At 72.0% G+C, this 57671-nt stretch carries 50 protein-coding genes and 1 pseudogene (1 of these 51 cut by a window edge); 27 read left to right on the top strand and 24 right to left on the bottom strand.

Going from position 1 to position 57671, the window contains the following annotated elements; all coding sequences use genetic code 11:
• The 6 genes from ACFXG1_RS07710 to ACFXG1_RS07685 all read left to right on the top strand — a co-directional run.
• On the top strand, window positions 1-216 hold the 3' end of the coding sequence (locus tag ACFXG1_RS07710) for a phage resistance protein (RefSeq protein WP_384741576.1). The gene continues 3675 nt to the left of window position 1, outside the view; only the last 216 of its 3891 coding nucleotides appear in the window; the start codon falls outside the window, past its left edge; it ends in the stop codon at window positions 214-216.
• On the top strand, window positions 213-3125 hold the full coding sequence (pglZ, locus tag ACFXG1_RS07705; protein ID WP_384741574.1) for a BREX-2 system phosphatase PglZ: 2913 nt from the start codon (window positions 213-215) through the stop codon (window positions 3123-3125). Before ACFXG1_RS07710 ends, pglZ begins: the two co-directional genes overlap by 4 nt.
• Before the next feature lie 115 nt (window positions 3126-3240).
• On the top strand, window positions 3241-4581 hold the full coding sequence (gene brxD / locus ACFXG1_RS07700) for a BREX system ATP-binding protein BrxD (protein WP_384741572.1): 1341 nt from the start codon (window positions 3241-3243) through the stop codon (window positions 4579-4581).
• Complete coding sequence (locus ACFXG1_RS07695) at window positions 4581-6782, top strand: DEAD/DEAH box helicase (protein WP_384716543.1); 2202 nt, start codon at window positions 4581-4583, stop codon at window positions 6780-6782. The genes brxD and ACFXG1_RS07695 overlap by 1 nt, the downstream gene beginning before the upstream one ends.
• Window positions 6783-6938: 156 nt before the next feature.
• Window positions 6939-9197, top strand: a complete 2259-nt coding sequence (locus tag ACFXG1_RS07690) for a hypothetical protein (RefSeq protein WP_384716546.1) — start codon at window positions 6939-6941, stop codon at window positions 9195-9197.
• Window positions 9198-9289: 92 nt separating this feature from the next.
• Window positions 9290-10213 (top strand): hypothetical protein, encoded by a 924-nt coding sequence (locus ACFXG1_RS07685; protein WP_384716549.1) that lies wholly within the window; start codon window positions 9290-9292, stop codon window positions 10211-10213.
• 247 nt (window positions 10214-10460) lie between these two features.
• Here ACFXG1_RS07685 and ACFXG1_RS07680 read toward each other — a convergent pair whose 3' ends face one another.
• The gene (locus ACFXG1_RS07680; RefSeq protein WP_384741569.1) at window positions 10461-13373 is read right to left on the bottom strand and encodes a BTAD domain-containing putative transcriptional regulator; all 2913 of its coding nucleotides are present in this window, start codon (window positions 13371-13373) and stop codon (window positions 10461-10463) included.
• Window positions 13374-13911: 538 nt separating this feature from the next.
• Window positions 13912-15066 carry a C45 family autoproteolytic acyltransferase/hydolase gene (locus ACFXG1_RS07675; protein ID WP_384741567.1) on the bottom strand — a complete coding sequence of 385 codons (1155 nt, stop codon included), beginning with the start codon at window positions 15064-15066 and terminating at the stop codon, window positions 13912-13914.
• Window positions 15067-15411: 345 nt separating this feature from the next.
• Here ACFXG1_RS07675 and ACFXG1_RS07670 point away from each other — a divergent pair, with 345 nt between their 5' ends.
• Entirely contained in the window at window positions 15412-16023 is a 612-nt protein-coding gene (locus ACFXG1_RS07670; RefSeq protein WP_384709200.1) for a hypothetical protein, read from the top strand.
• Between the two features lie 33 nt (window positions 16024-16056).
• Here ACFXG1_RS07670 and ACFXG1_RS07665 read toward each other — a convergent pair whose 3' ends face one another.
• Together ACFXG1_RS07665 and ACFXG1_RS07660 are read right to left on the bottom strand one after the other, a co-directional pair.
• Entirely contained in the window at window positions 16057-16662 is a 606-nt protein-coding gene (locus tag ACFXG1_RS07665) for a class I SAM-dependent methyltransferase (protein WP_384709197.1), read from the bottom strand.
• A gap of 111 nt (window positions 16663-16773) precedes the next feature.
• Complete coding sequence (locus tag ACFXG1_RS07660) at window positions 16774-17109, bottom strand: MazG-like family protein (RefSeq protein WP_384709194.1); 336 nt, start codon at window positions 17107-17109, stop codon at window positions 16774-16776.
• Between the two features lie 215 nt (window positions 17110-17324).
• Between ACFXG1_RS07660 and ACFXG1_RS07655 the strand changes: the two genes are divergently transcribed.
• The 3 genes from ACFXG1_RS07655 (at window position 17325) to ACFXG1_RS07645 (ending at window position 21594) form a co-directional block, all read left to right on the top strand.
• On the top strand, window positions 17325-18965 hold the full coding sequence (locus ACFXG1_RS07655) for an alkaline phosphatase D family protein (protein ID WP_384741564.1): 1641 nt from the start codon (window positions 17325-17327) through the stop codon (window positions 18963-18965).
• A gap of 129 nt (window positions 18966-19094) precedes the next feature.
• Window positions 19095-20489: a Bcr/CflA family multidrug efflux MFS transporter gene (locus tag ACFXG1_RS07650; RefSeq protein ID WP_384709188.1), complete on the top strand. Its 1395-nt coding sequence runs from the start codon at window positions 19095-19097 to the stop codon at window positions 20487-20489.
• An 88-nt stretch (window positions 20490-20577) separates the two neighbouring features.
• A complete protein-coding gene (locus tag ACFXG1_RS07645; RefSeq protein WP_384741562.1) occupies window positions 20578-21594 on the top strand; it encodes a small ribosomal subunit Rsm22 family protein in 1017 nt (338 codons plus the stop codon).
• An 84-nt stretch (window positions 21595-21678) separates the two neighbouring features.
• On the opposite strand, the gene ddaH is transcribed toward ACFXG1_RS07645, so the two are convergent.
• Entirely contained in the window at window positions 21679-22461 is a 783-nt protein-coding gene (gene ddaH, locus ACFXG1_RS07640; RefSeq protein WP_384709234.1) for a dimethylargininase, read from the bottom strand.
• 339 nt (window positions 22462-22800) lie between these two features.
• Between ddaH and ACFXG1_RS07635 the strand changes: the two genes are divergently transcribed.
• Window positions 22801-23406, top strand: coding sequence for a TetR/AcrR family transcriptional regulator (locus ACFXG1_RS07635; RefSeq protein WP_384741560.1), 606 nt, complete (start codon window positions 22801-22803; stop codon window positions 23404-23406).
• A 256-nt stretch (window positions 23407-23662) separates the two neighbouring features.
• Window positions 23663-24418, top strand: a complete 756-nt coding sequence (locus ACFXG1_RS07630; protein WP_384741558.1) for a bifunctional DNA primase/polymerase — start codon at window positions 23663-23665, stop codon at window positions 24416-24418.
• 99 nt (window positions 24419-24517) lie between these two features.
• On the opposite strand, the gene ACFXG1_RS07625 is transcribed toward ACFXG1_RS07630, so the two are convergent.
• From ACFXG1_RS07625 to ACFXG1_RS07600, 6 genes and pseudogenes are all read right to left on the bottom strand, one after another.
• Window positions 24518-25528 (bottom strand): hypothetical protein, encoded by a 1011-nt coding sequence (locus ACFXG1_RS07625; protein WP_384707866.1) that lies wholly within the window; start codon window positions 25526-25528, stop codon window positions 24518-24520.
• Entirely contained in the window at window positions 25443-26375 is a 933-nt protein-coding gene (locus ACFXG1_RS07620; RefSeq protein WP_384707869.1) for an FTR1 family protein, read from the bottom strand. Before ACFXG1_RS07620 ends, ACFXG1_RS07625 begins: the two co-directional genes overlap by 86 nt.
• 110 nt (window positions 26376-26485) lie before the next feature.
• Window positions 26486-26887: pseudogene (locus ACFXG1_RS07615) on the bottom strand (transcriptional regulator); the annotation flags it as partial.
• Between the two features lie 121 nt (window positions 26888-27008).
• Window positions 27009-28190: a helix-turn-helix domain-containing protein gene (locus ACFXG1_RS07610; protein WP_384707872.1), complete on the bottom strand. Its 1182-nt coding sequence runs from the start codon at window positions 28188-28190 to the stop codon at window positions 27009-27011.
• 141 nt (window positions 28191-28331) lie between these two features.
• Entirely contained in the window at window positions 28332-29519 is a 1188-nt protein-coding gene (locus ACFXG1_RS07605; protein ID WP_384707875.1) for a sensor histidine kinase, read from the bottom strand.
• A gap of 98 nt (window positions 29520-29617) precedes the next feature.
• A complete protein-coding gene (locus ACFXG1_RS07600) occupies window positions 29618-30298 on the bottom strand; it encodes a response regulator transcription factor (protein ID WP_384707878.1) in 681 nt (226 codons plus the stop codon).
• 125 nt (window positions 30299-30423) lie between these two features.
• Between ACFXG1_RS07600 and ACFXG1_RS07595 the strand changes: the two genes are divergently transcribed.
• From ACFXG1_RS07595 to ACFXG1_RS07570, 6 genes are all read left to right on the top strand, one after another.
• On the top strand, window positions 30424-30951 hold the full coding sequence (locus ACFXG1_RS07595; RefSeq protein WP_384707881.1) for a hypothetical protein: 528 nt from the start codon (window positions 30424-30426) through the stop codon (window positions 30949-30951).
• The gene (locus ACFXG1_RS07590; RefSeq protein WP_384707884.1) at window positions 30948-32021 is read left to right on the top strand and encodes a peptidoglycan-binding protein; all 1074 of its coding nucleotides are present in this window, start codon (window positions 30948-30950) and stop codon (window positions 32019-32021) included. The genes ACFXG1_RS07595 and ACFXG1_RS07590 overlap by 4 nt, the downstream gene beginning before the upstream one ends.
• Complete coding sequence (locus tag ACFXG1_RS07585) at window positions 32018-32821, top strand: ABC transporter ATP-binding protein (RefSeq protein ID WP_384707887.1); 804 nt, start codon at window positions 32018-32020, stop codon at window positions 32819-32821. Before ACFXG1_RS07590 ends, ACFXG1_RS07585 begins: the two co-directional genes overlap by 4 nt.
• Window positions 32818-34035 (top strand): ABC transporter permease, encoded by a 1218-nt coding sequence (locus ACFXG1_RS07580; protein ID WP_384707890.1) that lies wholly within the window; start codon window positions 32818-32820, stop codon window positions 34033-34035. Before ACFXG1_RS07585 ends, ACFXG1_RS07580 begins: the two co-directional genes overlap by 4 nt.
• 352 nt (window positions 34036-34387) lie before the next feature.
• Window positions 34388-35098, top strand: coding sequence for a hypothetical protein (locus tag ACFXG1_RS07575; RefSeq protein ID WP_384707893.1), 711 nt, complete (start codon window positions 34388-34390; stop codon window positions 35096-35098).
• Between the two features lie 65 nt (window positions 35099-35163).
• Entirely contained in the window at window positions 35164-35421 is a 258-nt protein-coding gene (locus ACFXG1_RS07570) for a hypothetical protein (protein ID WP_384707896.1), read from the top strand.
• A gap of 193 nt (window positions 35422-35614) precedes the next feature.
• Here the strand turns inward: ACFXG1_RS07570 and ACFXG1_RS07565 are convergent, their stop codons facing one another.
• On the bottom strand, window positions 35615-36820 hold the full coding sequence (locus tag ACFXG1_RS07565; RefSeq protein WP_384707899.1) for a helix-turn-helix domain-containing protein: 1206 nt from the start codon (window positions 36818-36820) through the stop codon (window positions 35615-35617).
• Window positions 36821-36993: 173 nt separating this feature from the next.
• On the opposite strand from ACFXG1_RS07565, the gene ACFXG1_RS07560 reads away from it, so the two are divergent.
• Window positions 36994-37476, top strand: coding sequence for a hypothetical protein (locus ACFXG1_RS07560; RefSeq protein WP_384741553.1), 483 nt, complete (start codon window positions 36994-36996; stop codon window positions 37474-37476).
• Between the two features lie 84 nt (window positions 37477-37560).
• Window positions 37561-38223 carry a class I SAM-dependent methyltransferase gene (locus ACFXG1_RS07555; protein WP_384707902.1) on the top strand — a complete coding sequence of 221 codons (663 nt, stop codon included), beginning with the start codon at window positions 37561-37563 and terminating at the stop codon, window positions 38221-38223.
• A 207-nt stretch (window positions 38224-38430) separates the two neighbouring features.
• Here ACFXG1_RS07555 and ACFXG1_RS07550 read toward each other — a convergent pair whose 3' ends face one another.
• The 3 genes from ACFXG1_RS07550 to ACFXG1_RS07540 form a co-directional block, all read right to left on the bottom strand.
• Window positions 38431-38808: a response regulator transcription factor gene (locus tag ACFXG1_RS07550; RefSeq protein WP_384707905.1), complete on the bottom strand. Its 378-nt coding sequence runs from the start codon at window positions 38806-38808 to the stop codon at window positions 38431-38433.
• 821 nt (window positions 38809-39629) lie between these two features.
• Window positions 39630-39962 (bottom strand): AzlD domain-containing protein, encoded by a 333-nt coding sequence (locus tag ACFXG1_RS07545; RefSeq protein WP_384707908.1) that lies wholly within the window; start codon window positions 39960-39962, stop codon window positions 39630-39632.
• Complete coding sequence (locus ACFXG1_RS07540) at window positions 39959-40642, bottom strand: AzlC family ABC transporter permease (RefSeq protein ID WP_384707911.1); 684 nt, start codon at window positions 40640-40642, stop codon at window positions 39959-39961. Before ACFXG1_RS07540 ends, ACFXG1_RS07545 begins: the two co-directional genes overlap by 4 nt.
• Window positions 40643-40710: 68 nt before the next feature.
• On the opposite strand from ACFXG1_RS07540, the gene ACFXG1_RS07535 reads away from it, so the two are divergent.
• On the top strand, window positions 40711-41280 hold the full coding sequence (locus ACFXG1_RS07535) for a helix-turn-helix domain-containing protein (protein ID WP_384707914.1): 570 nt from the start codon (window positions 40711-40713) through the stop codon (window positions 41278-41280).
• Between the two features lie 46 nt (window positions 41281-41326).
• On the opposite strand, the gene fabG is transcribed toward ACFXG1_RS07535, so the two are convergent.
• The 9 genes from fabG to ACFXG1_RS07490 all read right to left on the bottom strand — a co-directional run bounded on the left by fabG (window position 41327) and on the right by ACFXG1_RS07490 (window position 50777).
• Complete coding sequence (gene fabG, locus ACFXG1_RS07530) at window positions 41327-42046, bottom strand: 3-oxoacyl-ACP reductase FabG (protein ID WP_384707917.1); 720 nt, start codon at window positions 42044-42046, stop codon at window positions 41327-41329.
• Window positions 42047-42099: 53 nt separating this feature from the next.
• Window positions 42100-43182: a branched-chain amino acid aminotransferase gene (locus ACFXG1_RS07525; RefSeq protein WP_384741550.1), complete on the bottom strand. Its 1083-nt coding sequence runs from the start codon at window positions 43180-43182 to the stop codon at window positions 42100-42102.
• Window positions 43183-43219: 37 nt separating this feature from the next.
• Window positions 43220-44815 carry an acyl-CoA carboxylase subunit beta gene (locus ACFXG1_RS07520; protein WP_384707923.1) on the bottom strand — a complete coding sequence of 532 codons (1596 nt, stop codon included), beginning with the start codon at window positions 44813-44815 and terminating at the stop codon, window positions 43220-43222.
• Window positions 44812-45795: a fumarylacetoacetate hydrolase family protein gene (locus ACFXG1_RS07515; RefSeq protein WP_384707926.1), complete on the bottom strand. Its 984-nt coding sequence runs from the start codon at window positions 45793-45795 to the stop codon at window positions 44812-44814. Before ACFXG1_RS07515 ends, ACFXG1_RS07520 begins: the two co-directional genes overlap by 4 nt.
• A gap of 1 nt (window position 45796) precedes the next feature.
• The gene (locus ACFXG1_RS07510) at window positions 45797-46219 is read right to left on the bottom strand and encodes an acyl-CoA thioesterase (protein ID WP_384707929.1); all 423 of its coding nucleotides are present in this window, start codon (window positions 46217-46219) and stop codon (window positions 45797-45799) included.
• A gap of 5 nt (window positions 46220-46224) precedes the next feature.
• Entirely contained in the window at window positions 46225-48132 is a 1908-nt protein-coding gene (locus ACFXG1_RS07505; protein WP_384707932.1) for an acyl-CoA dehydrogenase, read from the bottom strand.
• Between the two features lie 67 nt (window positions 48133-48199).
• Window positions 48200-49420 (bottom strand): beta-ketoacyl-[acyl-carrier-protein] synthase family protein, encoded by a 1221-nt coding sequence (locus ACFXG1_RS07500; RefSeq protein WP_384707935.1) that lies wholly within the window; start codon window positions 49418-49420, stop codon window positions 48200-48202.
• Window positions 49417-49659, bottom strand: a complete 243-nt coding sequence (locus ACFXG1_RS07495) for an acyl carrier protein (protein ID WP_384707939.1) — start codon at window positions 49657-49659, stop codon at window positions 49417-49419. Before ACFXG1_RS07495 ends, ACFXG1_RS07500 begins: the two co-directional genes overlap by 4 nt.
• 98 nt (window positions 49660-49757) lie before the next feature.
• Complete coding sequence (locus ACFXG1_RS07490) at window positions 49758-50777, bottom strand: beta-ketoacyl-ACP synthase III (RefSeq protein WP_384707942.1); 1020 nt, start codon at window positions 50775-50777, stop codon at window positions 49758-49760.
• Window positions 50778-50937: 160 nt separating this feature from the next.
• Here ACFXG1_RS07490 and ACFXG1_RS07485 point away from each other — a divergent pair, with 160 nt between their 5' ends.
• From ACFXG1_RS07485 to ACFXG1_RS07460, 6 genes are all read left to right on the top strand, one after another.
• Window positions 50938-52314 (top strand): FAD-binding oxidoreductase, encoded by a 1377-nt coding sequence (locus ACFXG1_RS07485; protein ID WP_384707946.1) that lies wholly within the window; start codon window positions 50938-50940, stop codon window positions 52312-52314.
• A 201-nt stretch (window positions 52315-52515) separates the two neighbouring features.
• Window positions 52516-53598: an ABC transporter substrate-binding protein gene (locus ACFXG1_RS07480; protein WP_384707949.1), complete on the top strand. Its 1083-nt coding sequence runs from the start codon at window positions 52516-52518 to the stop codon at window positions 53596-53598.
• A 105-nt stretch (window positions 53599-53703) separates the two neighbouring features.
• The gene (sigK, locus tag ACFXG1_RS07475; protein ID WP_384707951.1) at window positions 53704-54288 is read left to right on the top strand and encodes an ECF RNA polymerase sigma factor SigK; all 585 of its coding nucleotides are present in this window, start codon (window positions 53704-53706) and stop codon (window positions 54286-54288) included.
• Window positions 54285-55034 (top strand): anti-sigma factor domain-containing protein, encoded by a 750-nt coding sequence (locus ACFXG1_RS07470; RefSeq protein ID WP_384707954.1) that lies wholly within the window; start codon window positions 54285-54287, stop codon window positions 55032-55034. The genes sigK and ACFXG1_RS07470 overlap by 4 nt, the downstream gene beginning before the upstream one ends.
• Before the next feature lie 206 nt (window positions 55035-55240).
• A complete protein-coding gene (locus tag ACFXG1_RS07465; RefSeq protein WP_384741546.1) occupies window positions 55241-56824 on the top strand; it encodes a molybdopterin-dependent oxidoreductase in 1584 nt (527 codons plus the stop codon).
• 82 nt (window positions 56825-56906) lie between these two features.
• A complete protein-coding gene (locus ACFXG1_RS07460) occupies window positions 56907-57560 on the top strand; it encodes a fasciclin domain-containing protein (protein WP_384741544.1) in 654 nt (217 codons plus the stop codon).
• The last annotated feature ends 111 nt before the right edge of the window (window positions 57561-57671 follow it).

The following is a 57671-nucleotide window of genomic DNA, read 5'->3' as shown; positions in this document are numbered from 1 at the left end:
CTGTCGCTGGACAATCCGACGAATGATCCGCGCATCCCCTTCGACCCGGCGCCGACACCCCCACCGGCCCCCTCCGGCGGCGGCTCGGCGCCAACGGCCGGTAGCCGTCGTACGACCGTGGCACGCGCCGCCGCCGACCTCCGGGCGGAACTGTCCGAGCTGGCCGCCAGCCACCCCGACGCGACCGTCGAGATCACTTGGAAGGTCGTCGAATGACCGTCGCCGCCGCCCCGGACACCGCCGTCGTCCCGGGCGCCGTCCGGCTGAACACCGCGACCGTCACCCAGTACCTGTCCTCGCAGTCCTCCCTCGCCGCCGCCCTGACCGGAGCCGGCGGGGGCCGGCGCCGGGTGGTGCTGCTGCGGTCCGCGCCCCAGTGGGACGGGCCCGGCGAACCCGCCTGGGGCGAAGGCCGGACGGCCGGCGTCGCGGCGGCGCCCTCCCCGCTCGCCGTCCACGAACTCGTCCTCGACCACCTCGCGGGCCGCCGCCCCGGCCCCGCCGTCCTGGTGGTCCTCACCGACCGCGAGCAGAACGAACTCGACCCGGCGATCACCGCCCGCGTCCACAAGCAGCGCATCGACATGGTCGACAGCTGGGACGTCGTGCGGGAGGCGTTCGGCGCCCGGCAGATCGACCCGCGCCTGAAGGACGTCAACTGGGCGGCCGAAGCCCTGCTCGACGCCACCCCGCCCGGCGGCTGGCCGCCGGTGCCCGGCGGGTGGCTGTCGCAGCAGTACGCGCTCACCGTGCTCGCCCGGCGCCGCCTGCGCCTCGGCCGCTACGACACCGAGGACGGTACGCGACACCACGGCGAGGACCGGCTCGACGCGCAGACCCTGCTGCACTGGTCGACCCGGCCGGGAGCCCCCGAGCGGCTGCTGGGACTGCGAGGCCCCGAGCGTGCCGGACTGACCGCCTTCCTCGGCGAGGAGGACCAGGCAGGGCTCGCCGGACGCGCTCTGCTCGCTCTCGTCGACGCCGAGCGCGGCGCGGACGCCGCAGCCTTCGGCCTCGTCTGCGCGGCCCTGTGGCAGCATGCCGCACCCGCCCCCGAGACCTATCAGGCCAGGGGCCGAGCCGAACGCTACCTCGGCGACCGGCCCCCGGCCGTCGGTGAACAACTCGACACCCTCGTGGGTGTCTTCGGGCGGTCCGCCGAGGAGTATGTGAGCACGCTGCTGACGGCCGGGCACCGGGGTGGCGGTGCCGAAGCCGACCAGGCCCGCGAGGCACGCCGCACCACCGGCATCGTGCTCGACCGGGCCGCCGTGCTGGCCCGCCAGTTCGGCGCGGAGGCGGCCGTCGCGGAGAGCCCCGTTTCGCGCGGCGGGCTGAAAGCCCGGTTCACCGCCGTCGGCCAGGCACTCGCGGAGGGTGGCGCGGCCGCGGTCGCGGACGCCGTGCGACGGCTCGCGGACCACAGGCTCGCCACCGACCCGGAAGAGTCCGCCCGGGTCGAACGCGCCCGCATGGGGCAGCGACTCGCCCGCTGGCTGACCACCGACCCGTCCCCCGACGCCCCCACCGTCGCCGACGCCGTACAGCGGCACATCGCCGAGACCGGCTGGGCCGACCTCGCCCTGGAGCACATCGAGGCCGGCGGCGACCCCGACCCCGTACTCAAGACCGCCTACGACACCATCGGCACGCGCGTCCGGGACCGGCGACGGCGGATCGACGCGTCCTTCGCACGCGAACTGGCCGGCTGGACGCGGGACGGCACCCCGCCGGGCGGCATGCTCACCGTCGAGACCTTCCTCGACCGGGTGGCCGGGCCCGTCGTCCGGCGCGGGGAGGGGCGGCGGGTGCTGCTGCTCGTCATCGACGGCATGAGCGCGGCCATAGCCAACGAACTGGGCGAGGAACTACGCCGCTCCTGGGCGGAATTCGACCCGCTGGCCGAGGACACGCCGCGTCGGCGGGCGATGGCCGCCGCCCTCCCCACCGTAACCGCCGTGTCCCGGACATCCCTCTTCGCGGGCGTCCTGACGAAGGGCACCCAGGCCGATGAGAAGAGGCTCTTCCCCGCGCTGAGAGTGTGGAGCGGAGCGCCGGCCGCCGCCTTCCACAAGGACGACCTGCGCGGCGAGACCGCGGGCAACGCCTTCGGCCCGGCCCTCACGGAAGCGCTCATCGACGGCAGAACCCATGTCGCCGTCGTCCTCAACGCCATCGACGACCGTCTCGCCAAGGAACAGAAACTCGGCGACGGAACCTGGCGGGTCGACGACGTACCCGGCCTGCGCGACCTGCTCCGGGTGGCGGCGGACCAGGGCATGGCGGTCATCGTCACCAGCGACCACGGCCACGTCGTCGACCGGCACGGAACGAAGGCGGACGCGGCCACCGAGCCCGCGTCCGCGAGGCACCGCCTGCCCGGCGGCCCGCTCGGTGAACGGGAGATCGCCCTCCGCGGGCCGCGTGTGGTCTGGCCCGAGCCCGGCGCGTCGATCGTCGCGCTCTGGGACGCGGACTCCCGCTACACCGCCCTCAAGGCCGGCTACCACGGAGGGGCCTCGCTCGCCGAGTTCGCCATTCCGGTGCTCGCGTTCCTCCCGTTCGGTGCGGAACCGCCCAAGGGGTGGCGGGAGCTGGGGGACCAACGGCCGCCCTGGTGGGCGCGGGAGGAGGCGGGAGCTCCGGCCGGCGAGCGTTCTGCTCCGTCGGAGGGCGCGGCTCCGAAGAAGGGGACGGCGAAACCCCGGAGGAAGCAACCCGGACCCGGGACGCAGCCCGCCGCGCTCTTCGACGTGGAACTGGCCGCCGGAGGAGACGACGCCCTGCTCACACCCGTCGTCGTCTCCCGGACCGAGACGTTGGTGACGGCGCTGCTCGATTCGGATACGTACCAGGGGCAGCTCGACGGCCTGGCGCGCAAGCCGCAGCGGGAGCAGGTCCACAAGGCGCTCGCCGCCCTGCTCGACGCGGGCGGCACCCTGCCGGTGACCGCGCTCGCCCAGCGCGCGGGTATGCCCATCACCCGGGCCGACGGCTTCGCCGCGGTCCTGCGGCAGCTCCTCAACTACGACGGCGTACAGGTGCTGGAGACCCTTCCGGACGGCCGCACGCTCCGTCTCCACGAGGCACTGCTGCGCGAGCAGTTCCCCCTCCGGGCGGGCTGACGGGGTCCGGGGTGCCTCCGGCCTCCGCACGGTGCCGCGGGAGGAGCGGACCGACCCGCGGCCGTGTCCCGGTCCCCGTACGGGTATGCCCGCGGAAAATGGAAGACTGGCTGCCGTGAGCACCACCGGATCCCAGCGCCCCGCCCAGGTGAGCGCCGCCCGCCGCCGTACCGTCATCGACGCGCTGCGGCGCGGCGCCGTGCCCGACGGCGGACTCGATCTGCTGGCCACCGGACTCGACCGGTTCGAAGCGGCCCTGGACGCGGAGCTGGACGCCGTGGCGTCCGGCGGCTCCGTCTTCAAGGCCGTGCGGGGTGAGTACGGGTCCGGCAAGACGTTCTTCACCCGCTGGCTGGGGGAGCGGGCCAAGCGGCGCAACTTCGCCGTGGCCGAGATCCAGGTCTCGGAGAACGAGACCCCGCTGCACCGGCTGGAGACGGTCTACCGGCGGCTCACCGAACGGCTCACCACCTCCAGTTTCCCGCCCAGCGCGCTGCGGCCCGTGGCCGACGCCTGGTTCTACGCGCTGGAGGAGGACGCCCTCGCGGCGGGGACGACCGAGGAACAGCTTCCGGGCGAGGTCGAGAAGCTGCTCGTCGCACGGCTCGCCGAGGTCTCCCGGCACGCGCCGTCGTTCGCCACCGCTCTGCGCGGCTACCGGGCCGCCCTCGCGGACGGGGACGAGGCGACCGCCGCCGCCGTGCTGGCGTGGCTCGGCGGGCAGCCGCACGTCGCGGCCTCCGCCCGCCGGACCGCCGGGGTCCGCGGCGACCTCGACCACTTCGGCGCGCTCGGGTTTCTGCAGGGGCTCCTCACTGTGCTGCGTGACTCGGGGCACACCGGTCTGTTCGTCGTCCTCGACGAGGTGGAGACGCTGCAACGGGTCAGGTCGGACGCCCGCGACAAGGCGCTCAACGCCCTGCGGCAACTCCTCGACGAGGTCCACTCCGGCCGCTTCCCCGGCCTCTACCTGGTCATCACCGGCACCCCGGCCTTCTTCGACGGCCGGCAGGGGGTACAGCGGCTGCCCCCGCTCGCTCAGCGGCTGGCCACCGACTTCACCACCGACCCGCGCTTCGACAACCCTCGCGCCGTGCAGATCAGGCTTCCCGGCTTCGACCAGAGGTCCCTGGTCGGACTCGGCCTCACCATCCGTGACCTGTACGCCGACGCCGCCCGGGTGCCCGAGCGGGTGCGCGAGGTCGTCGACGACGCGTACGTCGCCGACCTCGCGGTGGCCGTCGGCGGAGCGTTGGGCGGGAAGGCCGGGGTGGCCCCACGGCTGTTCCTGAAGAAGCTCGTCGGGGACGTACTGGACCGGGTGGACCAGTTCGACGATTTCGACCCCCGGCGGCACTACCGGCTCACCGTCGTCGGCAGTGAACTCACCGACGTCGAACGGAATCTGGCCGCCACGGTCTCCGCGTCGGCCGACGACGTCGATCTGGAGCTGTGATGGACGCCCCGGGGAGCACGGCCGGGAAGGGCCCGGGGAGTGCGGACGCCGATGTGCTGGACCGGCTCGACCCCGTCGTCCTGCACCACATCGTCAACACTCTCGGCTGGCCCGATCTGCGCCCCCTGCAGCGGGCGGCGATCACGCCGCTCATGGGAGGGCAGGACGCGGTCCTGCTGGCCCCGACAGCGGGGGGCAAGACCGAGGCGGCCTGCTTCCCGCTGCTGTCGGCGATGACCGAGCAGCGGTGGGCCGGTACGTCCGTGCTGTACCTGTGCCCGCTCAAGGCACTCCTCAACAACCTGGTCGGCCGCGTCGACGCGTACGCCCAGTGGCTCGGGCGACGGGCCGCGCTCTGGCACGGCGACACCAAGGAGCCGCAGCGGCAGCGCATCCGGGCCGAGGCGCCGGACATCCTGCTGACCACGCCCGAGTCGCTCGAAGCGATGCTGATCGGCGTCAAGACCGACCACGCCCGCCTGCTGGGAGGCGTACGGGCCGTCGTCATCGACGAAGTCCACGCGTTCGCGGGGGACGACCGGGGATGGCACCTGCTCGCCGTGCTCGAACGGCTGGAGCGGGTGATCGGACGGCCCATCCAGCGGATCGGGCTCTCGGCGACCGTCGGCAACCCGGCCGAGTTGTTGCACTGGCTCCAGGGCGCGGCCGCCGGCAGCCGCACGGGCCGGGTGATCGCTCCCGGAGTCCGGATGCCGGCCGCCCACCGTGGCGGACATCCTGACGCCAAGGCGAGCACCGGACCTTCCGGCAGGCCGGCGGGCGAAGTGGCACTCGACTACGTCGGCTCCCTCGACAACGCGGCCAAACTCGTCGCGGCGCTGCACCGGGGCGAGAAACGGCTCGTCTTCTGCGACTCGCGCCGCCAGGTCGAGGAGCTGGGGGCGGCGCTGCGCGCGCGCGAGGTGACCGTCTTCCTGTCCCACGCCTCGCTCTCCGTCGACGAACGCACACGTTCCGAACGGGCATTCGCCGAAGCGCGTGACTGCGTCATCGTCTCCACGTCGACCCTGGAGCTCGGCATCGACGTCGGCGATCTGGACCGTGTGATCCAGATCGACTCACCGGCCTCCGTCGCCTCGTTCCTCCAGCGCATCGGACGCACCGGGCGGCGTCCCGGGACCGTGCGGAACTGTCTGTTCCTCGCCACCCGCAAGGAGACCCTGCTACAGGCGGCGGGCCTGTTGCTGCTGTGGTCATGGGGATGGGTGGAGCCGGTCGTCCCGCCGCCCGAGCCGCGCCACCTGGTGGCCCAGCAACTCCTCGCCGTCACCCTGCAACAGCACAGACTCGGCGACCAGTTGTGGGACCGGCAGTGGAACGGCCTCGCCCCCTTCGACAGGTCGGCCGCCCCCATCCTGCGCTTCCTCACCGAGGAGGGTTTCCTCGACAGCGACGGCGGGATGCTGTTCGTCGGCCCCGAGGCGGAACGCCGCTTCGGCAACAGGCACTTCATCGAACTCACCGCGTCATTCACCGCACCCCCGCAGTTCACCGTCCTGTCCGGGCGCACGGAGATCGGCCACACGGACCCGAGCGTGCTCACGGAGGAACGCCCCGGCCCCAGGCGGTTGCTGCTCGGCGGACGCAGTTGGCAGGTCACGTACATCGACTGGTCGCGCAAACGGGTCTTCGTCGAGCCCGTCGACGGCGGTGGAGTGGCCAAGTGGATGAACGGTGGCGTCACCGGGCTGTCGTATCCCCTGACCCGCGCCATGCGGCAGGTGCTGCTGGGCACGGACCCACCCGTCTCCCTCACCCGGCGGGCAGCGGCCTGCCTGGCCGAACAGCGCGAGACCGACGCACCCGACACCGTCCACCCGGGCGGCACGCTGATCACGCGCGTCGGCTCCGACGTCCGGTGGTGGACCTGGGCCGGCTACCGCGCCAACGCCACCCTGGCAGCCACCCTCCCGTCGATTGCCGACCCCCTGCAACGGCCCACCGACTGCTGGCTGCGCCTGCGGGAGAACCTCTCCCGGGCCGACTGGCACGCGGCTCGTGGCGAGGTCGGCGAGAACCTCGTCCTGCCCGATGTGGACCGCCGGGCCGTACGTGGGCTGAAGTTCTCCGCCGCCCTCCCGGAACGGATCGCCGTGGCCACGGTGGCGGCTCGCCTGGCCGACTTCGAGGGCGCCCGCTCGGTGCTGGGCGAGTCGGTGCGGTTCCAGCACGACGGCTGACCCGAAGCCGCCGCCGAGACCACTTGGCCGGCCGGAACGCTGGCGGCACAAGATCTGTGGGGGCAGTAGGAAAATCTTAACGCGCCCTTGATAGCGTTTTGGTTGCCAAAACGGCTACTGGCGGGGGCGATAGGTGTGCCGAGCTACCACGAAGTGATGACCACTGACCTCTCGACGCTGACGACGGCGGCCACGAAGTGGGACGAGACGGCCAAACACCTCTACGACAACGCGGAGCCGCCGTACCGCGACGACGTGCACGGTGTGTCCCTCGGCGGACCGGTCTGGGACGGGCTGAGCGCGAGCGCGGCCAACGCGCGGTTCGACATCACACTCAAGGAGATCCAGGCGGCGCAGCGGCAGGCCAAGGCCGTCGCATCGCTACTGCGCGACGCCCACGCCCAGTTCACGGCGCTCAAGAAGGGTGTCGAGCAGGCCCGCGACGATGCCGTCAAAGCCGGGATGAAGGTCTCCGACCAAGGTGTGTGCCACTACGACTTCTCGAAGGTGGGCGAGCCGCAGGCGTCCTCCATCCGCCGCGACCCCGACCTGCCGGCGGCCGAGCGTTCCTGGACCGAACGGATCCGTGCGGCGGTCAAGGTCGTCGACGACGCGGACGAGGGAGTCCGGATCGCCCTGAGGGAAGTGGTCAAGGACAGCACTCCCCTGAGCGGGATGCCGGGCGGCTTCAACGGCGATGCCAAGGGCGACGTCGAGTCGTACGAGGCGGATGTGGCCGAGGGCATCGCACGGAGGCTCGCCGACGGCAAGAAGGTGTCGGACGAGGAGATGGAGCAGCTCCGGCGGGCGCTCCGGGACAACCGGGACGACAAGGCGTTCAGCCAGGAACTGCTGCGCGCCCTCGGTCCGGCCGCGACGATCGAGCTGGGCAACGAGCTCGACGAACGCGCCCGCGACGCCAAGGGGGATGAGAAGTTCCAGCTCGCGGAGGTGACGCGGAACTTCGCCAACTCCCTGGCGACGGCGACCGCCGTGCCCGGCAGTGTGAAGGACATGCCGCCCGGCTCGCCCGCGTTCAACGCCTGGCTGAACAGCCGGGACGGCGCCTTCTGCAAGGAGTGGACCGCGTCGATGAAGAAGGAGGGGACGAAGAACTTCGGCCCCGACACCAACCCCCTGTACGGCTACCAGTCCTACGTCAGCCTGATGCAACACGCCGACCAGGACTTCGACGACCAGTTCCTGTACGACCTCGGCACCCAGACGATCAAGGCCGAGAAGGAGCAGCCGGGCATCTTCACGATGTGGGGCCCCGGCCACAAGGGCATGGAGACGGACGCCGTGGACGGAGTCCTCGATCTGATGAGCCGCAACCCGGCCGCCGCGACCGCGTTCCTCGATCCGGCGGGCAATGGCTCGGGCGCCGACCACGTGGGCAACAACCATCTGGAATACCTGCTGGGCAGCGGGGACGACGCCCGCGAGTGGCCGAAGAACACCGTCACCGGCATGGTGGTGAAGGACTTCGACGACCCGACCAGCCGGATAGGTCTGGGCAGGGCCCTGGAAGCGGCGGCCACCGGCCACGAACCGCTCCGTGAGGGCCAGCGGGGCGGCGAGCCCGGCCCGCACACCGCAGCGCAGGCCCGTGTCATGCAGAGCACCATCACCATGCTGGACGACGGCGCCGGGGGTGAGGACGTCCACGCCAATCTGCGCAAGCCGCTGGGTCACGCCATCGCCGACTACGCGGCCGACAACCACAACATCCTCGCCGAGAACGGCACCAAGTACGGCAGCCCGGAAGGCAAGGACAGGATCTGGACCGACGGCGACGACGCCGGTATCACCGTCGGCAAGGACAGTCTGGTACGGGTCATGCGGGGCGTCTCCGCCGACGACCAGACCTACGCCCTCCTGCAGGACACCCAGCGCCACTACGCCCTGGACCAGATGACCCGGGCACCGGAATCCGGCGGCAACGGCAACGACGCCTGGAAGAACCCGGCCCGTGACCTCGGCGCCGTCACCGGTGCGATGAACTCCATCGGCTCCGATGTGATCCTCGACGAGCGCGACGGCAAGGTCGGCGCCGCCAACGACATGGCCAAGTACGCCTACCACGGTGCCGGCGCCCCGGTCACCGCCCTTCCCGTGGTCGGTGACTCCGCGCAGCGGCTGATCGACGCGGCGACGTACGAGTGGTCGAAGGACGTCGCCGACGCGGCGGGTTCACAGGCCCAGGAGAAGAACTCGGACCACTACGCCTCCGGTGTCAACGGCACGTACGACATGATCGACCGCTGGGCCGTGGACCGGGGCGTCGACATCGACGACGAGGACAACTCCGGGAACGACCCGAACTGGGTCGCGTGGCAGGCCATGCGGGACGAGGCGAAGCAGTCGTACGGGACATCGCGCGGCGACGCGGCCGTCTATCTGGGTTGGGAATAGGCACGTTGGACAACGGGACGCATCTCCGAGACGGCGTGGCCACCGATGACGAGCCCCGGCGGCGGTCCCGTCGCGGGCCCTGGATCGCCGCTGTGACCGCCGTGTTCGTGCTCATCGGCGGCACGTTCACGTACTTCAACACCAACCTGATCGACTCCGGCCGCCTCTGCCACGGCTGGGTGACCCCGGACGAGGCGGCCCGGGCCTTCGGCGGCGGCATCGGCAAGGTGTCGGCCACCGAGGAATCCGCCGACGCGTGCACGATCGAGATGGCGAGCTGGCTCCCGGGCGAGGAGAAGCGGATCAGCCTGAGGGTCGACACCGAACAGCCGGGCTTCCCGTTCGCCAGGGACGTCTGGGAGATCGCCGGAACCCGGCACGTCCTGTCGGGCGGAACGCACGGCACGTACGACGATCGGGGCGGCTGGGCACTGCTGCCCGCGGCCTGCGGAAAGGTCACGGGCGACGACGAGGAAGGCCCCGTCGTGGTGTCGGCCGCCATCCCCGGCAGGGGCGAGTCGGGTGACGCGGACGGCATGGGCCGTCTCCTGTCCGCCGCCGCGCGCGGACTGACCGACGTATCCGACTGCGCCGCACCGGGCTACGGGGACACCGCCGACCGTACGTCCGCCCCCTCGTCCGCGAAGGCCGCGGACCTCGACAAGGTGTGTGGAATCGAGGGATTCCGCCTCACCGATGCCCGAGGCCCCCGCGGCGAGCGGGTGACCGAGCGGATCACCGGGGAGCCGGCCCACGGCCTGTACTGCGACCTCTCCTTCGAGGGCGATCGGGAAGGGCCTTTCGCCCGCTTCGCCGTCGTCGGCGATCCACCTCTCGTCGCGTCCGTCGAGGGCCGCGACTTCACCCGCGCCCGGTGCGAAGGCAAGGAGACCGTGTTCGCCTTCGACTTCCGGTATCTCGACAAGACCGAGCGTGCCGCCATGCGGCTGCCGGAGATCGCGGAGTTCAGCAAGAAGTTCAGTGACGCGGCGGGCGCCGCGCCGCGTTGCGTATGAGGGCGTCGACGGCTGCGATGGCGACGGCGATGGTCACGGCCAACGACACACAACCTGGGACCGTCAGATCCAGACCCTGCTGCGCCGCCTGGGCGGCGAGAAGCAGGCTCTGCGCGCCACGAGCACACTCCTCGGCGGGACGGATGTCCAGGTGGGGCTCGATACGCAGCGGGTCCCGTCGCCCTTGGACGGCTACTGGAGACCGCCCCGTCCCCGTCCCCGCCCCCGCCCCGCTCCGGGGCGACCTTCAGACCGTGACCTCCGCGCCCAGCAGTTCGCGCGCCTCTTCCGCTTCTGGCGCGCCCGCGGGGTCCAGCAGGGACTTCGCCTCCAGCCAGCAGGCGCGGGCGCGGTCCGCCTGGCCGAGGGTCGAGAGCGCCCGGCCGAGGGTGATCTGGACGATGCCGCGGATCCGGTCGCCGCCGATGCAGCCGATGGCGAGGGCCTGTTCGCAGTGCTGGGCCGCGCGGGCCGGCCGGTGCGCCGCCAGGTGGGTTTGAGCGATCCGGTAGTGGGTTGTGCCCTGCCAGAGCCGCTGCCGGTTGGCCTCGAAGAGCTCCATCGCCTCGGAGAGCTGTTCCAGAGCGTCCGTGTGCCGGCCGGCCTGGGTGAGGGCGACGCCGAGGGCGTAGCGGGCGTTGGCCAGCCGGAGGGTGTGCCCGATCCGTTCATAGATGCCGACGCCCTGCCGCGCGAGGTCGATGGCTTTCTCGACCCGGTCCAGAGCCAGTTGGATTCTGGAGAGGTTGCCGAGCGCGCTGGCCTCGGCCGAGTCGCTGCCGTCCCGGCGGGCGCCCTCGGCGGCGCGGCGCAGGAACTCCTCCGCGTCTTCGTACCGGCCCTGGTTGAAGGCGATGATGCCGCGGTCGTTGTCCGCCCAGTAGACGGGGGCGGGGTCGTCGACGGAGACCGCGAGTTCGGCGGCGATCCGGGCCTCGTCGTCGGCCTCCTCGTACCGCCCCGCGACCATGTGGCAATTGACGACGGAGATCCGGGCGCGGGCTTCGGTCCTGATGTCCCGGGAGGAGCGCGCCGCGTCCCGGACGGCGACTGCGGCCGATTCGTAGGCCCGTGAGTAGGTGCCGGACTCGGCCAGGCTCTGGGTGGCCCACAGCAGATCGGCGGCGAGCGCGAGCCGGCTGCCCCCGGGGACCTGTCGGGCACAGGCCAGCAGGGAGTGCGCCTCGGTATGCAGCCAGTCGACGGCCTTTCGCCAGTCGCCGAAGGTGAGGCCCGGGTGTTCGGTCGGCCCGAGGTGATACGGAAGGCGATCGCCCGGGCGCTCGCCGCCGTAGACCCGGGACGCGGTGGCGAGATAGAAGTCGAGCAGCCGGGCGAGGGCGGCCTCGGCCTCCTCGGGCCGTTCGTCCCGTTCGGCGCAGGCGCGGGCGTAGAGGCGGACCAGGTCGTGGAAGCGGTAGCGGCCGGGCGCGGGGGATTCCAGCAGGGATGTGTCGACGAGGGCTTCGAGGAGGTCCTCGGTCTCCTGGACCGGGCGGCCGAGTACGGCGGCGGACGCGGCGAGGGAGATATCGGGGCCGTCGGCGAGGCCGAGCATCCGGAAGGCGTGGGCCTGGGCGGGTTCCAGCTGGCCGTAGCCGAGTTCGAAGGTGGCCTTCACGGCCAGGTCGCCCGCCTGGAGTTCGTCGAGACGGCGGCGTTCGTCGGCCAGTTTGGCGGCCAGCACCGACACGGTCCAGGTGCGGCGGGCGGCCAGCCGGGAGGCGGCGATCCGGATCGCCAGCGGCAGGAAACCGCAGGCCGCGACGACATCGAGGGCGGCCTGCCGTTCGGCGGCCACGCGCTCCGGGCCGACGATCCGAGTGAAGAGCTGGAGCGCCTCGTCCGGGGACAGGACATCGAGATCGACGAGACGGGCACCCATCAGATCGATCATCCGGACCCGGCTGGTGACCAGGGCTGCGCAGCCCGCCGTGCCCGGCAGCAGGGGCCGGATCTGGGCCGCGTCCCTGGCGTTGTCCAGCAGGACCAGGACCCGGCGGTCGGCCAGTGTGGAGCGGTAGAGCGCCGTACGATCCTCGACGGCATCCGGAATGGCCGACTCCGGGATGCCCAGGGCGCGCAGAAACGCACCGAGTACCGACGTGGACGCCACGGGGCGGCCACCCGCGCCCTGGAGATCCACGAAGAGCTGCCCGTCCGGGAACCGCGGGCGCATCCGATGCGCCACCTGAACGGCGAGGGCGGTCTTGCCGGCGCCGCCGATGCCCGCGAGCGCCGAGACGGCCACCACCGACGCGTCGCCGCCGCCGAGCCACCCGGCCACTTCATCGGCGACGGCCGACCGGCCGGTGAAGTCGGGCCAAGGCGCGGGCAACTGGGCGGGCCTGGGCAGCGAGACCGTGACCGACGCGCGGTCGATACCGGGCCCGGGGAGGGCGAGTTCGACGTCGGCGCGCAGGATGCGCTCCTGGAGCTGGGACAGCTCGGGGTTGGGGTCGACGCCCAGTTCGTCGGCGAGGAGGCGGCGGGTGTCGGCGTAGACGGCGAGGGCTTCGGCCTGCCGTCCGCTGCGGTAGAGGGCGAGCATCAGCAGCTCCCGCATCCGCTCCCGCAGCGGATGTGCCGCGGTGAGGGCGGTCAGCTCGGATACGGCGTCCGCGTGTGCCCCGACCTCCAGATCGAGATCGAGCCGGGTCTCCAGCAGCTGGAGCCGCCACTCCTCCAGACGGGTGCGCTGATTCTCCGCGTACGGCCCGGGGACATTGGCCAGCGGCTCACCGTCCCACAGCCCCAGCGACTTGTTGACCAGCATCCGGGCATGACCCGGGTCGCCCGCGGCCCGGGTCTTCACGGCCGCGGCGGCCAACTCCTGGGCCACGAACAGGTCCAGGGCGTCGCGCTCCATCCGCAGGGCGTAGCCGCCGGACTCGGAGACCAGGGTCGTCGCCGACAGCACCTTGCGCAGCCGGTGGGCGTACGTCCGCATGACGCCCAAGGCGTGGGACGGCGGCTCCTCGCCCCAGATCGCGTCGATCAGCTCCGAAGGAGGGACGACACGGCCTTCACTCAGCAGCAGTGCCGAGAGTAGGGCCCGCTGCTGCCGGGAGCCGGTCGACAGCGGCTCTCCACCACGCCACGCACGCACCGGCCCGAGCACGCCGAAGCGGAGATCCACGGCCTCGTCCGCCACCCCCACCCCCTGTGGTCAACCGAAATCTGCCACGGCGTATATCGATCGTATATCCGCGCCCCGCATGATGGACCAAGTGCTTATTGCGGACGTGCCCAGTCCCATGACGCCCGCGCGGACGAGGTACACGGGATGGCTTCCCGAGGTGCCTCGTCGCGCCGTTTTCGCCAACTCTATTGCGACGGCCCCTTTTTGGGCTACCGTCTGGTCTGGTGCCGCGATGTGGAGCACACGAGACCTCCTAGCCAGAGGTCGATGACCGTCTCCTCACCACCGCGGCCCGGACGAAGGACTGGGCACCGACGCGAGGAGGACGAAACTGTCATGCAACGCATCGACTGATCCACAGCACTGTCGGCCGGAGCGCCGACCCCGCCGGCCGGGCCCCTGCCCGTGCCGGCCGCCCGCCACATGGAGCGGCTGCGCCAAATGCGCCCGCCCCCGCGGGTGACGCGGGATCCGTCGATACACCGTATGAGCACCCGGGTGGTCACCCGCCCGGGCGCTCCGGCGTTCGTCGCGGCGGGCACCGGGCCCGGCGGGGCTACCCCCGCCCCTTGAAGAAGTCCCGATACTCGTACGACACCCGCTCCGTCGTGCACGGCCGGCCCAGGGCCAGATGCAGGGTCCGGCGTTCCGGTTCGACGATCGCGCTCGCGACCGTGGAGCTGCGTTCCAGCTCGTGACGGGCCTCGGGGTTCGGGTGGCAGCAGATCGACTCGGGCCGGCCCTCGTGGTCCCGGAGTACTTCCTGCCAGGCCGCGACCGAGGGGTAGGGCATCTGTTCGGCCAGGGCCGTGGCGCGGCGGTGGCGGGCGTGGGTGTCGGGGAAGACCGCGGGGCCGACGTCCGTCGTGGCGACCGGGGCGGTGAAGTGGTTGGTGTGGACGAAGAGCGTGCCGGGGGCGACCGGGTGGCGGGTCAGGGTGGACGGGCCGCCCGGGCGGGCCTCGATGTCGAGGGCCCGGTTGCCGGCGGCGATCAGGTAGTTCGCGGAGGACGAGCGGTGGGCCGTACGGAGGGTTTCCTCGGCCGCTTCGACGGACTCGGACTCCAGCAGGGCCCGCAGCAGCAGGTGGTACGGCATACCGGGGCTGCCCCGGTCCTCGGAGGTGACCAGGGCGTTGGTGAGGACCGTCAGACCGGCGGAGTTCATCCCGAACTTGGCGAGCAGACCGGCCTCCACCACCGAGACCCAGCGGGGGCCGTTCACCGGCTCGGTCTGGAGGATCACCACCGTGTCATGGGCGAAGGGCAGCCAGTCCCAGTTCTGTCCGACGATCGGCTCCGGGCCGCGCAGATCCGCGAACGCCGTGCACTCGTGCGGTCCGGGGCCGCCGCCCGCCGTGCGGGCCCGGGCCGAGAAGAGGATCTCGGTCCGCAGATTGAGCGCCAGTACGTCGGGGAACGCGACCCCCGCCCCGTCGGCGATCCCTCCGATCTCCTCCAGATAGTCGGCGTCGAACGCCTCGATCACCGGGACGAAGGTCTCGGCGAGCGCCGTCGCCGCGGCCCAGTCGAGGCCCGCGAAGTGCGCGTACATCCCCTCGTAACTCTCCAGCGACAACTGGACCCGCCGCCGTGCCGCGGCCCCGTACTGGCGGCCCCGGTCCCGGGGGCTGCCGCTGGTGCGGACGACCGGGGGCGCCTGGGGGGCGGTGCCGGGTTCGGGGTCGGGGTTGACTGGTTCCGGGGTCATCACGCGCTCTGTCCTCCATCGGCGGCGGTCGGCTGCCGTCCCGGTACGCGGAACGACCCCTTCAGCCGTACCCGGGCCCTGGGGCGGTGTACGCCTCGACATCGGCCAGAAGGCCCCCGGTGGCCGATATCCGTTCATGAGATCGATCACCCGGAGGCGGCCGCGCCCCGAAGGCCGCCGATGGTCGCCGACCGCGCGACGGAGGGATGATCCCCGGCCCGGGACCGGGGACCGAAGACGGTTCCCGCGCGGCCATCGGTCGGAGCGGGCGACCGGCCGTAGTCGGCCCGAGGGGCGGGGCATAGGCTGCGGCGCACCGACGCCGACCCTGGGGAGGGGAGCGGGATGACGGAGCCGTCCTCGTACGAGCGACGCTGGCTCGACGTCCTGGAGGAGATGCGGAGCTGCCCGGCGATCGAGGTCTACTCCGCCCGGTACGCGCCCGGCGGCACCGGGGCGCCGCGGTCCGGGCGGCTCCGGATGAGCTGGGCCGCGCCCGACCACGGCTTCGGCGGCGAACTCCGCCTCAGATCCCTGCCGCACGCCCTGGAGGGCCCGCCGCCGGAGTCCGTCGCCGATACCGAACCCCTCGTCCCCCTCGACGAGTTGCGGGCCCTCGACGGCGCCCCGGAGAACGGCCCAGGCGACCAGGTCTTCCTCCGCGTGCGGTCCGGCGGGCGGGCACCGGAGATCTGGTACGACGACGGGGACCAGGGCCTGTGTCCGCTCGACCTCGACCACTCCGGCTATCTCGACGCCCTGCTGCTGACCCGGGGCACCTTCGGCTGGCAGCGCCTCTTCACGGAGCACGGCCTCGGCGGCGAGCACGACCCCGGGGACCCCGGGGGTCTCCGGCTGCGGACCCGGCTGACGGCGATGCTCGCCCTCTTCCCCGAGGTCTTCCCGCGGTACGACTACCGGCCCCTGCGCCGCCGGTTCGCCGACCGCCTCCGCTGACCGCGCCCCTCCCGACCCGGTGTGCGGGCCGCCTCAGCCGGGCTTCCGCCAGATCAGCGCGTACCGCCACAGCAGCAGCCGCCGGAACGAGCAGCCGGGCAGCAGCGACCGGGCGGCCGACCGCACCTCGGCGAAGGTGGTGACCGCGTCCATGACGGGGACCTCCGGGGCGTCGGAGCGCCTGGACCTGACCCGGGTGACAGCCGCCGCGGGGATCGCGGCGCCGATACTCAGGGCCCAGTCGCGCGGGTCGCGGCCCTCCCGGCCGAGGCCGATGACGACCAGCCGCCCGCCGGGTGCCAGCAGGTCCGCCATCCTGGTCAGCCCGGCGGTGAGATCCACATGGTGCAGTACGGCGACGGCGCTCACCAGGTCGTAGGTGCCGCTCGCGAGCCCGGGCGCCGCCGGGTCGAGGAAGTCCCCCTCGACGAAGCCGATCCCGGGGCCGGCGCGTTCCCGGGCGAGCCGGATCATCTCCCCGGACCGATCGACCCCGGTCACCTCGGGTACCCGGCCGGCCAGCCGCTTGGCGAGCAGCCCCTCCCCGCAGCCGATGTCGAGCGCCTTCGCCGCGCCGGGCGGGACCGCTCCGAGGACCAGTGGGTGGTAATGGGTGTTGTGGTTCCAGTACTCGGTCATCGGAGCACGGTAGTGGTCAGGGGTGGGGCGCGGCCGCCGGATCCGCCGATCACGGGGTGAAGCGCCCGCTATCCAGGCGCCGTCCCGCCGTTGGCCCGTTCCGGCCGGGGATCAGTCGCCGCTCAGCGACCGCCGCGCCACCTCCCGTACATGGGCCGTGAAGACCTGTTCCGCGTCCGGGGTCAGCGTCCGCAGCGCCACCATCGCGGTGAGGACGACATCGCACAGCTCGGCCTCCACATCGCGCCAGGTGTGCGAATGCCCCTTGCGCGGATTCTGGCCCGACGCCCCGATGACCGCCTCCGCGACCTCCCCGACCTCTTCGGACAGCTTCAGCACCCGCAGCAGCAACTCCTGCTCCGCCGGGCGGTCGTTCGCCGCGTCGAGCCAGGCGCGGAGCCGGTCGACCGTGGGCCAGACGGATGCGTCGTCCATCGCGTCGTACATGTGGGGCAGCCTCCCACGGCGGAGGGGAGCGGCGACCAGGGGCGCCCGGACGCACCCGCGTTGTGAAACAAATGGGTCGACACAGAAGATATCCCGCCGAATCCGGCCGCGCCGGGCCGAACAGCATGGTCACATCGGTCGGTGACGTCATATCCGCGGGGACGCCCGACCGCAGGTCCCGGTCCCAGCGCAGGCCCCCGTCCCGGGAGACCCCGGTGAGCGGCCCCGCGCCCGCCGCGCACCCCGCCGAACTCCGGGCCGCCGCCCGTCATGTCCTCCATGTCCCCCGCCGTCGCGCCCTCACCGCCACCGGCGCCGCCGCCCTGCTCGCCTTCGCCACCGGGCTGCCCGGCAGCGCCCACGCGGCCGGCCTCGACCCGGCCCGGATCCGGAGCGACCCCTTCACGCTCGGGGTCGCGTCCGGTGACCCGCTGCCGGACTCCGTGCTGCTGTGGACCCGGCTGGCGCCGCGCCCGTACGAACCCGGCGGCGGGCTGCGGCCCGGCCGCTACCCGGTCCGCTGGGAGCTGGCGTACGACGCCCGTTTCACCCGGATCGTCCGGCGCGGTACGGCCTTCGCGCACCCCGAACTCGACCACAGCGTCCGGGTCGAGGTCCCCGGTCTCGAACCGGACCGGGTGTACCACTACCGGTTCCGCGCCGGGCCCTGGCTCGGTCCGCCGGGCCGGACCAGGACCGCCCCCGCGCCCGGTGCCCGGGTGCGCGAGCTGCGGCTGGCGGCCGTCTCCTGCCAGGCGTACCACGACGGCTACTTCACGGCGCACGCCCGGCTCGCGGCCGAGGATCTGCACGCCGTCGTGCATCTCGGCGACTATCTGTACGAGTACCCGGTCCCGCCGACCGGCGGCGCCCGCGCGTACACCGACCGGGTCCTGCCCGACCGGTTCGACCGGGAGACCGTGACGCTGGAGGAGTACCGGCTGCGGTACGGCCTCTACCGCTCCGATCCCGATCTGCGGGCCGCCCACGCCGCCCACCCCTTCGTCCTCACCTGGGACGACCACGAGGCGGACGACAACTACGCGGCCGGGGCGGCGGCGGACGGCCGGGCGCCCGAGGACTTCCTGCTGCGGCGGGCGGCGGCGTACCGCGCGTACTGGGAGAACCAGCCGCTGCGGGCCGCGCAGCGCCCTCGCGGCCCCGATCTGCGGCTCTACCGGCGGCTGCGGTTCGGACGGCTCGCCCAGATCGACGTACTCGACACCCGGCAGTACCGCTCGGACCAGGTGTGCGGCCCCGGCTGGCAGATCCCGGGGCCCGCGTTGCACGCGCCCGGCCGGACCATGACCGGGGCGGCGCAGGAGCGCTGGCTCCTCGACGGCTGGCACCGGTCGGCCGCCCGCTGGAACCTGCTGGCGCAGCAGGTCGTCCTCGCCCGGCGGCGGGACGCGCCAGGGGCCGGACACCGGCTGAGTACGGACGCCTGGGACGGCTATCCGGCGGCCCGCGACCGGCTGCTGGCGGGCGCGGCGGCGGCCGGGATCCGTGATCTGGTCGTCCTCTCCGCCGATGTCCACGTCGGCTACGGATTCGACCTCAAACGGGACTGGGACGACCCGGCGTCGCCGACCGTCGGCACCGAGTTCGTCACCACGTCCGTCAGCAGCGGGCGCGACGGCGCGGCCCGGCCCCCGAACTGGGCCGACCAGACCCTCGCCAATCCGCATCTGCGGTTCTACGACGGACGGCGCGGCTATACGGTCCTCACCCTGCGCGAGGACACCGTCCGGGCCGACTTCAGGGTGCTGGCCGCCGTGACCGTACCGGGCGCGCCGATGGCAACGGCCGGCTCGTTCGTCACGGTCGCCGGCGATCCGGGGCTGCGGCCGGTCTGAGCGACGGTGGCCCCCGGTGGGCCCCGGTGGCGGACCAGCGGCGGACCGGCCCTGCTGCTCAGGACGCCGGACTGAGAGCATGGGCGGAGATTCGACGAAGGCGTGGCGGGGCGACGGAAGGGGAGGGCGATGACCGAGCGGTCGAGCGGTCCGGTGGGGGACCACATACCCGGGGGGCCCGCGGCGCCCCCGAACGATCCGGCGGCGGCCCCTCCCGAGGCCCCGGTCCCAGGACCCGCCGTCCCCGCGACCCCGGTCCCGGCGACCCCGGTCCCGGCCGCACAGGCCCCCGCGGTGTCCGGGAGCGATATGCCCGCCGCGCGGCGGGCCGGGCTGCTCGTCACCCTCGTCCTCGGCGGCATGTCGGCACTGCCCCCGCTCTCCATGGACATGTATCTGCCCGCCCTGCCCGCCGTCACCGACTCGCTCTCCGCGCCCGCCGCCACCATCCAGCTCACCCTCACCACCTGTATCGCCGGACTCGCCCTCGGCCAGCTGATCGTCGGCCCGCTCAGCGACCGCTGGGGCCGTCGCGTGCCGCTGCTGACGGGGATGGTGGTGTACGTCGTCGCCACGGCACTGTGCGCCTTCGCCCCGAACGCCGGCACGCTCATCGCCCTGCGGCTGCTCCAGGGACTCGCGGGCGCGGCGGGCATCGTGATCGCCCGTGCCGTCGTCCGCGATCTGTACGAGGGCGTGGCGATGGCCCGCTTCTTCTCCACCCTGATGCTGATTTCCGGGGTCGCGCCCGTCATCGCGCCGGTCATCGGCGGCCAGGTGCTCCGCTTCACCGACTGGCGGGGCATCTTCCTCGTCCTCACCGGGGTCGGCGCACTGCTGACCCTGGTGATCCTCAAGTGGCTGCCGGAGACCCTGCCGCCGGAGCGCCGCCGCCCGGGCGGTGTCGGGGAGTCGCTGCGGACGATGCGCGGGCTGCTCGGCGACCGGGTGTACACGGGGTACGTCCTGACCGGCGGCTTCTCCTTCGCGGCCCTGTTCGCGTACATCGCCGCGTCCCCGTTCGTGGTCCAGGAGATCTACGGCGCGTCCCCGCAGGCGTACAGCCTCCTCTTCGGCCTCAACTCCATCGGACTGATCGCCGTCGGCCAGATCAACGGCCGCCTCCTGATCGGCCGGGTCAGTCTCGACAAGGCCCTGGCCTGCGGACTGACGATCATCGTGCTGGCGTCGGCGGCGCTGGTCGTGATGACCACCGGGGTCTTCGGCGAACCGGGCCTGGCCGGGGTCGCGGCGGGGCTCTTCGTCCTGATGTCGGCGCAGGGGCTCGCGATGCCGAACACCCAGGCCCTCGCCCTCAACCGCACCCCGCACGCGGCGGGCTCGGCGTCCGCCCTGATCGGCACGTCGGGCTTTCTGATGGGCGCGCTGGTCTCCCCGCTGGTGGGCCTCGCGGGCGAGGACACGGCGGTCCCGATGGCCGTCGTCCAGCTCTCCTGCGGACTGGCGGCGGTCACCAGCTTCCTGGTGCTGTGCCGCCCGTGGCGGTCGGTGTCCCGGCTCTGAGCGGGGCGGCGGTACGGCTCCGGAGGCGTACGACCCCTCGACGGCTCCGGCCCCGTACCACTGTCCCCGTACCGCCTAGAATCACCCGGTGAGTGACACCCGCCCCCGCCCCGTCCCCGACCCCCATCTCACCGCCGACGCCCTCCGCCGAGGGCTCGCCGGTCTTGTGGAGGGGCTGCCGCCGAACCGGGCCGCGCAGGCCGTCGAGCGGCTGATCGCGAACTACCGGGGCGAGACCCCCACGAACGCGCCGGTCCTGCGGGACCGGGCCGATGTCGTCGCGTACGCGGCGTACCGGATGCCCGCGACCTTCGAGGCGGTACGGTCCGCCCTCCGGGCGCTGCGGGCGGCGGCCCCCGGCTGGACGCCCGCCACCCATACCGACATCGGCGGCGGCACCGGCGCCGCGAGCTGGGCCGTCGCGGGGGAGTGGCGGACCACGACGACCGTGCTCGACTGGGCGGAACCGGCCCTCGCGCTCGGCCGTGAGCTGGCGGAGTCCGCCGGGGACGCGGGCCCCTACGGCGCCCGCTGGGAGCGCGCCCGGATCAGCGGGGCGCTCAGGATCGACGCGACCGACCTGGTCACGGTCTCGTACGTACTCAAGGAGCTGACCGGGGCCGACCGTACCGCCGTCGTCGCCGAGGCCGCGCGGGCGGCGTCGGCCGTCGTGGTCGTGGAGCCCGGCACCCCCGACGGCTACGAGCGGATCATCGCCGCCCGTGATCTGCTGGTCGCGGCCGGGATGACGATCGCCGCGCCCTGCCCCCACAGCGGGCCCTGCCCCATCGCGCCCGGTACCGACTGGTGCCACTTCTCCGCGCGCGTGGCCCGCTCGTCGCTGCACCGGCAGGTGAAGGGCGGATCCCTGGGCCACGAGGACGAGAAGTTCAGCTATGTCGTCGCCACCCGGTTCCCCGTCGCCGCCGCGCCCGCCCGGATCACCCGGCGCCCCCAGATCCGCAAGGGCCTCGTTCTGCTCGACCTGTGCGAGGGCGCGGGCGATCTCGGCCGGGTGAACGTCACCAAGCGGCAGGGGGCGCTGTACAAGGAGGCCCGCGACGCGGTGTGGGGCGACGCGTGGCCGCCGCCCGAGGAGGACTGAGCCCCTACGCCCGGGCCGGCGGTCCCGGAACGACCGGGCCCGGTCCGGGCGCCCCGCGCGGGGCCACCCGGACCGGTCCCGGCGTCAGAGCCGGATCTCCTGCGTACAGCACTTCACACTGCCGCCGCCCTTCAGCAGCTCGCCCAGGTCCATCCCGACCGGCTCGAACCCCCGGTCGCGCAGCGGCTCGAACAGCCCCACCGCCGCCTGCGGCAGCAGCACGTGCCGTCCGTCGCTGACCGCGTTGAGCCCGAGCGCCGCCGCGTCGCCCTCCCCGGCGATCAGCGCGTCGGGGAAGAGCCGGGAGAGCACCGAGCGGCTGCCGGGCGAGAAGGCGTCCGGGTAGTACATGATCTCGTCGCCCGCGTCGTCGAGGACGCAGAGGGCCGTATCGAGGTGGTAGTAGCGGGGGTCGATCAGATCGAGGCCGATCACCGGCCGTCCGAAGAACTCCTGTGCCTCGTCGTGGGAGAGCGGCGACGACCGGAAGCCGCGCCCGGCGAGTACGTACGACGAGGTGACGGCGAAGTCGCCCTCGCCCTCGTTGATATGGGCCGGTTCGTGGATCCCGGTGAAACCGGCGGCGCGGAACCACTCCAGATGGACGGCGGCCTCGGGCTCGCGCTCGCGGTGCGCGAAGCGGGCGAGGAGCACCCGCCCGTCGATCACGGTCGCGCCGTTGGCGGCGAAGACCATGTCCGGCAGGCCGGGACGGGGGTCCAGCAGTTCGACGGTGTGTCCGAAGGCGCGGTAGCGGTCGCGCAGGTCCTCCCACTGGGTGAGGGCGAGCGGCAGGTCGACGGGTTTGGCCGGGTCCATCCACGGGTTGATGGAGTACGTCACCCGAAAGTGTGCGGGTGGGCACATCAGATAACGGCGGGGCGATGCTTCGCGGAGCGATGAGCGCAAGGTGGGCTCCTCACGGACGAAACGACGGGCGTCCGCGCGGGTGTGCGCGGGAGTTACGCGGGTATGCGTGGAAGCCAATGGTGCGGCCAAGTCCCGGAAAACGCACCCGACGTGCGTCGATACGGTCCCGGATCCCGGGCCCGCGCCCCCCCCCCCCCGGACCGCCCCCCCGGCCCGTGCCTCCCGGTCCCGCGCCCCGAGCCCCCGGGCCGCGCCCCCGAGCCTCAAGCCCCCGCCCCTTCCCCGACCCTTTGCGAGACGATACGTATCGCCTCACCCCTTGCTAGATTGGGCGGCATGGCAGAGACCAGGACCCCCGACGCCAACCGCCGCAGCGAGCGTTCCCGGCGCGCGATCTACGAGGCCGCGCTCGCCCTCGTCGCCGAGGTCGGCTACGGCCGCACCACGATCGAGGGCATCGCGACCCGCGCGGGCGTGGGCAAACAGACCATCTACCGCTGGTGGCCCTCCAAGGCCGCCGTCCTGCTCGAAGCCTTTCTCGACCTGGTCGCCCCGGCCGACCCGGCGCACGGCGCCTTCCCCGACACCGGCGACCTCGAAGCCGACCTCAAGACCGTGCTGCGGGCGAGCGTCGACGAACTCACCGACCCCCGGTACGAGGGCCCCACCCGCGCCCTCACCGCCGCGGGCATCGTCGACGAGAAGGTCGGCGCCGAGTTCCTGGAGAAACTCCTCGAACCGGGGCTGCGGCTCTACACCGAACGGCTCCGGTCCGCGCAGTCCGCCGGGGACGCCGACCCCGGCATCGACCCGAGGATCGCCGTCGAACTCCTCGTCGGCCCGCTGCTGCACCGCTGGCTGCTGCGGACCCTGCCGCTGACCCACGACTACACCGACCGTCTCGTCGAGTACGCCCTGTACGGACTGCGCCCACGCGGGTGATCCCCGCCACTCGCGGCCCGCGCCCCGGGAGCCCCCGAAAGCCGCCGCACGGCCCCTGTGCGGTGCCGCGGGCCCCCGTACCACCTTTGTCGCGCCTCGTCCGCGCCCGCGCGGGGCAGTATCCCGGACCGCGCCACCGTACGCGCCGGAATGCGCCGACAGCTCCCCTGGTTGGGGACAGTGGACACCCGAGGCGCCCGATGGTGGGACCATGGCAGAGACCGCGAGGGGCGAGCAGTGACGTGTGAGGGGATAGATGGGCGACGGTAAAGGCCGTTACCGCGGCACGGGGAACGGGCTCCCCCGCGAGGGCAGGCTGGCCGGCTGGCTGCGCAGGCGCTCACGGGACAGTGAGCCGGAGGACTCCGGCCGTGAGGATCTGCTGCTTGCCGTCGCCGCCGCGGGTATGCCGCTGGCGCCCGCCGCGCACCCCGTCGCCTACCGGTGTTCGTGCGAACGCATCGGTTGTCCGACCCCCGGCCGGCACCCCGTCTCCTTCGCCTGGCAGACCCAGTCGACGACGGACGCCGCCCAGGTCCGCCGCTGGGCCCAGGGCGACCCCGACGCCAACTTCGTCACCGCGACCGGCATGGTCCACGACGTGCTCGACGTCCCCCTCGAAGCCGGGCGCGCCGCCCTCGACCGCCTGCTGGAGCAGGAAGTCGAGGTCGGCCCGGTCGCCGAGGTCGGCGGCGACGGCGAGGACGCCCGCGCGCTCTTCTTCACCCAGACCCGGGGCACTCCCGAGGACGAGGACGAGTGGTGGCCGTGCGAGCTGGACTGCCATCCGGAGACCATGGACGAGCATCCCGGCCTGCGCTGGCACTGCCGGGGCAGCTATGTCCTCCTGCCGCCCGCCCGGCTTCCCGGTGACCACGCGGTCACCTGGGTACGCGGCCCGGAGCACCCGCTCCCCGAGCCCCTGATCCTCCTCGGCGCCCTCACCGACGCCTGCGCGCGCTACGCGATCGAGCGGGGCCGCCAGGAGGAGGCGTGGCCGCTCCACCAATGAGCGGAAGACCCGGTGGTACGGGCCCGGCCGCGGAAGCCGCCGGGCCCGTTCTCCGTATCCCGTACGCCGCGGTACGCGCCCCCGGCCCCCGGATCCGCCTCAGGTGCCCTTCGCGGTGGTGAGGCCCACCAGCCGCCCCAGGATCTCCATCTTCGCCGCGCCGCCGCCCGCCGCCGGGACGAGCGTCGCCTGTGCCGACACCCGCTCCTTCGTGATCGAGGTCTTCACCTCACCCGTCAGCAGCGGTTTCACATCCGGATGGACGGGGATGTCCACCCCCGCCGCCGCGGTCTGCCGCTCGTAGGTGCGGATCGTGAAGAAGGCCAGCGCTCCGCCGTCCGCCGTCGCGAAGGCCAACGGCGCGAAGTCGCCGGTGTCCAGCGGCTGGTCGATCCACTGGGTGGAGATCCCCGGCAGGTTGGTCGTCCGCCGCCGCGCCTCCCGCCAGCCCGTGCTGTGCTGCCCGTCCGCGAAGACCGGGGGCGTCCCCGACTGCATGTACGACGAGTACGTCTTGGGCAGCTCGACCGGGCGGGCGGCCAGCTTCGCCGTCGTCGCCGGGAGCATCTCCACGTACCCCTTGCCGTCCTTCTTCAGCTTCGGCACCTTCCCGGCGGGCAGCACGTTCAGATAGGTCACCTTCCAGATGTCCGACGGCCCGCCGCGCAGGAAGACCAGCAGCCACCGCTCGTCATCGGGACCGCCGTCCCGATCGCGGTTGGGGTCCGCGTCCGCGAGGAAGTACCGCGGCCAGCCCGCCTTCTTCGGTATCGAGTACGTGACGTCCGACAGCTCCAGCGGTACGTGCCGCGGATTGCCGTTCGGATACGTCACGCCCCGCGACTTCATCCCGGCCTGGTTGACCGCCCCCAGGGCGCCGGTGACCCGGTCCGAGTCCAGGGTCGAGTCGTACGCCTTGTCGGCGGCGTTGAAGCCGGTGACGAACTCCTTCAGCGCGCTCGCCGCCTCGGCGTCGGTCGCGTTGGGGACGAGTTCACGCTCCCCGTGCACCGTCACGCATCCGCTAGCGGTCAGAGCCAGTACCGCCGTCGCCGCCACGAGCCCCGTACCGGCCGCCCCACGGCCCCGGCGCCGCACTCCCACCCGCATCGGCCTCACCATCGGTCGTCTTCCCCTCGGCCCCAGCGCCCCCGACTGAACGACCGAACCCTATCGGGGCGAGGAGCAGAAGGAGCGTGGGGACCACGTACAGGGACCAGACGGTGACCTGGAGGGCGGTGGGCGCCGGGTGGAACCCGAAGAGCGCCGAGAGCACCGTGCCGTACCAACTGTCCGCGGGCACCGTCGCGTACACGTCGAACACCGGGGTCAGGTCGCCGCCGATCACATCGCCGAACTGGAGGTTGTTGACGGCGATCGAGAGCACTCCGGCCGTGACCACGGCCAGCAGGGCGGTGGTCACGGTAAAGAACCACCGGTCAGGACGGATCCGCAGCAGGCCCTGGAACAGCAGCAGCCCCACCACGGCGGCCGCGAACAGCCCCAACGCCACCTCGGCGAGCGGTTGCGGGCTGGCGCTCGCGCCGGTCGACGCCTTGGCCGCCGATGACAGGAACTGGGCGGGAAGCAGTCCGCCCTGCGTCACCGAGAACACGGCGGCGGCCACCGTCGCCCCGGCGTACACGGCCCGGCGGGACGGCTCGTACCGACGCTCCCCGGCGCGCCGGATCTCGTACACCGTCCAGGTCAGTACCGCGGCGCCGGCCAGCGACAGCGACCCGGCGATGACGATCTCGGCCTTGGCGGTCGGATAGCGGGAACCGGAATCGAGAACCGACTCGGCGACGAGAAGCAGCACGAGCGTGCCGACCGCCCCGATCACGGCCGGACCGACCAGGTCTCCCCGGCCCGTCCTGAGACATGTGGCGAGGAGCGGAGCCATCACCACCCCGACCGTGAGCCCGAGGTGCAGACCGAACAGAAACGTACCGTCCATGACGGAGCGACCGCCCTTCCCCCTGGTGCGCCCCACGGGCCGGCGGAGCGACTTGCGGTGAGATCAGCCCGGTTTCGGCCGTACGTACGGACCCCTGGCGAACGATAGGCCTACGCCGCCACCGCCAGAAGGTGCCGGGCACGTTCGTTGAAGTCCGCGACGAGCGGGTGCCGCCCGAAGGGCACCATCCGGCGCTGTACGTCCCGGACCGCCTCCACAGACCGGGACGACCGCACCCGCCGCGCCAGTTCCAGGGTCCGCAGCCCGGTCGCGTGCGCGGCTTCCAGATCACCACCCCGCAGCTGCGCCACCGCGAGCGTGGCATGGGACATCGCCCCGCGCCGCGCCCGGTTCTGTGCCCCCACCGCCCGCACGGCCCCGGCCTCGTCCCCGAGAACGGCGAGCGCACGGGCCTCCAGAGCCCACAGATCCGCGAGACAGGCCGGGGAATCGACCCCCTTGAGCCCTTGTCGCCCCGCCTGCGTCAGCCTGCGCCCCTCGTCGGGATCGCCGCACCCGGGCCGCCGACGGCTGATCGGGCGAGGGCCGGCGACCGCTGTCGCCACGAGTGGCGACGCGGCAAGAAACATCCTGCGGTCCATGTCGACTCCCCCTCGTTCGACGGGAAGCGATTCAGAGCTTGATGCCGGAGAGTTTCGCGAGCCGGAGCAGTCGTGGATTGCTCCTGCGGTGCAGGGACGCCACCACCCGGAGGACCTCCCGGCCCATCGGGTTCAGCCGCGCCATCTGAGGGGCGGCCTCATACGCGGCGCCGAGGCTCTCCAGCGCGCCGTCCCGGTCGCCGGTGTCGACTTGGGCGCGGGCGATGTTGATCCGTGTGGCGGCGGTACGGGTGGGCGTGAGCCGGGCCAGTACGGGATCGATCCCGGCGGCGATGGACAGCGCCTCGTGGGGCGTACCCAGGTCGAGACGGGTGGCGAGGACATGCGTTGCCGTGTTCATCGCACCGAAGAGCATGCCGACCCGGTTCCACTCGGCGCCCAGCTCGTCCGACACCCGCCACGCGGAGGCGATATGGCGCTCCGCCTCCCGCCTGCCCTCCTTCTTGTCCGCCAGACGCCCCGCGAGGGTCATCCCCCGGAGATTGAGCACCCCCACGGCAAACGCCCGCTCCTGCCCGGAAAGACCGGCCTCGGCCTCCGTCACGGCCCGGTCCACCAGGGCGAGACCGCCCTCGTAATCCCCGCCATTGAGATACGCCCCGGCCCGGTCCCGCGCGGCGACCGCCACCCCCAGCGGGGTCGCCTTCTGCTCCACGGCCCACCGCTGCCGGGTCACGGCCAGCTCGGCCAGGTCCATCCAGCGATGACGGGCGGCGACCCAGTAGACGGCGCTGTAGACCTCGGCGAGCGCCATCCAGCTCTCCGCCGTGTTCACCGCGTACGCGTGGGTGGTGGCGTCGCGCAGCAGCCCGGGCAGGAGCCGCAGCAGCTCCCGCACCTCGAACCCGTCCCGGTGCTCTCCGGCCCGTACCAGTCCGGCGCCGATCCGGCCCTCGGCCACGGTGTCCCGGCCGGGCACGGCGTAGTCCCGCAACGCCGACCGCAGGGCGGACAGCGACTCCTCCCCGTCCCGCGATACGCGGGCCCGCCCCAGCACCTCGGCCACGCTCAGGCCCAGGGCTCCGGCCACGGCGGCCGCCGTGGCGTGGGTGAGCGTCCGGTCACCCACCTCCACCTTCGAGAGCAAGGAGACGGACACGTTTGCCTTGTGTGCCAGCTTGATCTGAGACCAGCCACGCTCCTTGCGGAGCGCGGCCACATTCGCCCCAGGCGGCTGTTCACCGGTGCTCATAGGTTCCAGTCTGCCCTAGCACGTCCCGTTCGACCCCGCAGTCACGGCCATTCGGCCACAGGCACCGCAACGTGTATGAGATGGGCAAGGCCGCTTGTTCGCCCAGGCGTTGACTTGCTGTACGCGGGTGTCCTCGATCGGTCAGGGTGCGGCGCGGCCGACGCCGTTGCGCGCGGCGCGTGACGTCCGGCCGTCGGAACGGTTCTTGGGTGATCCGCTCGAACGCTCCGGGAACACCACCCGGACGGTGAGGCCCCCGCCCGGGTTCGCCTCCGCCGTCGCCTCGGCACCGTGGGCACGGGCGATGGATGTGACGATCGAGAGACCGAGGCCCACGCCTTCGCCCGCCGCGTGCCTGCGTTCCTTCAGGCGGCGGAAGGGTTCGAAGAGCAGTGGCACGTCCTCGGCGGGAACGGCCGGTCCCGTGTTGGTGACTTCAAGACTGCGGTCCCCGGCCGTGGCCGTGATACCGATCGTGCCGTCGCGGTGGTTGTAGCGGACCGCGTTGCCCATCAGATTGTTCACGAGATGGGTGAGCAGTACGGGGTCGCCTTCGACGGTCATCGGTTCCGTCGATGTCCGGATGGTGATGCCCCGTCCTCGTGCCTCGTCGCTGAAACCGGCGGCGACGATCGCGACGGTCTCGCCGAGCGCCACCGGTTCGGAGTGCTCCAGGTCGCCTCCGTGGCTGGCGGCGAGCAGCAGGAGCGACTCGATGAGCTGTTCGCTGTTGTCGGCCGCGTCGATGAGCTGGCGCCTGATCCACTTGATCCGTTCCGGCTCGGGGTCGGGATCGGCCAGACCGATCTCGGCGAGCGCCCGCTGGATCGCCAGTGGTGTGCGCAGCTCGTGCGCCGCGTTGGCGGCGAACCGTTGCTGGGCCGTGACCAGTTGTTCGATCCGGCCCAGCATCTCGTCGAAGGTGTCGGCGAGTTGCTTGAGTTCGCCCGGCGGTGCCTTCAGGTCGATCCGCTGGTGGAGATTCTCTCCGGAGAGCTTGCGTGCGGTGGTCGTGATGAGGCCGACGGGCCGCAGCACCCGGCCCGCCATCCACCAGGCCAGGAGCACCGAGAGAGCGGCGTAGGCGGCGAGGGCGATCGCGGACATGGTGAGCAGTCGCTGGAGCGTGGCGGCTGTGGCCACTTGCACGGTCTGGGTCACCGCATGGCTGCCCGCCTCCGCCGTCGGGATCAGCTCGGCGGTATCGCCGGCCCGTAGTTCGGTCCAGACGCCCTCCAGCTTCGGATCCACCGCCCTGACGATGCGGGATTCCAGCTCGTTCTGGACGAGCAGGTAGATGACCGCCACCAGCACGCATCCGGCCGTCATCAGCAGGCCCCCGTAGAGGGCGGTGAGACGGGCCCGCTCACTCGCGAGCCGGACACGCGTGATCCGCCGCGGAGCCCGGCGTGCGCGGGGACGCGCGGTCAACGCGCGCCCCGCGCCGCGTTGTACGCGATTCGGTACCCCGCCCCGGGCACCGTCTCCACCACCTGCGGTTCCCCGAGCTTCCCCCGCAGCCGGCTCAGCGCGACCCGTACCGGGTTCGTGTCGTACCCCGTGTGCTCGTCCCACACCTTTTCGATGAGGTCCTCGCTGCTGACGACGGAGCCGTCGGCCCGCATGAGCGTTTCGAGCACGGCGAACTCCTTGCGGGTCAGATTCAGGTGGTGCCCGTTCCGGCTGGCCCGCCGCCGTGGGATGTCCAGCACTATGCCGCCCCGTTCGAGCACCGGTGGCAGCGCGGGCTGCGCCCGGCGGCCCAGGGCCAGGACCCGGGCGAGCAGCTCGTCGTACGCGAACGGCTTGGTGAGGTAGTCGTCGGCGCCCAGACCGAGGCCCTCGACGCGGTCCCGCACGGTCCCGGATGCCGTGAGCATCAGTACGCGGGTGAGGAGCCGGTGCGCCACGACGCGCCGGCAGACCTCGTCACCGTGCATGCCGGGCAGGTCGCGGTCGAGTACGAGCACGTCGTAGTCGTTGGTCCGGAGTTTTCGCAGCCCGATGGCGCCGTCGTGGGCGATGTCCACCGTGATCGCGTCGCGGCGCAGCCCCTCGGCGATCAGTTCGGCCAGGATCGCCTCGTCTTCCACCAGTAGTACACGCATGTGCCCTGTCTACCCGATGGTGACATTTCGGCGCTGTGACAAGGTCGGTAAGGGAAGCGACACGGCTCCTTCGACCACTGTTCCTCTCGTCCGCACACAGGTGCGTCCGTAAGGGAAGTGGAACCATGAGGAATCGCAAGCTCGCCGTGGCCGTCGCCTCGGGCATCGCCGGTCTGGCCCTGCTCGTCTCCGGGTGCTCCGGCTCCTCCGACGGAGGAGGGGACTCGTCGCAGTCCGGGGACCCGGTCGCCCAGGGCGGCGGCTCGGGTGGGGACGACAGCGCGGCGGACTACGTCGACAGGGACCAGAAGCGGCGCAAGTGCCTCCGGGACAAGGGCATCGAGATCGCCGACCTCCCGCCGGGCACGGACCCGCGCGCGCAGTTGCTCGCCCCTCCGGAGGGCTCCCCGCCGGAGAAGTGGCAGAAGGCGCTGGAGGCCTGCGGGTCCTTGTCGCAGGGCGGCAGCGGCGACGGTGCTTCGGACCAGCAGCAGTCGGACCAGCAGCTCAAGATCATCCAGTGTCTGCGCGGCAAGGGCTTCACCCTGCCGGATCCCAAGCCCGCCAAGGGCGGTATGACCGAGCCCTTCCGAGTCCCCCAGGGCGCCGACCCCGACAAGTTCATGACGGCCCTGAACGAGTGCGCCGCGTGAGGCGCCGCACCATGGCGGTCTCCGTCGTACTGGTCGCGGCTGTCGCGGGCGGCGGCTTCGCCGTCACCGCCCTCGGCGAACCGCGTCCCGAAGAGGGCCGGGACGGCCGGGCGGGCCGGGCCGGCCTCCCGCCCGCCACCGCCTCCGTGGTCAAGGGCGACCTGAGCAACAGCACCGGCATCGACGGCACCCTCGGCTACTCCCGGCAGCACAAGATCAACGCGGGCACGGCCGGCACGCTGACCCGGATCGCACCCGGCGGCTCCAGGATCCAGCGCGACGGCAGGCTGTACGCGGTCAACGGCCAGGACGTCCGGCTGATGTACGGGGCCGAGCCGATGTACCGCGCACTGAAGACCGGCTCCAAGGGCACCGACGTACGGCAGTTGGAGGAGAACCTCCGCGACCTCGGATACGGGACCGGGCTCGCCGTCGACGAGAAGTACACCTCCGGCACCGCCGACGCGGTCAAGCGGTGGCAGAAGGCGCACGGTCTGAAGCGGACCGGCCGGATCGGTCCGGAGCAGATCGCCTTCGCCACGGGGCCCGTACGAATCCAGAGCGCCGACGCGGCGGTGGGCGACCAGGCGGCGCCCGGCCAGAAGATCCTGACCACGACCGGTTCCGATCGTGTCGTCCATCTGGAGGCGAAGGTCTCCGAGGCGTCGCTGGCCAGGACCGGTGGCAAGGTCGACGTGGAGCTGCCCGACGGCACCGTCGTCAAGGGGACCGTCACCTCCGTCGCCTCCGTGGCGAAGCCGGGCTCGGACCCGGCCGACAAGACGCCGCGTATCGGCATCGTCGTCACCTTCGACGACCCGGCAGCGGTCAAGGGCTTCGACAGGTCCCCGGCCACCGTCGAGTTCCGCGGTGAGACGCGGAAGAACGTGCTCAGTGTTCCGGTCGGCGCGCTGCTCGCCCTGGAGGACGGCTCCTTCGGCGTCCAGGTCGTCGAAGGCGGCAAGGTGCGCGAGTTCAAGGTGAAGCTCGGTCTCTTCGCCCAGGGGCGGGTCGAGGTGACGGGCGACGGACTGCGCGCGGGCATGAAGGTCGGGGTGCCGAAGCCATGAGCGGCGCCTCTCCGTATCCGCGCGCGGCCGAGTCCGGCCCGGCGGCGCCGGCTGCCGTCCCGGACCGGACCCCGGCCCCCGTGGTCCAGCTGGCCGGCGTGACCAAGGAGTACCCGGGCGGTGTCGCCGCGCTGCGCGGAGTGGACCTGAGGATCGACGCGGGAGAACTGCTGGCGATCGTCGGCCCCTCGGGCTCGGGAAAGTCCACCCTCCTCCACATCGTCGGCACCCTCGACCGCCCCACGGCCGGTTCGGTCGCCATCGCCGGACACGACGTCGGCCGGCTGTCCGACCGCAAACTCTCCGCACTGCGCGCCCAGCACATCGGCTTCGTCTTCCAGGCGTTCCACCTGGTGCCGGGCATCAGCGCCCGGGACAACGTGGCCGAAGGGCTCCTCTACTCCGGGCTGCCCCGCGCCGAACGGCACAAGCGGGCCGCCCGGGCTCTGGAGCGGGTCGGCCTCGGCGACCGGATGAAGCACCGGCCGCACGAGCTCTCCGGCGGCCAGAAGCAACGCGTCGCCATCGCCCGCGCGGTCGTCGGGGAACCCGACCTGCTGCTCGCGGACGAACCGACCGGCGCGCTGGACACATCGTCCGGCAAGGCGGTCATGCAACTGATCCACGACCTCAACCAGGAGGGCGCGACCATCGCCGTCATCACCCATGACACGGAGATCGCCGGGATGCTGCCGAGGCAGGTACGGATCCGGGACGGGCGGATCGCCCAGGACAGCGCGGCACGGCCGAGCGCGGCGCAAGGGCACGTAGGTACGTGGATACGGGGTGACGCCCCATGAGCACGCAACGGCAACGGCAGCGGCCGAAACTCAAGGCGGCCCGGCTGACCCCGCGCGACATCCTGCACACCGGGACGGCCGGGATGCGCAGCCGCCCCCTGCGGGTGGTGCTGTCCGCCCTCGGGATCGCCATCGGCATCGCCACGATGATCTCGGTGGTCGGCATTTCGGCGTCCAGCCGGGAGAAGGTCCTCCAGGAGCTCGACAAGCTGGGCACCAACATGCTGGTGGTCACCCCCGGCGACGACCTGCTGACCGGGAAGAAGATCCCGATGGCCGAGGACGCGGTCGGCAAGGTGGCCAGGATCGACGGTGTCGAGCACGTGGGTGGCACCGGCCAGTTGGAGCATTCCGTACGACGGTCGGAGAAGATCTCCGAGGACATCACCGGCGGGATCACGGTTCAGGCCGCCACCGAGGGCCTGCTCACGACCCTGCGCGGGAGTCTCCGCACCGGGACCTGGCTCAACAAGGCCACCGGCGCATACCCGGCGGTCGTGCTGGGCGATGTCGCGGCGGACCGCCTCGGCATCTCCCGGCCGGGCCAGCGGGTGTACATCGACGGCCAGTACTTCACCGTTCTCGGCATCCTCGACGACCTGCCGCTCTCACCCGAGATCGCGCGCTCGGCGCTGGTCGGGTGGGACATCGGCAAGAGCAGGCTCGGCTTCGACGGCCACCCGACGACGCTGTACGAACGCTCGGCGGACGCCGAGGTCGGCAGGGTCCACGGCCTCCTCGCCCGTACCGTCGACCCGCAGGCCCCGCGCAATGTCAACGTCACGGACCCGTCGGCCGGCCTCCAGGCAAAGGCCGCGACCGAGGGCGCGTTCAGCAATCTCCTGCTCGGCCTCGGTGGAGTGGCCCTGCTGGTGGGCGGTGTCGGGGTGGCCAACACCATGATCATCTCCGTGTTGGAGCGACGGCACGAGATCGGACTGCGCCGCTCCATCGGCGCGACCCGGGGGCAGATCCGGGGCCAGTTCGTCACCGAGTCCTTGCTGCTGTCCGGCCTCGGGGGCGTGGCGGGCGTCGTCCTCGGGTCGGCGGCGACGGGCGTTCACGCGACGAGCAGCGGACTGCCGTGGGTGGTTCCGCTCTGGGCGATCGGCGGCGGGTTCGGCGCGACACTGGTGATCGGTACGGTCGCGGGCCTCTATCCGGCGGTACGGGCGTCCCGCCTGTCGCCGACGCTGGCGCTGCACGCCGCGTGAGGAGGAGGCGGCTGTGTTGGTCCGGCCGTCCTGGCGGAAGACGCTGATGGCGAGGTTGCGCGGGGAGGCCATGGCGCGGGGCAGGGTGCCGGTGCGGACCTTGCAGTCGTCCTCGCGGAATGTGCCGTCGTGGGCGCGGCCTCCGGATCGCCGCCTCGCAGCTGCGCCACCGCGAGTGTGGCATGGGACATCGCCCCGCTCCGCGTCCGGATCCGCGCCGCGGTCACGGCCGTTTCGGCCACAGGCGCCACAGCGTGCATGAGTTGTGCAAGGCCCCCTGTTCGCCCAGGCGTTGACTCGCTGTACGGAGGAGTTACCTCCATATTGCCGGGGAAATGGGACAGGGGACCTGATGAGGGAATCCGAAGTCGTGCACCAGCCGGGTCTGGACGGAGTGCGCGAGGCACTGGATGCCTTGACGTGCTGGCGGTTGAAGGAGTGGCCCGTCGTGGCCCGGCTCGCGGGGCGCGTCGGGCCACTCGTGCGGGACGTGCTCACGGCGTCCGTGGTGGGGGAGTCGCTTCCCGAGCACACCCGCGCCGCACTGTCCTGGTGCGTGGCGGACGCGCGGGCGATCGGCCGGACCTGGCCCGTCGAAGGCGGTGAGGAGTACGGGCCCGGAATCGCGGCGCTGTGCATGGACGTGGCGTACTTCGCCGCCCTGTGCGATCCGGCGGGGGCCGGGCGTTGGCCCGAGGTGGATCCCGACCGTACCCAGGACGCCGAGACGGCCGTCGCGTTACTGCGGCAGTGGAGCCGACTGCCCGTCGCCTGGCGCGCGGCCGTCCTCCGGGACCTTCACCACGGCGCCCGCACCCGCGACCCCGAGCGGGTCGCCCTCGCGGAGCTGCTGGCGGTGGCGTGCGCGTACGCCGAGAAAGGCGAGGCGCCCGCGCCGCCGGAGTACATCCACCTGCGCACGATCGACGCGCCCGAACTCGCTCACCGCGTGCGGCGACTGCCCCGGGGGTGGCGGGTCGAAGCCTTTCGCCGGATCGCCGCCGGAGCCGACCCGATGGCCGTCGAGAGCGACGCCCGCCGGGCGATCCGTACCGGCCACTGACGACACGGGAGCGCCGGTACGGGGCCGGGGCTTCCCGATCAGCTTGCAGAAGGAGCCGAACGACCGTGATCGACCTCATCGTTCACGCACTCGAAGGGGTCATGCGATTCCTGGCCCCGCCCCGGCCGAGGCGCGGCCGTCACGCCGCTCCGGAGCCGCCGACCGGAACCGACCCCTGGCGCAGGCCCTGGACCAGCCCCACCCAGGACCAGGCGCAGGCCGTCCTCCGCGCCCGGGAGGAGGAGGCCCGGCGGCGGCGCAAACTGTACGTCCTGCCCCCGGGCAGCTATATCCCCCTGCCGCCCGGGCTTCTCCGCCGATGACCCGCGACAGTCTCACCGAGCCCCTCCCGCCACCGACTGGCGGTCCCTGTGTGATCTGCGGCCGGGTCTCACCCGCCGCCGTCGAAATCGGATACCGCGACGGGACCATCTGTTACGCGTGCCCCCAGCACGCGATAGTCCCTACACATGGACCGCTCCCCGGTGAACTGTTGCCGGCCTGATCCTGGCCGCGTCATAGCGGAAGCCCGGCGAGTTTGGACAGTCGCATGAGTTCGGGGTTGCTCCGTTGATGCAGGGACGCGATGACGCGGAAGACCTCTCGTCCCATGGGGTGGATCCGAGCCATCTCCGGCGCGATGTCCCACGCGAGGCTCAGATGCTTGAGTGCACGATCTCGGTCACCGACGTCGAGAGACGCCCGTGCGACATTGATATGGGTCGGGGCCACTCGTGTGGGGGGAAGCCCGTTCAGCGCTTCCGGGAGATCGTCCGCAAGCGTGAGGGCATCATTCGGCCTACCGAGATCCACATAGGCAGCCAGCTGGTGCAGATGAGTGTTCTGAGGGCCGACTGTCAGCCCCAGGAAACTCTTGTCACGCACACCGAGCCCGGCGGCAGCCCACGTGGCGGAGCGGATATGACGCTCGGCCTCCCGCTTGGCTTCCCTCTTGTCCGGAAGTCTGCTCGCGAGGGCCATCCCTCTCAGGTTGAGGATGCAAACGGCAGTATCCCGTTCCGTTCCACTGAGCACCCCCTGCGCTCGGGCAATGGCGTGATCTACGACATTCAGGCCTCGCTCGACATCGCCGAAGTTCAGATACGTCCCGGCCCGGTCCCTGGCGGCCACGGCTGCGGCAAGGGGCGTGGGGCACTGATCCACGGACCACCGTTGTCGGGCGACGGCCAGCTCTGCGAGATCCATCCAGCGGTGACGGGCGGCCAGCCAGTAGATCGTGCTGTACACGTGGGCGAGACGTGTCCACGCCTCCGGTGTGTTCGCGGTGAGCGCGTGGGTTGTGGCGTCTCTCAGCAGCTTGGGTAGAAGGGCGAGAAGCTTGGATACCTTGACGTCTCTCCGATGCCCGTGTGCGACGGCCATTTCAGCACCGACTACGCCCTCGGGGAGGCGTACAGCGCTGGGGACGTCGTAGTCGCGGAGAGCTGCCCGCAACTCCGTGAGGGTCGGGGCCTCGTCCGTTGCCACAGGGGCCTTGCCCAACACCTCGGCCATGGTGAGCCCCATGGCTCGCCCCACCCCGGCGGCCACCGCCGGAGTCAGGGACCGGTCCCCGATCTCGATCTTGGAGAGGAGCGAGAGCGAGATGTTGGCCCTCCGGGCCAGTTGCGTCTGCGTCAGACCGTGCGTCTTACGGAGCACGGCGAGAATCTCGCCAGGTGCCAGCCCGGTGGTGCTCGCGGGTGGGTCCGAATCGCTCATGAACTCAGTCTCCCTCGCGGACTCATTCCTCCTGCCATGATCACAGGTTCATCGAGTACCCACAGGTGGATTGTGCAATCGGTGTGCACGTTACGTTGCCGCGAGCGCAGTTGACTGAGCATCAGGAAGTATAAGCAAGTGCAGCAATCCACGGAGACGAGAGGATATGCACGATGAGCACAACAGTTCGAACCCGAATGCGTGATCCGCGGACCATCTTGAACGCGTTAGAGGAGCGGGTCCCTCATCTGGTCTCCGACGTCGGCGTCGATGACTTGTGGGAGCGCGAAGTCCGACTCCTTCTCCGGGACAGCGTGGTCGTCCGGAGTCTCGCAGAACGTATCCTCGGGCAAGGCATCGCCTACGTCGTCACCGCCATGGAAAACCCCGGCATGGACATGGGCGTCGGCTACACGGTGGACATCGGCGTACACCAGCTCATCCTCGACACGCCCCTCTACTTCGCCCTCTGCGATGCCCATAACAACGGGAAGTACAAGCACCACGCTCCCTTGATCGAACGCCGCCGTGACGGGGTCGTGGCACGAACCGCCGAACTGATTCGGAAGAACGGCTTCGTTGTCGACAACGAACTGTGGGAGACCGACGCCTCCGACTGCTCGCCGTGCGACGACAAGGTCCCTGACAGCCATTGAGGCGGCACTAGAGTGCTCCCGCCCCCGGATTCCGGAGACGGGCGGGGGCATGCCCCCGCCCGCCCCGACCCGGAGGAAGCCTCCTTGCCCGCACGACACGACATCGACGCCGAGCGCGAACTCTGGGACGCCTACGCGGAGAGCACCAAGGACAAGGTGTTCGACGCCGACCCGGTGCTGTGCTGGACCCAGTACGCCGAACACGGTCCGGGACCCGAGTTGCTGGGGGACCCCGGGACCGTGCTGGAGGTCGGGTGCGGGACCGGGCGGGCGCTCGCGCATCTCGCGCGGGAGGGGGTCAAGGCGACGGGAGTGGATCTGTCGCCCGTCATGGTCGCCAACACCACCGAACGGTGGGGTCCTTCAGGGGCGCGGTTCGTCTGTGCCGAAGTGCTGGAGTATCTGGGTGACTGTACGGAGACGTACGACGCGGTCTTCTCGATCTTCGGGGCGGTCTGGTTCACGGACCCGGTGAAGCTGCTGCCCCTGATCGCGGCGCGGCTGAACCCGGGTGGTGTGGTGGTCTTCTCGCATCCTCCGGCCATTCCCGGCGCATACGGTCCACAGGGCATGTACAAAGGCGGATTCGCGGGCAAGGCCCTATACACGTATCGGTACGGGTACACACCCCGGAAGTGGCGGAGCCTTCTGCTCGAAGCCGGGTTCGTCAAGGTGGACGTACGGATTCTGGACGCGCCGGCGCCCGGTCATATCGGGACGCTGATCGCGCGGGCTGTGATGGGCTGAGCGCTTGCGGCGAGCGGGCATGGATGAAGTCGGGTGGGCGCTCCGCGGTGGGAGTGCGGTTGTTTTCGGGATGCCGAAAGGGTGCCTCTGGATACCTGTGGGAACCGGTGCGACAGGGCCATCCGTGGTGCGGATCGCGGTGGGCGGGGCGGCAGGGGAGAGCCGCCGGTTCTGCGGTGGCCGTACAGGGGGACGCCGCTCGGCTCATCACGCGCTCTCCACCTGGGGTTGGGACCCGCTCAGGGTGTGGCACCTGGTCGGGTCGGTGGCGCAGGGGACCGCGGAGCCGTTGGTGAGGATTTCCCAGGCGAACCCGACGATGCCGGCCTGGAGGCGGGACTCCACATCGAATTTGGCCAGTATCTGGGCGACATGGGCCTTGGTGGTGCGCTCGGTTATGGCCAGCTTGGTCGCGATGGCCCGGTTCGACGACCCCTTCGCCAGCATCCGTAAGACATCGAGTTCACGCCCGGATAACAGGGGCACTCGGGTCAGGGCGGCATCCCAGACACGGTGGTGGATCAGGGCCGCCCGCCGGCCGGCGGCGAGGTGTGGGGGTGTTGTCACGGGTTCTGCGGTGCGCATGACGGTTCCTCGGTGTCTTCTGGCTGATGGGGGGCGTCTCATGGGGCGGATTCGCGCGCGCCGAAGTGTGGGGGGCGGCCTCGGCGGTGAGGCCCGCGGGGTGGGTGGAAGGGTGGGTCGTCCCGCCGGTCGGCCGCGGGGCAGGGGGTGGCGGACGGTGCGTCGTCGTTCCGGGGAACGCGTGAGGGCAGGCTCGGGGCACGTCGGCAGGTCAATTCTCGGCCAGGTGAAAGGTGTTGCGCAGCATATGGATTTCGGCCAATTCCGGAGATGTGCTCGGAGTCGGCTCGACCGGCCTCGGTTCAACCTGCCGCTTCGCCCGGCTCCGGGTGGCTCGACAGGGGTGCGGTCAAAGGGCGGAATGTGTCCGCGAGTTGCCGGAGCGCCCTCGAAAATTCGGGGCGGCCGCTAAGGCGCGGGGCCGGCGTCGACGCCGGAAAGGAATTCCGGGCGGCTGCGGGGAGCGGGGGGCGGGGCGAACGCCCGACATGATCGGGTCGTACGGCGGGAGCCGTGCGGCTCAGGCAATGGAAGGATTTCGACTTCCCCACCCACGATGGTCCCCCCGAGCATCTCGATGGAACGGCATGCCGAACGAAAGCCGAGCAATGCGAACACGGGTGGCCGGCCTCTGGAGGCCGTTGCCTTATGTAAAGTTACTCGCTCGCGGCCGGATCGAGCAATGCCGGATCCAATATCTGAGATGAGTGGCTGCATTTCGCCGTGAGGCTTGAATTCTTGGGCCACGCATTGCCCGATGAAATAAGCGAGAGCGCCCGGAGAGATGGTTCCGGGCGCTCTTCGGGGGTATTCGGGTGACGTCATGGAACTCCCGCGAGTCGCAGGAGCGCCGCCGTCCCGGCCGCCGCGATGACGACGACGAGAAAGGGTGCCCCGCGCCAGGCGAGCACTCCGCCGACCAGGACCCCGAGCGCCCGGGCCGCGCCGGCGAAGCCCTCGCCCTCGGTGAGCGCCGCCGTGGCCGTCAGGGCGGCGAGCAGGACGACCGCCGAGACCTCCAGCAGCTTCTCGACCCGCTTCGGGAAGGTGACCTTCGCCCGCAGGGCGGGACCGGAGAGGCGTAGCAGGAAGGTCCCGGCCGTCAGGGCGAGCATCGCCGCCAGCGCCGGCAGCAGGGGGAAGGGGCCGCTCATCGAGCCGCTCCTTCGAGCTTCTTCATCCGGAACAGCGGCAGCGCGGCCAGTGCGGCCAGGACCGGCAGTCCGGCCGGCAGGAAGGCGGTGAGGGCCAGCGCGATCGCCGAGCCGGCCAGGGCGGTCCGCCGCAGCGCCCGGTCCTTCATCGAAGGCAGGATCAGGGCCAGGATCACCGCGGGGAACATCGCGTCCAGACCGAGGGCGCCGGTGTCCCGGACGACGCTGCCGAGCAGCGCGCCGAGTGCGGCGCCGACCGGCCAGCAGAGCAGAATGCCGAGGCCGCAGGCCCAGTACGCGGCCCGCTTGCGGGCGAGCCCCTGCTGCGCGATGGCGAAGACGACCGTCTCGTCGTTCATCAGGTGCGTGCCGAGCAGTCCGCGCCAGCCCCGCCCGAGCACATCGGGCACCGCCAGACCGAACGGCAGATGGCGGGCGTTGACCAGCAGGCCCGCCAGCAGCGCGGCGATCGGGCTTCCCCCGGCGGCGATGATCCCGACGAAGAGGAACTCGGACGACGCCGCCAGTACGAGTACGCCCATGAGGACCGGGAACCACCAGGGAAAGCCCGAGGTGACCGCGATGGCCCCGTACGACAGGCCGATGACTCCAACGGCCAGGCAGACGAGCGCGATGTCCCTCGATGGCCCCTTGCCCAGTGTTTCCCATAACGTACGCATGGCGTTTATGGTGAACACCCCGGAGGGTGTTCGTCAAGGCGAACGATTGACCATTGGAGCGAACAGGCTTGTCCGACGTCGACCCCACGCTCAAGCCGCCCCTGGCAGTGATCGCCGCCTCCCTGCGGGCGGAACGGGTCAGAGCGGGGCTCTCCCTCACCGAGGTCGCCCGGCGCGCCGGGCTCGCCAAGTCCACGCTCTCGCAACTGGAGTCCGGCACCGGCAATCCCAGCCTGGAGACGCTGTGGGCGCTGTGCGTGGTCCTGGAGATCCCCTTCTCCCGGCTGCTGGCCGCTTCCCGCCCCCCGGTCCAGGTGATCCGCGCGGGCGAGGGGCCGGCGATAGGTTCGGCGCAGAGCGACTACCGGGCCACCCTGCTGGCCGCCTCTCCCCCGGGGGTGCGGCGGGACGTCTACAGCATCGCCGCCGAGCCGGGTCCGCAGCGCTCCTCCGCCCCGCACCTGCCCGGCGTGGTGGAGCATGTCGTGATCGGGGCCGGCCGGGCCCTGGTGGGCACCGCCGACGAATCGGTGGAACTCCACCCGGGCGACTACATCAGCTACCCGGCCGATGTCCCGCACGTCTTCCGGGCGCTGGAGCCCGGCACCCGCGCGGTCCTCGTATCGGAGCACCCCTGAGCCTCTGAGCATCCCTGAGCCTCCCGAGTACGCGCACGGCCCGGCTTCAGTGCCCCATGCCCCAGCCGCCGTCCACCGGCAGGACGGCCCCGGTGATGTAGGCGGCGTCGTCCGAGGCGAGGAACCGGACCACGGCCGCCACTTCCGCCGGCTCCGCGCCGCGCCCCAGCGGTACCTTGCCCAGCACGGCCGTACGCTGCTTCCCGTCGAGCGCCTTGGTCATATCCGTGTCGACCATGCCCGGCGCCACCACATTGCAGGTGACGCCCCGCGAGCCCAGCTCGCGGGCGACGGACCGGGCGAGGCCGACCAGACTCGCTTTCGACGCCGCGTAGTTGGCCTGCCCGGCCGCGCCCAGCAGGCCGACCGCCGACGAGATCAGGACGATCCGGCCCCGCCGCGCGTCGACCATCTCCTCGGCGGCCCGCCTGACCACCCGGAAGACACCCGTCGCGTTGGTGTCCATCACATCCGTGAAGTCCTTCTCGGTCATCCGCAGCAGCAGCCGGTCCCGGGTGATCCCGGCGTTGGCCACCAGGACCTCCACCGGGCCGTGCGCCGCCTCCACCTCCTTGAACGCCCGCTCCACCTGCGCGGAGTCGGTGACGTCGCAGGTGACGGCGAGGCAGCCGAGGTCGGTCGCGGCCCGCGGCGGTTCACCCGTGCGGTAGGTCAGCGCGACCTTGTCGCCGGCCCGCGCGAAGGCGCACGCCACGGCGAGGCCGATCCCCCGGTTCCCCCCGGTCACCAGGACCGAACGGCTCATGTCTTCCACGCACCTTTCTGCGTCATCGGTGGGCCGGACCCGGCGGGCGCCGGTCAGGCGATCTTGTGGACCCAGCCGAACGGGTCCGGCCGTGAACCGTCCTGGATCCCCGTCAGCTCCGCGCGGAGCCGCTCGGTGACCGGTCCCGGCGTTCCGCCGCCGATCGTCCAGTCCCCTTCCGCGCTCCGGACGAAGCCGACCGGGGTGATCATCGACGAGGTGCCGCAGGAGAACACCTCGGTCAGCGCCCCCGACTCCGCGTCGGCCCGCCATTGCTCGACACCGATCCGCCCCTCATCGGCCCGGTGCCCCAGCTCGGCGGCGAGGGTCAGTACCGAGTCGCGGGTGATGCCCGCCAGCAGCGTCCCGGACAGCTCCGGCGTCACCAGCCGGTCGCCGTAGACGAAGAAGAGGTTGCTGGTGCCCATCTCGTCCACCCAGCGGCGTTCCGCCGAGTCCAGCCAGACCACCTGGTCGCAGCCCATCTCCTTGGCCTGCGCCTGCGCGACCAGCGTTCCCGCGTAGTTGCCGCCGCACTTGGCCTCGCCGGTGCCGCCGGGGGCGGCCCGGGTGTAGTCCCGGGAGAGCCATACGGTCAGCGGTTTCGCCCCGGCCGCGAAGTAGGAGGCCGCGGGCGAGGCGATCACCAGAAACCGGTAGGCGGCGGAAGGGCCGTAGAAGCCGATGGTGGGCTGGGTGGCGATCATGAAGGGGCGCAGATAGAGGCTGTGCCCCGGCCGGTCGGGGACCCAGTCGCGGTCCGCGCCGACCAGTAGTTCAAGGGCCTCGACGAAGGTCTCGTCGGGCAGTGGCGGCATCGCCATGCGCGCGCACGACCGGTTCAGCCGGGCCGCGTTGGCGTACGGGCGGAAGGTCACCACCGTGCCGTCCGGGCGCCGGTACGCCTTCATGCCCTCGAAGACCTCCTGGCCGTAGTGGAACACCTGGGCCGACGGGTCGAGCACCAGCGGCCCGTACGGGTGCAGCCGGGCGTCGTGCCAGCCCCGGTCCCGTCCCCAGTCGATGCTGATCATGTGGTCGGTGAACACCTCGCCGAAGGAGGGCGACTCCATCAGCGCCGCCCGCTCGGCGGCCGGCCGGCGGACGGCGGGCTCGGTGGTGAAGGTGATCGTCATGGGCGCTCCGGGGCGAGAGGTCACGGGGTTTCTCGGATCAGAGGGGGATGTTGGCGTGTTTACGGGCCGGCTGGTCCGCGTGCTTGCTCCGCAGCATCCGGAAGGCGCGGACGAGCAGCGCCCGGGTCTCGACGGGATCGATCACGTCGTCGACGAGGCCGCGCTCGGCCGCGTAGTAGGGGTGCATCAGCTCGGACCGGTACTCCTTGACCAGCTGGGCCCGCAGGGCCTCCGGGTCGTCGGCCTCGGCGATCCGCCTGCGGAAGATGACGTTCGCGGCACCCTCGGCGCCCATCACCGCGATCTCGTTGGTCGGCCAGGCGTAGGAGAGGTCGGCGCCGATCGAGCGGGAGTCCATGACGATGTACGCGCCGCCGTACGCCTTGCGCAGGATCAACTGGACCCGCGCCACCGTGGCCTCGCAGTAGGCGTACAGCAGCTTGGCCCCGTGGCGGATCACCCCGTCGTGTTCCTGGTCCACCCCGGGCAGAAAGCCCGGCACGTCCACCAGTGACAGCAGGGGGACGTTGAAGGCATCGCAGATCCGGACGAACCTGGCGGCCTTCTCGCTGGCCTTGATGTCGAGCACCCCGGCCAGGGCGAGCGGCTGGTTGGCGACGATGCCCACCACCCGGCCGCCGAGCCGGGCGAGACCGCACACGACATTGCGTGCCCACCCCTCGTGGACCTCCAGGAAGTCGCCGTGGTCGACGATCTCCTCGATCACCCGGCGGATGTCGTACGGCAGCCGCCCCTCGGCCGGAACCAGGCCGAGGAGGGCCTTGTTGCTCCGGTCCTCCGGGTCGACGCACGGGACGGCCGGCGGCTCCTCCCGGTTGTTGGACGGCAGCAGGGACAGCAGGTACCGGACCTCGCCCAGGCAGGTCCACTCGTCCTCGTACACGAAGTGCGCGACACCCGAGAGCTCCGCGTGGACATCGGCGCCCCCGAGCCTCTCCTGGCTGACGTCCTCGCCGGTGACGGCCTTCACCACATCGGGTCCCGTGATGAACATCTGCGACGTGCCGCGGACCATGAACACGAAGTCGGTCAGGGCCGGGGAGTAGGCCGAGCCGCCCGCGCACGGGCCCAGGATCACCGAGATCTGCGGGATCACGCCCGAGGCCCGCACATTGCGGCGGAAGATACCGCCGTAGCCGGCCAGGGCCGATACGCCCTCCTGGATGCGCGCCCCGGCGCCGTCGTTGAGCGAGACCAGGGGAGCGCCGGCCGCGACGGCCATGTCCATGGTTTTCTGGATCTTCTCCGCGTGGGCCTCGCCGAGCGCCCCGCCGAAGATCCGGAAGTCGTGCGCGTACACGAACACGGTACGGCCCTCGACCGTCCCCCAGCCCGCGATCACGCCGTCCGTGTGCGGTCTGCGGTCCTCGATGCCGAAGCCGACCGCCCGGTGCCGGCGCAACTGCTCGATCTCGTTGAACGACCCCGCGTCCAACAGGATGTCGATCCGTTCGCGGGCGGTCAGCTTGCCCTTGGCGTGCTGGGCCAGGGTCGCGCGCTCGCTCGGACCGCCGCGCGCCTGTTCCTTGGTCGTGTGCAGGTCGGCCACCCGCGCCCGGATGTCGGTGCGGGTGCCCGGCGGCTGCTCCGTGAGTCCCTGCTGGACGGTCATCCGTTGCCTCTCCTTCCGGAACGAGGCGGGACGGGTGCGGCCGCGACGGCCGCAAACCCCGCGACGTCCGCGACGTCCGCGACGCCCGTGATGTCCCGGGCGCCCGCCCCGGCGTCGCCCAGGACCACCGCCCGGCAGCGCTGCCGCTGGGCGCCGAGCCCCGACACCTCCGCCTCCACCACATCACCGGCTCGCAGATACGGCTGGTCGGGGCGGCCCAGCGCGACGCCGCCGGGCGTCCCGGTCAGCACCACGTCACCGGGGTGCAGCACCATGAACCGGCTCAGATACCAGAGCAGGTGGGACACCCCGAAGACCATGTCGGCGGTGGACCCGTCCTGCATCGTCCGGCCGTTGACCCGGCAGGTCAGCCGCAGTCGGCCCGGATCGCCCACCTCGTCGGGTGTGACCAGGTAGGGGCCCAGCGGACCGAACGACTCGAAGGACTTGCCCTTCACCCACTGCCCGCCGCGTTCCAGGAGCCAGCTCCGCTCCGACACGTCGTTGCCGGTGGCGTACCCCGCGACATGGCGCGGCGCGGACGCGGGGTCCGGCAGGTACCGCGCGCGCCGGCCGATCACCACGGCCAGCTCGACCTCCCAGTCCGTCTTCTCACCGCCCGGCGGCAGCAGCAGATCGTCGTACGGGCCGACCATCGTGGACGGCGCCTTGCTGGCCACGATCGGCTCGTCGGGCAGCGCCAGGCCCGCCTCGGCGGCGTGCGCCCGGTAGTTGAGCCCGATCGACAGCAGATGCCCGCCCGGCCGGACGGGCGGGCCGACCCGCCCGGCGGCCGGGTCGACCGCCGGCAGCCCGGCGGCCTCCCGTGCCAGCCGTGCCGCCGTCTCCCGCAGCGCGTCGGGGTCCAGGGCCGCGCCCGTCCAGTCCGGCACCCACGAGGACAGGTCCCGCACGATGCCTTCGGGGTCCACCGCGCAGGGCCGCTCGCCGCCCGGCGGTCCGATCCGCAGCAGCCGCATCTCAGCCGGCCGCCGGTGTCTGTTCGAGGTATTTCTCGAAGAAGCGGATCTCTTCGTCCGTCAGCCGCCGGGGCCGTCCGGCCCGGTAGTCGAACGGCGCCATCACGGTCGACGCGGTGGCGTACACGGTGTCGCCGTCGCGGACCACGTAGTCGATGGCCACGGTCGCCGACTGGAGGTCGGAGACCCACATCTCGATCTCCACCGGTTCGTGCCGGTGGACCAGCTGGTGCCGGTAGCGGATCCGGTGCTCCACCACGACGGACCCGTCCCTGAAGAAGGCGTCGCCGTCGGTCGGCGCCATCCGGAAGACGAAGTCGACCCGCGCCTCCTCCAGATAGCGCAGATAGGAGACGTTGTTGACGATGCCGTAGACGTCCATGTCCGACCAGCGGATCGGGCAGAAGTAGCTGTGTCTCGACACGGCGTTCAGCTCCCCTCGGCGGCCGTGACCGCGCCTGCGACCGCACCGGCGCCCGCGCCTGCGACCGCGACCGCGTCGGCGACCGTATCGGCGGCCGGTCCGAAGCCGCCGGTGCGCTGCTGGAAGGCGGTCACGTAGTCGTCGGCGGCGATCGGCGCCCGCAGCAGTTCAGGGGAGAGGTTGAAGCCGCCGATCAGGGCGTCGGTGTACGGCCTGAGCCGCGCGCACAGCGTGTCGGCCTCCCGGGGCAGCCGCTCCACCTGCTCGGCGGTCAGCACCCCGCGCGCCAGGTACCAGCCGGCGTCCCGGCGCAACTCGTTCACCCCGTACAGCGCGGCCAGCAGGCCGAGCGCCGTCCGCGCCGACTCGTCCTCCGGCGTGCCGGCCGCGGCGGCGAAGCACTCCAGCGCGGTCCGCGTACCCCGGGCCCTGGCCATCTCCAGACCGGTGTTGATGGTGCCGTTCCAGGCCTCGAAGTACGTCCGGTCGCCGGTGTCGTCCGCCATGGCCGCAGCGGCCTCCCGGAGCAGCTCCGCCTCCCGGTGCCGTACCGCGGCCACCAGGAACGCGAGGTCCCCCAGGTCCCGTCCCGCCGGGTCGGGGGCCGGGGCCGGTGCGGCGCCTTCACCATCGCCGTACTGGGCGATGATCTGCCCCGCGGTGGTGGCCAGCAGTACCTGGTTGTCGCCCTCCGCGGTGACCAGGCCCTGGAGCAGCGACCCGTAGTCCGCGATCCGGTTGGCGCTGAAGATGCCCTGCGCGCCGCAGCGCTCACGGCAGACGGCGACGACGTCGCTCATCTCCCAGGTCGACAGCGCCTTGGTGATCGACACCAGATGGTTCAGCTCCGCCGGGACGGCATCCGGCGGCACCGCCGTGAACTCCCGTTTGACCTGGTTGAGCAGCAGTGTCATCGCGTACGTCCGGGACAGCGCGGAGTACAGCGCGAGCTGGTGGCTGCGGTACTCGATGACCGGCAGGTCGTTGCGGCCGGGTGCGTTGGTGAGCCGCCGCGCCGCGAACCGCAGCGCGATGTACACACTCGCCCGGCCCGCACCCGTCGCGGCGCTGGAGACGCAGAGCCGGCCGGGCAGAATGCGGTTCATCGCGCGCAGGAACCGCTTGCGCCGGTTGCCGGACGAGGGGCGGAACACTCCGTCGTCGTCGAAGCCGCCCATATCGCCGTGGAGCAGCTGGCGACGCGGGACGCGTACGTGGTCGAACCAGGTGAGGCCGTTGTCGAGGCCCTGTACCGGCTTCTCCGGGCACGGCGCGGCGTGCACCCCCTCGCACAGATCCTTCCCGTCGCTGATCCGGACGAGGAACGGGTACACGCCGTGGTCCTTGCCGTCCGCCTTCAGCCGGGCCATCACCACGGCCAGCTTGGGGACGTCCCGGAACCCGCTGTAGGACATGTACTTCTGCGCGAGGGCGTCGGGCGTGTTCAGGACGAACGTCTCGGTGGCGGGGTCGTAGACGGCCTCGGTGCGCAGGGCGGCCACATTGTTGCCGTAGCCCAGCTCGGTGGCCATGTACGGGCTGAAGGAGTCCAGCCGGTCCAACTCGTCGAACAGGTCCTTCAGGTCCTCCCGGTCGCCGTGCTCCACGACGGTGCCGAAGGCCAGGTTGTAGTGCACCATCAGCAGCGAGAACGTGGAGACGTCCACCAGCGACGGCCATTCGGCCAGCGCGAACAGCCGCCATGGATCGGCCAGGATCTCCCGCGGACGTTCCAGTCCGGCGTGCACGGCTCTGGACCGTTCGTAGGCCAGCTTCCCGGCTTCGGTCATGTTCAGCCCCTCGCGGGGGTCGAAGACGGGGTCCAGCAGCAGCTCGCGCAGGTCCTGGTGCGTCTGCTCGTACCTGCCGTCGAAGAGCAGCCGGGACAGTTCGGCGGAGGCCGATGTGGTCATCTGGGGGTCCTTTCCCGCGGCTGTGACTCCCGCGGTGGGCTGGTGAGGGTCGGGCCGGGGGAGCGGGTCAGGCCGAGGCGATCAGCAGGGCCGCGTTCTGGCCGCCGAAGCCGAACGAGTTGCTCAGGGCCACATCGACACGGGCGTGGCGCGCCGCGCCGTGCACGACGTCCACCTCCACCCGCGGATCGACATCGGACGTGCTCGCCGACGGCGGGATCACCCCGTGGTGCACGGTGAGCGCCGCGAAGGCCGCCTCGATGGAACCGGCCGCGCCCAGCGGGTGCCCGGTGACGCCCTTGGTGGAGCTGACCCGGACGTCCGGTCCTGCCACCCGGTGGATCACCCCCGCCTCGACGACGTCGTTGAGCGGGGTCGAGGTGCCGTGCGCGTTGACGTAGTCGATGTCCCGGCCGGTCAGACCGGCGTCCGCGAGCGCCGCCCGGACCGCCAGCTCGGCGCCCTTGCCCTCCGGATGCGGGGACGTCACATGATGCGCGTCGGCGGATGCCCCGTACCCGATGATCCGCGCCACCGGCCGCACGCCCCGGGCCCGCGCGTGCTCCTCGGACTCCAGGACGACGACTCCGGCGCCCTCGCCGAGCACGAACCCGTCCCGGTCCGCGTCGAAGGGCCGCGACGCGGTCGCCGGATCGTCGAGCCGCCGTGACAGTGCCCGCATCCTCGCGAACGAGGACACGTACAGCGGGGTGATCGGCGCCTCGGCACCACCGGCCACGACGATATCGGCGAGACCCGACCGGATCAGCTCGCGGCCCAGGCCGATCGCGCTGGCCCCGGCCGCGCACGCCGTGCAGGGCGCCGAGCACGGCCCATTGGCGCCGATGTCGATCGCCACCTGGCCCGCGGCCATGTTGAGCAGCCCCATCGGGAGGGTCATCGCGGAGATCTCCTCCGGTCCCTCCTCCAGCATGACGCGGTGCTGCGCCTCCAGTGTGGCGGTGCCGCCGGCGCCGGAGCCCAGGATCACCGCCACCCTTGAGCTGTCCGCCCACTCGCCCGGGACGAGCCCGGCCTGGTCCAGCGCCTCGCGCGCGGCGGCGATGGCGAACTGGGAGTAGCGGTCCCACTGCCAGGCGGTGCGCCCGAGAGCGGCCGGGACGAAGTCGGGCACTCTGCACGCCATGGTCACCGGCAGGCCCTCCAGGTCGGCGTGGTGCGCCGCCGTCGGCCGGCCGTCGACGACACGGTCCCAGCTCTCCTTGACACCGATACCGGCGGGAGTCACCAGACCGATACCGGTGACGGCGGTCGCGAAGCCGGTCATCGGACCGCGGCGCCGTTCTTCTCGACCAGGGCGACGATGTCGGAGACCGTGGAGACCTCGGACAGCTCTTCGTCGCTGATCACGACGCCCAGGCGCTTCTTCAGGGCGGTGGCCAGTTCGAGCTGCGACAGGGAGTCGAGACCGAGGTCGTCGAAGGAGGCCTCTGGCGTCACCGTCTCGGCGTCCAGATCGAAACGGGCGACGAAGACCTCGACGACGGAGTCGTGGACGGAACTCATGATGTCTCCTCCAAGAGGGCGGTAGGGGTTCGGGAGATGAAAGGGTCAAAGGGGGCGAAGGTGTCAAAGGGGAGCGGTAGGCGCCGGACCGGAAGCCGTCACTCGACGGATTCCGCCTGGATGTCCGGCCATACGAGCGTGGTCGAGCCCCAGGACAGACCGGCCCCGAAGGCGGAGAGCAGCACCCGCCGGCCCGCCTTCAGGTCCCCGCGGGCGGCGTAGTCGTTCAGCAGCAGGGGCACGGACGCGGCCAGGGTGTTGCCGACCCTGTCGATGTTCACCGCGACCCGCTCCCCTGGAAGTTCCAGCTCCTCCGCGACCGCGTGCACGATCCGGATATTGGCCTGGTGGCCGACGAACCAGTCGACATCCGCGGCGGACCAGTCGGCGCGCTTGAGAGCCGTCCGCGCCGACTGCGTCATCCGCTCGACGGCCTGCGTGTAGAGGGGGCGCCCCTCCATCCGCAGATACCAGTCACCCGTCGGCACCGTGCCGTGCCCCGGGCCGCCGTCGGCGGAACGCTGCCGGGAACCGCCCGCCGGAATGGCCAGCAGATCGGCCAGCGCCCCGTCGCTGCCGAGGTCGAACGGGCCCAGCGCGCCTGGTTCGTCCGGTTCGCCCCTGCGCAGGACGACCGCGCCCGCGCCGTCGCCGAAGATCGGCGCCGTGGCCCGGTCCGCCGGGTCCACCAGGGTGGTGAACGCCTCCGACCCGATGAACAGCACGGTGTCGGCGGTGCCGGCGGAGATCAGGCCGGACGCGGTGGCGAGCCCGTACAGGAATCCGCTGCACGCCGAGGTCAGGTCGAACGCGGCCAGCGGCCCAAGACCCAGTCGCGACGCCACCTCCGGCGCCACCGCGGGGCAGATCCGCTCGGGCGATGTGGTCGCCACGACCACGGCGTCCACCCCGGACACACCGGCCGACCGCAGGGCGCGCTCACCGGCCGCAACGGCCATGCTCCCCGTCGACAGGCCCTCGGAGACGAACCGCCGCTCCCGGATGCCCGTTCTGGTACGGATCCATTCGTCCGTGGTGTCCAGGGTGCGGGAGAGGTCGTCGTTCGTGACCGTCACGGGTGGGAGGAAGCCTCCGATTCCCATCAGCACTGCCGTCATCGAGTCACCCTCCTGAGGACCGCGGACCCAGTCTTGGCCTGATGTCGAGCAAGGCTGACCGAAGCCTTCAGGGCCGGGCAATTGGCCGTTGGTACAGGCGCCGCGGTCTGTACCAACGGACAATTGAACGACTGCCGCCCCGGGTGCCAACCTCGCCGGGGTGACCACGACACCGACTGATCTCGCAGGGCTCCTCCCGGCCGGACGGGTGATCACCGACCCGTTCCGGTTGGCGTCCTACGCCCACGACGAAGCGGCGGGCGCGCCCTACGCGCTCCCGGCGGCCGTGGTGCGGCCCCATGACACCGCCGAGGTGGCGGCCGTCGTGGCCCACTGCGCCGAGCACGGTGTGCCGGTGGTGGCCCGCGGGGCCGGCACCGGCCTGTCCGGCGGCGCCAACGCGGTCGAGGGCGCGGTGGTGGTGTCCTTCGCGGCGATGGACCGGGTCCTGAGCATCGACCCCGACGAACGGCTGGCCGTCGTGCAGCCCGGCGTCGTCAACGACGATCTGCGTGTCGCGTGTGCCGCCAAGGGCCTCTGGTACCCGCCGGATCCGGCCAGCGCCCCATGGTCGACCATCGGCGGGAACGTCGCCACCAACGCGGGCGGACTGTGCTGTGTGAAGTACGGCGTCACCCGGGACTACGTGCTGGGCCTGGAGGCGGTCACCGGTCGCGGTGACGTGGTCCGGCTGGGGCGGCGCACCGCCAAGAGCTCGGCCGGATTCGAACTCGCCGGTCTGCTGGTCGGCTCGGAGGGCACCCTGGGCCTGGTCACCGAGGTCACGGTGCGGCTGCGGGGCGAGCGCGCCGAGGAGCACACCGTCGTGGGCTACTTCGCCGACCTGCCGAGCGCCGGCCTGGCCGTCGCCCGGGTGGTGGCCTCCGGTGTGGTCCCGAGCGCCCTGGAACTCGTCGACCGCTTCTCCCTGCGCGCCGTCGACGCGTGGAAGGGCATGGGCCTCACCGACGGCGGCGACGTACTGCTGCTGGCCCGCTGCGACGCTCCGGGCGCGGCGGGCGTCCAGGAGGCGGACACCGTCCTCGCCTGCTTCGAGGCGGGCGGCGCCACCGGGAGCGCGCGGTCCGGCGACCCGGCCGAGGCGGACGCCCTGTTCGCCGCCCGGCGCCTGGTCTACCCGGCGCTGGAACGCCTGGGCATGGTCCTGAGCGAGGACGTCTGCGTCCCCCGGAGCCTTCTGCCCGAAATGCTCGCCCGCCTGGAGGAGATCGCCACGCGGCACGGTGTGCACATCGCCACCCTGGCGCACGCCGGGGACGGGAACCTGCACCCGATGCTGGTGGTGCCGCGCGGCGACGAGCGGGAACTCGTCCGCTGCCGCGGTGTGTTCGAAGAGGTCGTCGACCAGGCGCTCGCGCTGGGCGGCACCGTCACCGGCGAGCACGGCGTGGGCCTGCTGAAGATGCGCGGCCTGGCCGACGAACTGGGCCCGGCGGTACTGGACCTGCACCGCGGCATCAAACGGGTGTGGGACCCGGCGGGCATCCTCAACCCGGGCAAGGTCTTCACCGTCTGACGGCGGGCACCGCCGACCGGTCCGACCGTGGGGGGCGTCGGTGGAAGGAAGCCGGTCGTCGATCCCACGGGAGAACTCGGTTGTCCGCCGGCGGTCGCGGGGATGCAATGTCCGGTGTGAACACGTGGGTACGCCCCCGGGAACGACGGACCGGGACCTCGGGCGGCCCGCAAGGCGACACCGCACGGGAGGCACCACCACATGACCACGTCACCGACGTCATCCGAAGCCGTACGGATCGGTGCGCTCGCCCCCCTCACACGGCCCGGCTGGGCCGAGGCGGGGCGGCATCTGCTCGCCGGGCTCGAACTGGGCGTCCGGGAGGTCGACGACCGGGGCGGGATCGCAGGGCGGCCCCTCGAACTGCTGGTCCGGGACACCGCCGCCGACCCGCGGCGCGCCGAGGCCGCCGTGGACGAGCTGGCCGGTCTCGGCGTCGCGGCCGTCGTGGGGGAGTACCACAGCGTCGTCGCCCGCGCCGTCGCCGGCCGGGCCGAAGCCGTCGGGCTGCCGTACCTCTGCTCGTCGGCCGTGCTCGACGCCCTCACCGACAAGCCGGCCGACCGGGTCGCGCGAGTGGCCCCGGCGCAGTCCCACGGCTGGCGGATCTACGGGGACTACCTCATCGGCGCGGGCCACCGCCGGATCGCCGTTGCGGCCCAGCCGAGCGTCTACTGGGCGTCCGGCACCCGCGTCCTGCGGGAACACCTCGCCCCGCACGGCGGCACCGTCGTCGACATCGACCCCGCCGATGTGTGCGACGCACTCGTACGACACCGCGCGACGGCGCTGCTCCTGCTGACCGGCCACCCGGAACCCGCCGTATCGATCGTCCGGGCCGTACGACGCGACCCGCGGCTCGCCGGGATCCTGATCGGAGCCCCCGCCGGACAGCCGGAGCTGCCCGAATGGGCGGCCCTGCTGGGCCCGGACGGCGCGGCGGTTCCATTTCTGCGCTATCTGCCCGAGACCCTCGGCCCGCTCGGGACACGGGTGGAGAAGGCCCTCCGCGAGCGGCTGGGCGCAGCGCCGTCCTTCGTCGCCTTCGAGGGGTACGACACCGTCGCCGTCCTCGCCGAGGCGCTGCGCGCACACGGCGCGCGGGAGGACCGGGCCCGGATCGCCGCGGCCTGGCCGCATATCTCCGTCGAAGGCACCCGCGGGCCGATCCGCTTCTCCCGTACGCCCGGTACCGGCGTATGGCAGTGGGCGTGGCCGCCCGTCCAGGTCGCCGACCGGGACCCGGCGGATCCGAAGCGCTTCCGGGTCCTGCGCACCGGCTGAGCCCGTCGCCGAGCACCTCTTTCTGTTCTTCTGGGGGTCCGGACCAATCCCCGGCCCGTTCGGGTCCGGATTACGTCCGGAGCTGTGCTGACCGCGGAGGACCGTGTGGAAGAGGCCGTGTACATCGGCAGGAATCCGTCGACCGAGCCGGACCTGGAGGAGTTGGTGGGGCAGGTGGCCCTCGGCGACGAGAAGGCGTTCGCCGGGGTGTACGACGCCACGGCGGGCCGGGTGCTGGGAGTGGCGCGTGCCGTGCTGCGCGACCGGGCCCAGTCCGAGGAAGTGGCCCAGGAGGTCCTCGTGGAGGTGTGGCGTACCGCCACCCGCTACCGGCCCGAGCGCGGCACGGCCCTCAACTGGATCCTGACCCTGGCCCACCGCCGGGCCGTGGACCGGGTGCGGTCCGTGGAGGCCGCCGCCGCCCGCGACCACAAGGCGGCGCTGCTGGACCGGACACCGGAGTACGACGAGGTGGCCGAGCAGGTCGAGGTGCGGCTCGAACGGGAGCAGGTACGGCGCTGTCTGCGCACCCTGACGGAGATCCAGCGGCAGGCCGTGACCCTGGCCTACTACCGGGGGCTGACCTACCGCCAGGTGGCCGATGCCCTGAAACTGCCCCTGGGGACGGCCAAGACCCGGCTACGGGACGGGCTGATCCGGATGCGTGACTGCCTGGGGGTATCCCTGTGAGCACCGACGACCTCCACCGGCTCACCGGCGCCTACGCGCTGGACGCGCTGCCCGACGGGGAGCGCGAGACGTTCGAGCGGCACCTCGCCGGATGCGAGCCGTGCGCGCGGGAGAGCGCCGAACTGGGCGCCACCGCGGCCCGCCTGGGCCTCGCCGCCTCCGCCGTACCCCGCCCGGGGATGCGGGAGGAGGTCCTGCGCCGGATCACCACCGTCCGCCAGGAACCGCCCCGCTCACCCGCGCCGGCCCGACCCGCCGGGGGGCGGGCCCGCGTTCCCCTGGCGCGCTGGGCGCTGGCGGCCTGTCTCGCCGCCGTCACCGCCCTCGGGGGGACGGCCTGGTGGCAGTACGACCGGGCCGAGGACGCCCGGAGCCGCGCCCACGCCGTGGAACAGAGGGCGGCGGAGATCGCCGCCGTACTCTCCGCGCCGGACGCGAAAGTCGACGCCGGTGCCCTCGACGCCGGAGCGACGGGCAGCGTGATCGTCTCCCGCGGCCGGGACCGGGCCGTGTTCGTCGTCTCCGGCCTGCCCCGGCCGCCCGCCGGACGGGCCTACCAGCTCTGGCTCGACGACGACGGCACCATGCGCCCCGCCGGACTGCTCGACCCGGGCCGTACGGACCAGACGGTGCTGCTGCGGGGCGCCGTCGGCGGGGCGTCGGGCATGGGCATCTCGGTCGAACCCGAAGGCGGCTCGGCACAACCCACCACCGCACCCCTGGCATTGATGCCCTTCACCTCCTGAGAAAGCGACAACAGCCGGGGCGCGCCGCACACATGGCGCGCCCCGGCTTCGTCGTTCCGCGACGCGCGAGAGATGGACGCGCGCGAAAGACAGAGACGCACGCGAGATATCCGGAGCCGACACGCGCCGCGGATTGGTCGGAAAAAGGAATTCATCCGATCGGGCGGACGACCAATCCACGGGCCGTCCGGGGCCGGATTCCCCATGTGACGGACGACAAGCGGAAACCACGGATCCGGGCCCGCCGCCTGCTCGGCGCGCTGAGCGGCGGGCTCGCGGGCTTCGCCGCCCTCGCCGTCGCCGAGTTGGTCTCCCCGGCCGTACGCCCGCAGGCCGGGCCGGTCGTCGCGGTCGGCGGCGCGGCGATCGACCGTACGCCCGCCGCCGTCAAGGACTGGGCCATCCGCAATTTCGGCACCGACGACAAACTCGTCCTGCAAGCCGGGATTCTCACGGTGCTGGCGCTTTTCGCACTCTGCCTGGGAACGGCCGCGCTGCGATTCCGTCGCGCGGGCGCCGCGGGCGTACTCCTCTTCGGAATCGTCGGGGCGCTGGCCGCCACCACCCGCCCCGATTCGATCGGCCCGCCGGACGCCCTGCCGTCCCTGGTGGGGGCGGCCACCGGAGCGGTCGTGCTGTACGTCCTGGTAGGACGTCTCGCCGTACGGCGAGAGCCTGTCGACGGCGCGCCGGACCACGGCTGGGACCGGCGAGGGTTCGTCATCGCGGCGTCCGCCGCCGCCGTGGCGTCCGCCGGGGCCGGTTCCCTGGGCCGGGTCCTGAACGGCTTCGGCGCCCGGGACGCGGTCGCGTCGCGCGAGCGGATCGTCCTGCCCGCGCCCGGATCCCCCGCCGCCCCCGTGCCCGCGGGTGCCGGACTGCGGATCGCCGGGGTGAGCCCCTTCCTCACCCCGAACGGCTCCTTCTACCGTGTCGACACGGCCCTCGTGGTGCCGAAGGTGGACGCCACCACCTGGCGGCTGCGGATCCACGGCCGGGGCGTCACCCGGCCGGTCTCGCTCTCCTTCGACGATCTGCTCCGGCGCGAACTGGTCGAGCGGAACATCACCCTCACCTGCGTCTCGAACGAGGTCGGCGGACCGTACACCGGCAACGCGCGCTGGACCGGCGTACGACTGGCGGATCTGCTGGCGGAGTGCGGAGTGGTACCGCCGTCCCGGGGCGGGCCCGCCGACCAGTTGGTGTCGCGCTCCGTGGACGGCATGACCATCGGCACCCCCGTCGAGGACGTCATGGACGGCCGGGACGCCCTCCTCGCCCTGGGTATGAACGGCGAACCGCTCCCCTTCGACCACGGGTTCCCCGTCCGCATGGTGGTGCCCGGACTGTACGGCTTCGTCTCCGCCTGCAAATGGATCGAGGAGATCGAGCTGACCACCTTCGCCGCCTACGACCCCTACTGGGTCCGGCGGGGCTGGGCCCGCCGTGCGCCGGTCAAGACACAGTCCCGGATCGACACCCCGAAGTCGTTCGCGCGGCCGAAGACCGGCACGGTCATGGTCGCCGGAGTCGCCTGGGCCCAGCGCCGCGGCATCGACAAGGTCGAGATCCGGGTCGACGACGGCCCCTGGCAGGAGGCCCGGCTCGCGGCGGAGGACAGCCGCGACACCTGGCGCCAGTGGTCCTTCCCGTGGCAGGCCACCAAGGGCGGCCACACCCTCACCGTACGCGCCACCGACCGCACCGGAGCGGTGCAGACGGAGAGACGTACGAAGACCGTCCCCGACGGCGCCAGCGGCTGGCACTCCGTCGTCGTCACCGTCGAGTGACCCCCCGAACCACCATCCCGAACCCCCTGAATCCCCCGAAAACGCGGCTCAGCCCGCTTCGTCCCACAGGAGAAACAACACCATGAACACCCGTATCCGCCGTACCGCTGTCGCCCTCGCCGCCGCGGCCGTCCTGCCGCTGGCCCTGACCGCCTGCTCCGACGACGGCGGCGGCGACTCCGCCGCGTCCGACTCCGCCGAGGAGACCTCGGCGCCGCCCGCCGACAACGGGACGGGTTCCGAGAGCACCGTGGCCGCGGACAAGCCCTTCGGGGCCGCCTGCTCGACGGTGCCCACGTCGGGCTCCGGCTCCTTCGACGGCATGGCCCAGGACCCGGTCGCCACCGCCGCGTCCAACAACCCGGCCCTGTCGACGCTGGTCACGGCCGTCAAGAAGGCCGGACTCGTCGACACCCTCAACAATGCCCAGGGCATCACCGTGTTCGCGCCGACGAACGACGCCTTCGCGAAGATCCCCAAGGCCACCCTGGACAAGGTCCTCAACGACAAGGCCCAGCTGACGAAGATCCTCACCTACCACGTCGTCGGACAGCAGCTCACCCCCGCCGACCTGGGCAACGGCTCCTTCGACTCCCTGGAGAAGTCCAAGCTCACCACCTCGGGCTCCGGCGAGTCCTACACCGTCGGGGGCTCCGCCAAGGTCGTCTGCGGCAACGTCAAGACCGCCAACGCCAACGTCTACATCATCGACAGCGTCCTGATGCCCGCCGCCTGACGCGCCCCGCGGTGGGGGTCGGAGGCGGCGGGCGGGTGGCCGCGCCCGAGCCGGCGGGGGCCGATCCCGACGGGGGGGCCCCCCCACGAGGGGGGGCGCGCACAACCAAGT

The organism is Streptomyces sp. NPDC059248, from assembly GCF_042753905.1.
GTDB lineage: Bacteria > Actinomycetota > Actinomycetes > Streptomycetales > Streptomycetaceae > Streptomyces.
The sequence above is the reverse complement of the archived record's forward strand: the minus strand, read 5'-3'. Positions and strand labels throughout refer to the sequence as shown.

Bases quoted from the DNA above. Each gene is read 5' to 3' on its own strand.
- ACFXG1_RS07670 (WP_384709200.1), top strand. From the start codon at position 15,412: ATGACGGAGCCGTCCTCGTACGAGCGACGCTGGCTCGACGTCCTGGAG.
- ACFXG1_RS07505 (WP_384707932.1), bottom strand. From the start codon at position 48,132: ATGACCACATCGGCCTCCGCCGAACTGTCCCGGCTGCTCTTCGACGGC.
- ACFXG1_RS07635 (WP_384741560.1), top strand. From the start codon at position 22,801: ATGGCAGAGACCAGGACCCCCGACGCCAACCGCCGCAGCGAGCGTTCC.
- ACFXG1_RS07525 (WP_384741550.1), bottom strand. From the start codon at position 43,182: ATGACGATCACCTTCACCACCGAGCCCGCCGTCCGCCGGCCGGCCGCC.
- ACFXG1_RS07480 (WP_384707949.1), top strand. From the start codon at position 52,516: ATGACCACGTCACCGACGTCATCCGAAGCCGTACGGATCGGTGCGCTC.
- ACFXG1_RS07540 (WP_384707911.1), bottom strand. From the start codon at position 40,642: ATGCGTACGTTATGGGAAACACTGGGCAAGGGGCCATCGAGGGACATC.
- ACFXG1_RS07490 (WP_384707942.1), bottom strand. From the start codon at position 50,777: ATGACGGCAGTGCTGATGGGAATCGGAGGCTTCCTCCCACCCGTGACG.
- ACFXG1_RS07625 (WP_384707866.1), bottom strand. From the start codon at position 25,528: ATGCGGGTGGGAGTGCGGCGCCGGGGCCGTGGGGCGGCCGGTACGGGG.
- ACFXG1_RS07580 (WP_384707890.1), top strand. From the start codon at position 32,818: ATGAGCACGCAACGGCAACGGCAGCGGCCGAAACTCAAGGCGGCCCGG.
- ACFXG1_RS07545 (WP_384707908.1), bottom strand. From the start codon at position 39,962: ATGAGCGGCCCCTTCCCCCTGCTGCCGGCGCTGGCGGCGATGCTCGCC.
- ACFXG1_RS07695 (WP_384716543.1), top strand. From the start codon at position 4,581: ATGGACGCCCCGGGGAGCACGGCCGGGAAGGGCCCGGGGAGTGCGGAC.
- ACFXG1_RS07675 (WP_384741567.1), bottom strand. From the start codon at position 15,066: ATGACCCCGGAACCAGTCAACCCCGACCCCGAACCCGGCACCGCCCCC.
- ACFXG1_RS07605 (WP_384707875.1), bottom strand. From the start codon at position 29,519: ATGACGGCCGGATGCGTGCTGGTGGCGGTCATCTACCTGCTCGTCCAG.
- ACFXG1_RS07550 (WP_384707905.1), bottom strand. From the start codon at position 38,808: ATGCGCACCGCAGAACCCGTGACAACACCCCCACACCTCGCCGCCGGC.
- ACFXG1_RS07495 (WP_384707939.1), bottom strand. From the start codon at position 49,659: ATGAGTTCCGTCCACGACTCCGTCGTCGAGGTCTTCGTCGCCCGTTTC.
- ACFXG1_RS07665 (WP_384709197.1), bottom strand. From the start codon at position 16,662: ATGACCGAGTACTGGAACCACAACACCCATTACCACCCACTGGTCCTC.
- ACFXG1_RS07595 (WP_384707881.1), top strand. From the start codon at position 30,424: ATGAGGAATCGCAAGCTCGCCGTGGCCGTCGCCTCGGGCATCGCCGGT.
- ACFXG1_RS07600 (WP_384707878.1), bottom strand. From the start codon at position 30,298: ATGCGTGTACTACTGGTGGAAGACGAGGCGATCCTGGCCGAACTGATC.
- ACFXG1_RS07610 (WP_384707872.1), bottom strand. From the start codon at position 28,190: ATGAGCACCGGTGAACAGCCGCCTGGGGCGAATGTGGCCGCGCTCCGC.
- ACFXG1_RS07565 (WP_384707899.1), bottom strand. From the start codon at position 36,820: ATGAGCGATTCGGACCCACCCGCGAGCACCACCGGGCTGGCACCTGGC.
- ACFXG1_RS07650 (WP_384709188.1), top strand. From the start codon at position 19,095: ATGACCGAGCGGTCGAGCGGTCCGGTGGGGGACCACATACCCGGGGGG.
- ACFXG1_RS07460 (WP_384741544.1), top strand. From the start codon at position 56,907: ATGAACACCCGTATCCGCCGTACCGCTGTCGCCCTCGCCGCCGCGGCC.
- ACFXG1_RS07690 (WP_384716546.1), top strand. From the start codon at position 6,939: ATGACCACTGACCTCTCGACGCTGACGACGGCGGCCACGAAGTGGGAC.
- ACFXG1_RS07630 (WP_384741558.1), top strand. From the start codon at position 23,663: ATGGGCGACGGTAAAGGCCGTTACCGCGGCACGGGGAACGGGCTCCCC.
- ACFXG1_RS07500 (WP_384707935.1), bottom strand. From the start codon at position 49,420: ATGACCGGCTTCGCGACCGCCGTCACCGGTATCGGTCTGGTGACTCCC.
- pglZ (WP_384741574.1), top strand. From the start codon at position 213: ATGACCGTCGCCGCCGCCCCGGACACCGCCGTCGTCCCGGGCGCCGTC.
- ACFXG1_RS07575 (WP_384707893.1), top strand. From the start codon at position 34,388: ATGAGGGAATCCGAAGTCGTGCACCAGCCGGGTCTGGACGGAGTGCGC.
- ACFXG1_RS07515 (WP_384707926.1), bottom strand. From the start codon at position 45,795: ATGCGGCTGCTGCGGATCGGACCGCCGGGCGGCGAGCGGCCCTGCGCG.
- ACFXG1_RS07620 (WP_384707869.1), bottom strand. From the start codon at position 26,375: ATGGACGGTACGTTTCTGTTCGGTCTGCACCTCGGGCTCACGGTCGGG.
- ACFXG1_RS07585 (WP_384707887.1), top strand. From the start codon at position 32,018: ATGAGCGGCGCCTCTCCGTATCCGCGCGCGGCCGAGTCCGGCCCGGCG.
- ACFXG1_RS07560 (WP_384741553.1), top strand. From the start codon at position 36,994: ATGAGCACAACAGTTCGAACCCGAATGCGTGATCCGCGGACCATCTTG.
- ddaH (WP_384709234.1), bottom strand. From the start codon at position 22,461: ATGTGCCCACCCGCACACTTTCGGGTGACGTACTCCATCAACCCGTGG.
- fabG (WP_384707917.1), bottom strand. From the start codon at position 42,046: ATGAGCCGTTCGGTCCTGGTGACCGGGGGGAACCGGGGGATCGGCCTC.
- ACFXG1_RS07660 (WP_384709194.1), bottom strand. From the start codon at position 17,109: ATGTACGACGCGATGGACGACGCATCCGTCTGGCCCACGGTCGACCGG.
- ACFXG1_RS07520 (WP_384707923.1), bottom strand. From the start codon at position 44,815: ATGACCGTCCAGCAGGGACTCACGGAGCAGCCGCCGGGCACCCGCACC.